We start from the raw sequence: 57,671 nt of genomic DNA on the forward strand, positions 1-57,671 counted from the left end.
CCGTCAGACAATGGTAGGGGAAAGGTTCCGAAGCGGTTCTTAATTAAACGACATGGCAGAGCGGGAACATGATCGTTCGAGCGCAGGGTGATGGTCTGACTCCATGACGGAGTCACGCTGTTGCTGTCGACTCTTGCGAAAAATTGGACAAACGTGAAGGGCATTATTGCTGTTGCCCCCCTTAGGACAGAGGTCAGAGCGAATGATGGCGAAAATCCTGCGGCAGGGAGTTCATGCCGCTTATCACGACATGATGGGCTCCAATACACAAACTCGGTAATCGAATGGAATGGGGGTCGTGAAGATGTCTGAGCAAATTCTGGTTGTTGATGACGAGACAAGCAGTGCGCGAATCATAGCCGATGCGATTGCCTGGTTGGGATTTTCCGTGGTGACTGCCTCCAATGGGCGTGAAGGGCTCACTGTGCTTGGTACCACGCCATTCGATGGCATTTTGCTGGATTTGGAGATGCCGGTCATGAATGGGTGGACCATGCTGGATGAACTGCGATGGCAGGGCTACGACGTTCCGGTCATTGTCATGTCTCAAGAAAGTAATCAAACGAAACTCCGGGATTTACTTCATGAGGGTGCCCAGGATTTTTTGGTGAAACCATTCAATCCCTATCTCTTGCTGCAGAAATCACTTCGTCATTTTTCGTGTCGAACGTCACTGGAGAAAACACCGGTCCGGGAAAACAATGGTGCCTGGCAAGCCGGTCTCTATCAAGCAAAAGGAATCCTTGTCGCATAGTGAGGGTTTTGATTTTTGTCAGAAAACATGGGATTGGAAGTGGATCTCATTCGCATGCGTGATCATGTCTTTGGCCTTGGCATTCCCCGTGTTCTTTTCTCACGTGATGTCAATTGCTCTAACCGCAACCTTTTAGGAGGAATGGTATGAATTTGAAAATGTTTGTGGGTGGATTGCCGTTTGCTATGACGGACGCTCAATTACGCGAGCTGTTCGCTCCTTACGGCGTGGTAAAGTCCGCTCAGGTGATCATGGACAAAATGACAGGGAGGTCTCGTGGCTTTGGCTTTGTGGAGATGTCTACGGACGAGGAGGTGCAGGCAGCGATTGCCGCTTGGAATGATAAGGTGTATGAGGGGAGGACCTTGCTCGTGAATGAGGCGAAGCCTCGGATGGCTCGCACAGGCAGTGGCTCCGCTCCCCGGTGGTAAGGTCGGTCATACGTGTACTGTGACCGTGGGAGTCAACAGCGTAGAGATCCGGACCCGACCCGACTAAGCCAACAACGTGTTGGCGGGCGAAATAGAAATTCATGGTGAACTTATGGCAAGCATACACACATAAAGGAGAGTTATGAGATCTCAAAAATCTGACAATGAAGAGAGTCCGTCAAAGGGATCGGCATCCCGACTTCCCAAATCCAAGATGGCGGTTCCCACGACGAAACCCAAATCCGGGAATAAAGGGAAATCACACTCGTTGGGCCAACCGGTTGAACCGCAGAATGGCGCAGGCACCATGCACTTCCCGACAGAACAATCTGTTGGCCCTTCAGAATGGGAATTGCAGGAACGAATTGCCAAGCGCTCCTATGAATTGTATGAACAACGAGGGGGCCAACATGGCAATGATCAAGCGGACTGGTTTCAGGCGGCAAAAGAGGTCTTGACTCTGAATGGCGTGGGGGAAAAGGAATGGTTTGAGAGAGAAAAATCCGGCTCTAGGGTCAACAGGGCGCGTTGAAGAATAGCGGATAACCTATCGATGGAACGGGTTTTGGGAGTGTGAGCCGGTTCAATGTCCAGGGTGATGAAGCGGCTTCCCTTCTTCACGGAGATCCCTTGGATACTCGGTTCATTGCCCCGGACATGCAGAGGTCGACATGGTGGCCATCTTGTTGATGAGTCGGATTGACTGCTCGCACTGACAGGTTTCTTTCAGCCGTTCCATCATGTCTTCTGGCACTTGCACCTGAAGCGGGCTTGTTTGCCCAACTCCCCCTTGGGCAGAACCTCCGTGTTCAGCTTGTCTAACTTCTATGGCAGGGTCTTGCCTTCCTCTCCCCCACGAGAAGCCTTGGCCCTCACATGCGTCACATCCCCCAACGATGAATACTTTTCTTATCGATCTGCAAGGGTTGAGCGGATTCAATATTGTGGTAAACGGATGAGAGGATTAATGCATGTGTAGACAGGGAGTGACAAGGCTGTGGTCCGGCCTAGGCCAGAACAAGGTCAATCCCCAAACCCATTAAGCGGCCCGAGGTTTTTTCAAATGGCGCAGGGTTAACGAATCAGAAAAGTCCTCGATGAATTGGAGGAGCAGGTGATAGGAATGGGTGGATGGGGAGGTCAATGGTGCAGAAGGCAGTAGAAAGTTCGACAAATCCCCCTATTTTTCAACAGGCCCAAAAAAACCGTGAGCCGGCCTTCAGTCGGGTCGGTCATCAGGGTAGTGGATTGGGTCGTTTACCAAGAGGGGGTGACCTGATGTCCAAAAAAACACTGATTGTTGATGATGATGAGATGAGTCGCCGATTGCTCAGGCTGGTCCTGGAATATGATGGATGCCATTGCGTGGAGGCGGAGAATGGGGCTATGGGGTTGTCTTTAATTGAATCGCAGCCTTTTGACATTATTATTCTTGATAATGCCATGCCCGTCATGACAGGCATGGAGTTTTTGAACCGATTACAACTACGACCACAAAGTCAGGATGTCCCGGTCATTATGGTTACAGGATTGCTCAACGCAGAAATCCGCGATAAAGCCATCCGCTTAGGCGTCTATGCCATCATTGGCAAGCCGTATGATTTTGGGGAGTTGCGCTCCATGGTCGCCCAGCTGTTGTGCTCTTAGCCTGCTTCGTCACAACCTCTTGAATTTTTGTCGAAAAAAGCCGGGCACCTATGGCCTTTATGATGTAGGCCATGGATGAAAGATTCCCCCAGTCCTTCCCCTGAATATTGACCCGTATTGTGATGTTCCGACAACCTGTTCAACGCATCACAAGATCCATCTCCCGCCTGCTAATGCAGACGTCTTGCTTTTTTTTAATATGTCCATTATTCTAGACATATGGAAATTAATGACGCTCTTCTGGCTTTTAATGCTTTATCTCAGGAAACGCGGCTACGAGTCTTTCGTCTGCTGGTGGAATATGGTCTGGCAGGGGTACCCGCCGGGACGTTGAGCGAGGCCCTGGCCATTCCTCATAACACCCTCTCCTTTCACCTATCGCACATGAGCAATGCGGGACTGGTCCGTTCTCACCGAAAAGGCCGATCAATTATTTACAGCGCCAACTTTGATTTTTTTACCGATCTGATTCGCTATATGGTCAAAGACTGCTGCCGCGAGGATATGGCCAGTATCCGGGACAATAAGAAAAAGAAGTGCAGCATTATTGAACTCTCGAATTGTTGCCAACCCACTCACAAGGAGGCTCATTCATGAAACGTCTTCATATCCATATCGGCGTCGAACAGTTGGAAGACGCCATCGGGTTTTACAGCAAGCTGTTTGGAGCGGAACCGGTTAAACGCAAACCGGACTATGCCAAATGGATGCTTGACGATCCCTGCGTCAATCTGGCCGTCTCCACCCGGTCATCCACGAAAGGCGTGGATCACCTGGGCATTCAGGTTGAGGAGAAACAGGAGTTGGACGAGATCAGGCAACGATTTCAAGCCGGGAATCTCGCGGTAGCCGAGGAAGGCGAGACTCTGTGTTGTTATGCTAAATCGGATAAATCCTGGGTAGTGGATCCTGCCGGAGTCCCGTGGGAAGCCTACCATACGATGGAAGACGCGGAAATTTTTTCAACTCATTCGGCGAACACGGATTCTGCCTGTTGCGAACCGTCCTTTCTGGCGAGTCCCGAGGCGAACATGCCGGTACAGGAATCCAGCGGCTGCTGTACCAATGTCTGATGAAGCCATAAAAGTTCTGGTTCTCTGTACAGGTAATTCGTGCCGCTCCATCATGGCCGAAGCCCTCATTAACCACATGGGCGAGGGACGATATCGGGCGTGGAGTGCAGGAAGTCATCCGGCCAAATACGTCCATCCGGGTTCCGTCTCGACCTTGAAACGGCATGGAATTGATCCCGGCCAGCCGTACAGCAAATCATGGGATGACATGGTTTCACAGCCTTTTGACCTGGTCATCACGGTCTGCGATCAAGCGGCCGGAGAAGCCTGCCCGATCTTTTCCGGTCACCCGCGTAAGCTGCATTGGAGTATTCCTGATCCGGGCAGGGTGATCGGTACGAAAGAAGAAATTAACGCCGCCTTTGACCAGACCTTTTTCCTGCTCAAGTCACGAATCGAAGAGGTCCTGTCATGACCGCGTCCGCCCCACGCCGTTTATCATTTCTCGACCGCTATCTCACGGGGTGGATCCTCCTCGCCATGGTAGCCGGCGTCACAATCGGCTCGGTTTTCACCGGGGCACCGGCATGGGTGAATAGCCTTACCCTTGGTACCACCAACATTCCTATCGCCATTGGCCTCATGCTCATGATGTATCCCCCGCTGGCTCGTGTGAAGTACGAAGAGCTGCCCTTGATCTTTCGTGATTGGAAAATTCTCCTCCTGTCGCTGGTGCAAAATTGGATTATCGGCCCCTTGCTCATGTTTGGGCTGGCCGTGATATTCCTCCACGATTCACCCGAATATCTGACCGGGCTCATCCTCATCGGGCTGGCGCGGTGCATTGCCATGGTGCTGGTCTGGAATCAACTCGCCGAAGGCGACAACCAATATGTGGCGGCCCTGGTGGCCTTCAACAGCCTCTTTCAATTGATCTTCTTCAGTGGATTGGCCTGGTTCTATTTGGACATCCTGCCTGCGGTATTAGGTCTGGCTGTGGAAGTCGTCGACGTCAGCTTTCAGACCATTGCCGAAAGTGTCTTCATCTATCTGGGCATTCCCTTTGTGTTCGGATTCCTTTCCCGCTGGATCGGGATCAGGCAAAAAGGCCGCGAGTGGTATGAACGGGGGTTTCTCCCGAAGATTGCTCCTCTTACGCTGATGGCACTGCTGTTCACGATCTTTGCCATGTTTACGCTCAAAGGCGGCATGGTGCTCAGTCTCCCCGGGGATGTGGTTCGCATTGCTCTACCACTCATTCTCTACTTCGTCATCATGTTTCTTGTCAGCTTTAGTATGGGCAAACTCATCGGGGCCGGTTATGGCAAAACCACGGCGACCTCCTTCACGGCAGCCAGCAATAATTTTGAACTGGCCATCGCCGTGGCCATCGCTGCATTCGGCCTGGGATCGTCCGTTGCGTTTGCCACGGTCATCGGACCTTTAGTTGAAGTGCCGGTACTCTTAGCTCTCGTCCATGTCGCGTTCTGGTTAAAAAAGAAATGGTTTGCCCGAGACCAGGTCTCCGTTCTCCTTCCCTGAGCCATCAAGTCCATACGGCCTGTCCGGCCATTCGTTGATTGCCTAATAATTTCAGACATGCCAACATATGCACATCCGTATGCAGATGAGACTCTGGAACGCGTCATCGAGGGTCATCCAAAGAGGAGAACCATGGTGTATCGACTCCACCAAACAAGCACATTCGTCTTTGGGCTGATCATGCCACTGGTTCTTTCCGGATGCACCAATCATCCCACAAAAGCCGAAGCTGCCTCCCTCAAGCCGGTGGAGATTAAAGAATGGCAGGTGCCTTGGGACCAGACGAGACCGCGTGATCCGTATGTGGATCAGCAAAATCGCGTATGGTTCGTGGGGCAGGGAGGAGATTACATTGCCGTGCTGGACCCTGAGCTCGGGCAGTTTCATCAATTCACACTGGATCCCGGCACCGGTCCGCACAATCTGATTGTGGATAAGGAGGGTCAGGTCTGGTATGCCGGAAACCGCGCGGCCCACATCGGCAAACTCGATCCGGGCACCGGAAAGATCATCAAGTATCCCATGCCCGATCCAAAAGCCCACGATCCCCATACTCTGGTGTTTGGCCATGATCATGACATCTGGTTTACGGTACAACAGGGGAATTTCGTGGGGCATCTGGATATGGCCACCGGAATGATTCAACTCATGCCGCTCCCCACCCCACAAGCTCGCCCCTACGGCATGGTCCTGGATCCCACCCATTCCCCATGGTTTACTGAATTCGGGACCAACAAGTTGGGGATGGTAGATCGAGCGACTCAGACCGTTCGAGAAATTCCGCTTTCACGGACCGAAACACGACCACGACGCCTGGCGGTGACCTCTGACGGTGTCATTTGGTATGTGGATTATGCCGAAGGGTATCTTGGATCTTACAACGCCAAAACAGGCGACATTCAGGAATGGTTGGCGCCGGGAGCAGCCGATGCCAAACCATACGGGATGACTGTCGATAATCAGGACCGGGTGTGGTTTGTGGAAACCGGCGCGCATCCTAATCGCCTCGTCGGATTCGATACACGAACCCACAGGTTCATGAGTCTGACGGATATCCCCAGCGGGGGCGGAAGCGTCCGTCATATGGTCTATCATCACCCGACCAAATCCATTTGGTTCGGGACGGATGCCAACACCATCGGTCGCGCCAAGGTTCCCTAGACCAGTCACCGACATTTAGCCAACATGAGAACACCCAATGATGCCATCATACGATTGTCATCCTGAGCCTCCCGGCGAAGGATCTGTGCCAGGATGGAGTCGCAAAGGTTGAGCAAAATCTATAGTTTCCCTGCACGGATGCATATTATGAGAGGTTCCCCATTTAGCAGACTGTATGTGATAGGCGAGCCTCAAGCATTGATCAAGATCTTGCATGCAAAAATGATAAGGTGAAAAAAGCATCATTAGCAGAGCAATGACGGGCCGCCGTCATTAACCAAGGAGTTGGCATGTCCTTCAAGTTGTATTTGTCGAAATATGCGCCGGGACGATCCTGTCTCCGGTACTTCCTCATCGCCATCTTCGTCATGGCACTTCCCCAGTTAAGCCTTGGCGAGATGGACGACGCGTCGTCTTCATTGGAGGAGAGTGCGGCATTCGGTCAATTGGGAAGTATTGAATTTCCCGCATCAGGATCTACAGAAGCCCATCCCCATTTTCTACGGGGTGTCGCGGCCCTGCATTCGTTCTGGTATGAGGAAGCCATCGATGCGTTTCGTCGGGCGACCACGATTGATCCAGATTTTGTGATGGGATATTGGGGTGAGGCGATGGCGCATAATCACCCCGTCTGGAGTGAAGAAAACGTTGAAGCGGCACAGGCGGCGCTGGGGAAAGTTTCCGATACGGCGTCCGTAACCGTCAGAGAGCATCAGTATCTCCAGGCCGTGAACACATTATTTGGTGAGGGAGACAAGTTTGCCCGCGACCAGGCGTATGCGGCTCGAATGGAAAGCCTTGCCAGTGAGTATCCCGAAGATCTGGAAGCCACCTGCTTCTATGCCCTGTCCCTGCTCGGGTTGGCTATCCATTATGATGAAAAGCCGGACCTTCAGGAGAAATATCGCGTCCAGGCTGGTGCCTTGGCCTTAGGGGTGTATGGAGTAAATCCCAATCATCCGTGCGCCGCGCATTACACCATTCATGCATTTGACGATCCGATCCACGCCATCCTGGCCCTTCCTCAAGCCCGTCGGTATGCCAAAATTGCTCCGGAAGCGCATCATGCCCAACATATGCCGGCCCATATATTTGTTCAACTGGGTATGTGGGACCAGGCAGCGGCCTCCAACAAAGCCGGATGGAAAGTTTCACAGTCCTGGGTTAAGGACAAGCAGTTGCCATTATCGCTTCAGGATTATCACAGCCTGTACTGGTTGCAGTATGCCTATCTCCAACAAGGCCGATACAACGCCGCCGCAGCCCTGATATTGGAGAAACAGCAGGATATGGCGCAATCGTCTTCCGGCGAACAGACACCGGTCCTTGGCTATGACCGCAAGGTCTGGCGGAATTACGATCAGATGGTGGCTGCCTTTATTATAGAAACCGAACGATGGGAGCTAGCAGATCAGGCGTGGAACGTGAATGACTATCGCTTTGGGGATGAGTCGCCATCGATGGCCGTCTATATCCGCGAATTCGCGCAGAACATGGCCACGCTGAGAAATCAATCAGTTGCTCACCGGGTACACCCTGGTTTAGGTTCGCCGGTCCCCGAGCCTTCCACGCAGTCAACTGAACCGGTTACCGGACAAATTTGGAAATTGCAGCTTGCCGCGTTGAAACATCTCATCAACGGCGACCATTCACAGGCCGTACGCATGCTTGATCAGGCCACCGCCCTGGAAGAATCCCTCCCGCCTCCTTCCGGCCCACCCGATCTCATCAAGCCCACCCATGAATTGTATGGCGAAATACTGTTGGGCATCGACCGGCCCAAAGAGGCGCAACAACAATTTGAACGATCGCTCTTATGGCATCCCAATCGGGCACGTTCACTTCTGGGTCTGGCACGGGCGGCAGCTCAACTGGGCCATATTCAGGCGACTCGTCAAGCCTATAGCAATTTTCTCAACATATGGAATCAGGCCGATTCGGATCTCCCCGAGGTGAAGGAAGCCAGGCAGTTCATTCAACAAGCTGTCCAGCAATAATCCTTGCATGGGTCATTCCCGACATTTGCAATCGGGAATCAATCGTCTCTGACTGAATCATGCCCGCTATTCTCTGGCGGAAAGGTATCTAGTTATCGAAGAAATGGGAACATAAGACTGGCGACTGTTTGTAGGATGCGCCCTGCGACTCTAACATGCTGGTCCACGTGGGCACTGTCTGTGGAAGATGGTCGATGGGTTCTTAAGAGTGATGGCCAGGAATGATGGGGATTTTCATCGCTTTGTCCTTCCAGGTTGAGGTATGATTCTTTATGGTGATGAAACGACTTTCTCTCGTATTCCCTTTCCTGTGTGGAATCTTTTTTCTTATCGGGTGCACTTCTCTTCCGGCTTTGTCTGTTCAGCCTGAGTCGCCGGAAGTTCTGCTGGTCAATATCACTCCATTAGACGCCACGATGTTTGAACAGCGTTTGCAAGTTGACTTGCGTGTTCGGAATCCCAATGATTTTGATCTGGAGGTGACCGGCCTTGATTTCACCCTGCACCTTAATGATCAACGACTGGCCCGTGGCCTGACCAATAAGGCTTCGACTATTCCGAGACTGGGGGATGCCGTCATTTCCGTCGAGACCACGACCTCCACACTCGATGTGATACGACAACTCCTTCAACTCTCACAACGTCAGGAAGTCTCCTACCAGGTCGACGGCGTTCTCTATAGCCAAGGTACCCGCTTACCCTTTGAAAACAAGGGAATGTTGCTTGACACCAACGAAATCTCCGGCTCATCTCCCGGTTCCTGAATGAGCATGGTCTCTCCCCTTACGGGGATCGCCTCTCCTGAATTTCTATAAGCCAGCCTATTTCCCACTACCTTCAATACGTGCGACATCAGAATTTGAAGTGAGGATCGAATTTCCCGAACCCCACTTAGTAAGGGGAGTGTTGAATAATAATTTTCAAGGACATAGTGACCCACAGGCACGTTGCCTATTAGAGGCCCCGGGGCGGTTCAAAAAAGTTCGTCCAGCAAGGCCGCAGTCATTTTGGCGCGCGGAGCGTACTTCCAGTACGTGAGCACGGAGAAATGGCGAGAACGCCGCTGGCGGCTTTTTTCAACCGTCCCTAAAGAGGAAACACAATTTTTACCCACAATTGCTTGTGGTCTTCCTACTCGGGCACAATCTCTTTCGATTGCCATGACATTTATCCCAAGTCAGGGAAAGGAGATAGACCATATGAGTCTGTTTGTTGATCGGATGGTACGTGCGGCTAAACTCGATGTTCATCTCTATGAAGAGGTGGAAGCAGATAGACGTTCGATGGGCCAGGCGATGGGCGTCGTGCTGTTATCCAGCCTGGCCGGTGGTATCGGGTTTATGCAGGAGGCCGGTCTGGTGGGACTGGTCATTGGTACGGTCGGGGCCCTGCTCGGATGGTATGTGTGGGCATTCATGACCTACCTCATCGGCACGAAACTTCTTCCCGAACCGCAAACCCGCGCGGATCATGGTGAACTCCTACGGACGATCGGCTTTTCCAGTGCCCCTGGCCTCATTCGAGTGTTCGGCATTATCCCGGGCCTGAGCGGGTTTGTGAATCTTTTGGCCGGTGTATGGATGCTCGTGGCCATGATCATTGCGGTGCGACAAGCCTTGGATTATCAGAGTACCTACCGCGCCATTGGGGTGTGTCTTATTGGATGGATTATTCAGGCAGTCCTGCTTGCGGTGCTAGTGACGACGCTGGGCGGGGTGCCTGAACTCATGCTGGAGCAACCGTGATCTCTCTTAATAGATCTTTTGCCAATGATTGGCTGTCTCGAGGTGTGTGATGACATGCACCTGGTCCCATACGAAGCCAAGGCTAGCTATGTGGCGATTCTACGGAGGCGCACTCGCCGGCCTGACTCTCTGGCTGGGCTGTGCTTCGTCGCCGTCCGGAATTCCTCCAGTTTCCTGTGAGGTCCCTCACCTACAGACGGCGGATCTTCCTGACCGAGGGATCTCCGCTCACCGCGGGGGGCAGTTGGGATGTCCTGTGAACACGAACGGTGCTTTTCAGCGGGCAATCTGCCTTGGCGTTCACCAGATTGAACTGGATGTGCGATCCACTGCGGATGCCGTGCTTGTTGTTTCACATGATGACCGCGTGACAGACGGGCAGGGGCGAACGCTGCGCATTTCCAAGTCGACTCTCGGCGAAGTCCAGAGCCTGCAGCTCGAGCCGTGTGCAGGCGAGGAGGCCGGACAGCGTATTCCCACATTTGAAGAGACTCTTGCCATGATGCCGCACAATATCTGGATCAATGTGGATATCAAACAAAACGATCCCCTGGTCGGGAGGCTCGTTGCCGAGACGGTCGCCAACGCCCAACGCTTCAATCAGGTTATTTTCGGCGCGCGTGACCATACCGGTCCGGCCGTGCGCCGCGTGGCAGTGAAGGCCGACGAGGAGAGCTGGGTCGTTAATATGAGCCGGGAGATCTTTCGCTTCCAGTATGTTGACACCACTATTCATTCCTGTGATGAGTTCATCCAGCTGTCCTTTCTTCGTGGGCGGCCCGGCGTCGAGACCATTGATCAACTGAAGCAGGCAGGAATCCGTGTGAACTATTCATGGCTCCGGGATGAAGACGAAAGGGAGCTCCGACAAGACCTGAGTGATCTGTTCGTCCGTGGGGTGGATTTTGTATTGGTCGATCATGTCGGGCAGGCCATGAAAGGGGCATGCGCTTTGGGAATCACTCCGATAGTTCCGCACTGGAATGGTACTACTCCCTTCACCTGTAGCGAGCCTCCTCGCTACGCACCCGAATGATGATAATTCCCCCTCTTACTGTGGATCATCCCATTCACGTTCTTCAAGAGCACTTCCATTTCTTATTCACCTGACAGCACAGGGAACATAATGAATCAATCAACCCGATTTGAAATTCCCGGAGCGGACTCTAAACGCATTGTCGGTGACCGCCTTTCCGGGCAGGAACGACAATTGCTTTTTGTGACCGGTTTTCTTTCCAAGCGGTGGGGCAATAAAAGCAAGGCTCTGGCCGATTTGTGTAAAGAGCGAGGCTGGGGGTTTTGCTGTTTTGACTTTCGTGGTAATGGCGAATCAGAGGGCGGATTCGCCGACTATAGTTTGTTTGATTGGCTTGCAGATGCGCGATGCGTGACAACGATGTTGGCCGATGGTCCGCCCGTGACCATTATCGGATCATCCTTAGGTGGCTGGCTGGCATGGCTCCTTGGACAGGAATTTTCTCACGTGCAACAATTGGTGCTCCTGGCTCCGGCGTTTAATATGATGGGAAAACGCGCGCAGGATATTTCTCCTGAACGACGCCAACGCTGGCAGGAGACCGGATGGATGCCCTGGGATGATGAGGCCTTGCATAAAGACTTTCCGCTCTCGTGGAAATGGGTGGAAGAAAGCGAGGCGTTATGGGCCGGACGATTGGATTCACCCAAGAGGGTGCCCACGCGCATTGTGCATGGACTTCAGGACGTGGTAATCCTTCCAAAAGGCAGCTGGGAATTTACTGAACACCTGCTTACACATGATCCTCAATTTCCTATCGAATTGCTTTTGAAGACCGGGGATCATCGGTTTAGCAGCCCTGCTAATCTTCAGACATTCCTGGATGTTGCACAACAGCCTCAGTAGGAAGCCGGATCATGCTTTTTTTACCAACAGAGATTGTCTGCCACCGCTTTTCACCGCTGAGGCTTCTGTCGGAATTTTTAAACCCAGGAAAGGAATGATCACCATGACTGCGCAAAGCCATCCTCATGCCATTACCATTACGCCCAATCCGAATCGGGTTAAGGTGACCTTTAACGGGACGGTCATTGCCGATACCAGGCGAGCCCTGACATTGCGGGAGGGACCTGTGCCACCGGCTCAATACCTCCCGCGTGAAGATGTGACGATGTCCTGCCTTCGCCCCACGACTCATTCCACGCACTGCCCTTTTAAAGGGGACGCGTCGTATTTCAGCGTGAGCGTGAATGGCAAAACTGCCGAGAATGCCGTCTGGACGTATGAGACGCCCTTAGCTTCTGTGGCCGACATCAAGGATTACGTGGCTTTTTATCCAGAGAAGATGGATGCCATTGAGGAGCTTACTCCCGCCTCATAATGTTTAAGGATTAAACCCTTTGGGATAGAATGCGGTTTTTTCCATACTACAATGACATCATGTTCCCAAAAGTCGCCCGTGGTCTTTGCCAGGCAATGAGAGCAAGGCTGTTTTTTTTTGTCTCTTTCAATTAGGATAGTTGTATCTCGTCTCCAGGACAGAACATTTTCATCAATATTCACTTTTTCCGGGGAGGTATATCATGCCGATCTATGTGAGTTTAGTGAATTTTACCCATGACGGGCTGATGACCATGAGGGCCAAGGGTGTGCAGCGGTCGGATATGGTAAAGAAAAATGTCGAATCCTTGGGCGGGAAAATGCTGCATGCCTTTTATTGCCTGGGGGAATATGATGTGGTGGCCATTTTAGAGTTTCCTAATAATCGCGCCGCCATGAAGGCCGGTGTGCTGAATGCCTCAATGGGACATATTCGCATTAAGACAATGCCGGCCGTATCCCGCGATGAGTGGAAATCGGTCCTGAGTGAAACGTGGGGCAAACCCAAAAAGAAGAAGCGAGGGTGACCTGCTCTTCAACTCATGTGGCATCGAGCCGGGCAATACGTGATTTCTCTGATCTCCAAGGGTGAGGCCTAGATTGCCTTCCATTGCGGATCCGTTTCATGGCATGCTCGTGGTTGAGCAGCGAGGCCTTTTGCCCTCACTTTCATGAGACCTTGAGAGCATACTTGTCGGTGATCACCGTTGACGAACAGATTCATCCTGTCGGAAGGAGGTATCTTATGGGGCCAACGAAAGCTGTCGTAAAGGATTGTGGGATCTATGATGCGAAAACCGGGGATTTGATTAAGGATGGGTTTCCTACCCCTGAGTCGATCCAGGATTATGCTGCTCATCATTATTTAGTGCTCCCTGTGGTCAATAAAGACTGTCAACCGTGGTTGCTTGATGGCCAACCGATTTTTTGCTTACGTGGCACCCGCTATGAAAACATTAAGGACGAAGTATTGCATCTGGCGCGATGTCCGGACTGTGGCGGTATGGGTATCCGGGATGATGAACCGGTCGTTGAATCCGATTGCATCCGGTGCGTGTCTTGCGGCCATGAGTTTGATACCCGCTTGGAGATGATGGAAAGTTAGAGCGAGGTGTTCGTCCGCGATCCAGTAATGGTTCCTAAGTGTAATCTGATTTCGCCCGGGACGATCATGTTGAATTGCGATTGCCATGAAGGTCACAGGAGACCACTTCGTCTCAGACAATTCGCCTTTGGCTTGATGAGACTCCCGTCTGTTCAATTCTCTGATGATGCTATTTCCCTCCGAACGTGCATTCAGCCAGGCCCTCCACATTTTCTCTTGGATATGACTCACACTGATCTTTGGTGGAATGCCAGTCCTCTCGGTAGATTAGCGGGTATCTCGAATGTCCGGAGATATAACCGCCCCATCCCATTGCCGGAGAAAAGATATGCCCAATGCGAAACGGGAAAAGCCCTGCTATTTATGTAAAGAAGCAGGGTCGGAAAGCCTGAGTTATTTGGTGTGCATACAATGCTCCCGGCATTTTTGTCGTCTTCATGGTGACCCGCAAATGGATGAATGTATTAAATGCCTTGAAGGCAACGAAGAAACCTAGAGGGGGCAGTTGAAAAAAGCCGGGCTTTCACCATAGCTGGACCTGAAGAGGGCTTCGAAAAGTTTGTGGTGAGCGGGGCAGGGTGCGCAGTACGAACAGGGGTTATACCCCTAAGCCCGTAATGCAATCTGACATTAGAGGCGAGCGTCCCGAGTTTCCGGCGTCTCCAGGCTAATCCGGCCCAGCGTGCCATTGCGGAATTCCGTCAAGAGAATTTTCGCCGCTTTTTCCCGATCCAATTCTCCGCCCTTTCCTTTCCGCAGACAGCCGCGTTTTGTGGCGATGGCTTCCAGGACGCCCGTACTATCCAGTCCGTCTGTGAGGAAGCCATAGCGTTTCGTCAGCAAAGTCGGGTAGCGCGCGAGAAGGATGGTGACAAGAAACTCGGCGATTTCTTCCTCGACCATCACCTTGGCGGTGACGGCATGGATGGTTGCGAGCATGAGGCCCACATGGGGGTCTTCGATTTTTGGCCACAAGAGGCCGGGTGAGTCAATGAGCGTCATGTGGTCGTTCAGGGTGTGGCGTTGCTGGACTTTCGTCACGGCAGGTTCGTTGCCGACTTTTGCGAGACGGCGTTTGAGCAGGCTATTCATGAGCGTGGATTTGCCGACGTTGGGGATGCCCATGATCAGCATGCGAAGCGGCTTGCTGGCGCTGTGACGATGCGGGGCCAGGAGCTGACAAAGCCCGGGCACTTTGGCGGCCTGGCCGGCCTGGTGACAGGAGAGGGCGACGGCATTGACGTCTGGTTCCCGGTTGAATTCGTTCAACCAGGCTTGAGTGACGGCGGGGTCGGCGAGATCGGCTTTGTTGAGCACCTTCAAGCAGGGACGCTGGCGGTGCAGCCGCAGTTCCGTGATCAACGGGTTGCTGCTGGCGTCCGGCATGCGCGCATCCAGTATTTCGACGAGGACATCGATGGCCTCCATCGCTTTGGCCGCTTCCTTGCGCGCGACATTCATGTGGCCGGGAAACCATTGTATGGACATAGGGAAGGGGCTTCCTGGTAAAAATGACCTCAGAGCGGATAGATCTTATGGACCCATTGCATGACTTTATGGAGTTCCGATTCGGTCATGGCGGCACGGGATTTCCGAAACTTCGAATAGACGGCCCGATTGACCGTCCCATGAGACAGTTTCCGCGATTGCTCGTGCGCACGGACATGCTGTTCGATTTTTTTTCGCAATCGATCTAATCGTTCTTTCGGGGTCTCCTGGTGCATTTCTGTTTGGCCCTGTGTCGCCAGGTTCGCCCACAGCCCTTGATTGCGCATTTCAAGAACGCCGGACCGTAGGGGTTGGATACTTGATTCCGCCCGCTCCGTTGGGAGAAGGCCCTGGGCATCGGGGTATGTCCCTTCTCCGGGGACCTGTGTCGATGAGGGGCTGTCGGCGATTGCGGTTGTGCGTTGGGCCAGAATGTATCCCAGGCATTCCCGGAATGGCCGGTCGTCCGGAGCGTAGATATAGGCCCGTTGCTCGGCATAAGGTCCCGCCAGCGGATCCATGCGTGTGGCTCGATGAACGACCTGTTCGATCCATGGCTTGGTCCGGATATGGGTCAAGCAGATAAGATGGGTAATGGCCGGCACATCCAAACCTTCATAGGCCATGGCCACCGTAATCAGGCAATCCACGGCTCCGCTACCCTGTCGTTTAAACGCTTTGATGGCTTGATAGGCTGCCGTGGAATCCTCACTCGTGGCAATTCTGGCCGGCACACCTCGTTCCTGGAGCCAGGCCGTATACTTTTGCGCCTGCTCAATGTTCGCGGCCACCACCAGCAGCTTCGAGCGGGAATGGGTGGTGCGATGTACCTGCCAGTCTTTCACGCCCGTGCTCAAGAGTTCCAGGGCTGCTTCCGTCTTCAGCGCCGTCAGGAGTGCTGCTGCCGTCTGCTTTCCGGCGTGCGCCAGACTTTCGACATGGTGCTCGGTTCCCTGAGCGTCCAACCAGGTTGCCTGACAGTTCGCGTAATGGACGGTCAAATCAATACAGGCATGTTCCCGCAACGCATCGGCTAAGGTGTAGTGGATGACGGCTCGGGATTTCGTGCTGTCCCAGTCAAGCCGGTTTCCCCGGTCGGTGGTGGAATACGGCAGAAAGGCTATCGGTGTGCCTTCACCACGTTCGAAGGTTCCGCTCATCAACACTCGCAGAACCGCCCGGTCATAAAGGGGCTGAATCGCCTCATGCCATAGTCCGCCCTCTTCGAGATGATGCGGTTCATCCAGAACGAGGATATACCGCTTGCGGCGGAATTCTTTGGCGTTGATCTTGCGGGTATCGGCAGCCAGGGCCTGATAGGTTGTGACATAGGCCGCACATCCTCTTGTTGGATGTTCCTGGTTGGTGGTCATCATGGCTTCCAGCCGATGGCCTAAGAGAGCCCGGTGACTGGGATCCTGGAAACCTCGCGCACCCTGATCCTGTAAGACGCTACGCGGGACAATCCAGCATAGGGCGTCGGCAATGGCTGGAATCAAGCGGGACGCCAGTATCTGAGGCAGCAGGCTTTTGCCTCCACCGGGTGTAACAGCACAGACAATGTCTGTCAGTCCTCGCCCGCTTAAAATGTGGTCGCAGATGTCCGCTAATTCCTTCTGGTGCCGCCGTAGCTCCATACTTATCCCTCGGCCATCTCCAATGGCGTCCTGGGATGCTCAGGGATTCGACGGGCTTTGTTGCCCTTTTGGGATGGAGGAACCGGCGATTTTGAGCGATTACTCGCACTCACGGGATCCTCAATGTTTCCGCATTGGAGGCAACGGTCCATGAGGACTAACTGACTGCTGCCCTCTCTATCATAGACGGACTCTTTCACAATCAGTCCACCGCATCGCTTACAGGCCATAAAGAACTTCCTTTCTTCAAAAAAAGACATGTGTTGTGACAGGGTGGTGCCTCATGTTGTTCGAGTCCTTCCCTGAGATCTTCCCTGATCTGATGTCGGGCATTCCCGACGACTGAAGCCCGAAATCACTCCTAATTAAGAAACAGGCGACCGGTACCAAGGGACAAAGCGGTACCGGAAGGTTTTCTTGTTCCCCATTCCTCTGTGAATCATTGAGAAAATTGCAATTGATGCTTGTGAAATGCACATGGAGAGCGAAGCGGTTTTCTCTCTCTTAGGGATCCAACAGTTGATGGCATGAACCCGGAAATAATGGGTCAGTGTCACGCTCTTTGCCGGCATGTGGCCATACTCATAAAGGCCACCGTAGGGGAATTACCTGATCTGTAGCAATTTCTGCCTTTGCCTTTCGTGAATATTTTTAAAATAAGTAAGAACTTTTCCAAACAGGGACCATTTCAGGATGGGTAGACATACCCAAAATGTCGACAATTTGCAATCGAATAATGACGCGCTGCCTGAAAAATTACGCGATCCGTAGGATCGCAATCCCACATACATTCCGCAGAAGGCCAGAGATGCCTTTGGGGGTAGGGGTCAGATTGTAAACCCATCCTCTGCAGGAGGCCAAGACCCCTGGGAATTTTCCCCCTCCATCCTGTAGAAGGAGTAGAAGTGTCAAAGGTTCGTGAAACATTGCCAGAGGGTTCGATCATGCGGTAGGCTCCCCCTCCCTGTTACGGATCAGCGTCCGCTCCCCTCGTCATTGCGAGATGCACGCCCTCCCTGACATCCATGTCAATTGTATGAAGATGGTCTAAGGCCACTCTTGGCCAACGCACTGAAATCCTTGGCGCCGTGTCTGTGTCTTCCGCGCGTGGCTTGTGCGCCCGATGTCTTGAGATTCTTTGAAAAGATTGCCCTGTAAGGAGAAGATTGATGCCAAAAGCGAAACGAGAAAAGAATTGTTATGTGTGTGAAAATGCGGATTTAATTCGAATGAGTTTTATGACCTGCCGGCAATGCGCCCGTCATTTTTGTAGCCGTCATGGTGACCCAAAATTGGATGAATGTACCAATTGTCTTGAGGGTGATGAGGAAACCTAGACTGGTTTACCAAGCGATAAGTTAATGTTGAATCTCATCGTAACATTATTCCTCAGATGAAAAGTCCGGGGCCATATGCCCTGGCACGGAAGGTCTCGCCTGCGAGCTGAGTTTTTTTTGCAAGTGTTCAAAATTATGTGCGTTTCCCCGGTGTCCTGAGGGGGCGAGGCCCCCCCTGGCATAGATCATCCGGTTGATCTACAATAAAGTTCGCTCTCAGTTGGGAGGACGCCGTGATGGTCGCTCCCGTTTATGTTCCCCAAGGCGGTGTGGCTGATGGCCGCTTGTTTGCGGTACGGGGATTTCCTATAGCCTGCGTGCCTCTTTCAGTTCTTTCTCTTTTCCTATTTTCAATTTTCCCCTGTTTCCGATCTGCTTCTCCGACGGTTCTCCGCACAATCCTCAGACTCGGTCTCCTGTTAAGTCTGGGACAGGTTTTCCTGTTGGTGCCTGGCAATCTCCAGGCGACAGAATTCTTTCCCAATCTTTCGCAGGCTCATCTCGAGCACGGGCAGCATCTGCTAAACCGCGGAAATCTGGATGAGGCCCTTTCGGCGTTTCAGTCCGCCATCACCCTGGCTCCTGATAATGCCGACGCACACTATAACGCGGCTTATGTGTTGGGACGAAAAGGCTTTACGGAGAGTGCCATTCATGCTTACCGTGAGGCGGTCCGGTTACTTCCCGAGGACTCCCGTTCTGCTGATGCCTATGTCAATCTGGCCTACGCGCTTGAGCAGGCTGGTGATCTTGACCAGGCCATTCTTGCCTGGCGCTCCGCATTGCGATTAAATCCGGCACAGGTCCCTGCTCAACGCAATCTTGAATTAGCCCTCAGGCACAAACACCAGGTTGACCGTGTTGTCGCGGCGTGGCAGGAGACGGCCAGGTTACACCCTGACGAAGCGCTGATTCATGCCAGCCTTGGGACGGCGTTAGGGCAATCGGGAGATGTTGAGGGGGAAATTCAGGCATGGCGGGAAGCGATTCGTCTCCAACCCGATCAGGCCATGGCCTATGTGGGCCTCGGCATCGCGCTGGGACAGAAAGAAAATCTGACGGGAGAAATTGCCGCCTATCAGGAAGCGATCAGGCGACAGCCCGATGACCAGGATATCGCCCCGGCATATTTTAATCTGGCCTATGCCCTTGGGAAAACCGGTCGATTCGAAGAGGCCGTCAGCGCCTGGCGGAAGGCCATTCAACTCAGGCATGGTGCCGAGGTTCATGGCCGGCTGGAGTGGTTGATCGGAAAGCGGGACTTGGTCGATCACATGATTTCTGCCTGGAAGAACGTGATCCGTCAGCGCCCAGACGATGCCGGAGCATGGATGCGCCTGGGGCTTGCTCTCGGTCAGAAAGACGACCTTGAAGGGGAGTTAGCGGCTTATCGCCATGCCATCGGTCTGCACCCCTCCGGGTCCATTCTTGGTGAGGCCTATGGTTATTTGGGTGATGCCTTGACCCGAAGCGGGGCTTGGCAGGAAGCAGTCGAAGTCTACCAGACACTTGTCGACCTTCGTCCCGATGATTCCCATTCGAAACACCGCTTGAGTGCCGCTCGCCGACAGTTGGGTCTCGCCTTCCTCAAACACGGGGCCTTGGACCGGGCAATTCAAGAACTGCGATTGACCTTACAACTCAACCCGAACGATGAACAGGCGAAAACAGCGCTCACCGATGCATTAGACAGGAAGGAGGCTCATCGGGACTGAGTCATGTCTCCGTGACCGGTCTCAATGCCAAAAAACTTCGAGCTTTCACCTCACCCCTGAGTTCAATCGTCTTTCCTGCCATATTTTGTGCGCCGGGAGCGTTGAAAAAATTTCCCCAGCGGCGTTTACTGCCTTTGCCGGATTGGCTAACCGTAGGCAGGTCGCCCGTGTGTCATATTCGCCCATTCACCTGTACGATCCGGCTACCAAAAAGTGTCGCCTCTAGCGAACGTCACAAACAATATTGCGGCCTAGTTGGACGAGCCCTTTTTCCCCCCTCATTGCTCTTTATGACCATGCCATAATATAGCTGGGCTTAAAACTGATGGAAATTTGAATTATTCAATGGTTCCACACTCAAATCGTTTCCTGACTCCCGTCTTTGATCTGTTCTATTCTCTCAGCTAGAGAAGGTGAAGTGTACAGCGCTTCTATGAAGTTCCCCATCGCATGGTCAATTCTTTTAATCTGTAGGCGTAAACACAAGGGTAGTCAGAACACTTATGGCAAAAAAAAATAGACGGATATCTCAACTGTCTTGACGGATTGTGGTAGTCGGGTTTCCCTGATCAACACAGATTGTGTTTAAAGGGGGGAACATTTACAATGACCGCGCTTACCCCATTGGAAAGGTCACTGGGCATTGTTTCAAGATCACCTGATCTATGTGCCTGTGACAATATTCTGAAAGGACATTTCCGGAGTACGGCCAGGTTCCTGTAGGAAGCATAAGCCATGGATTGTACTCTACAGTATTTCCTCTCTCTCCAATTCTGGCAGTCCTTCACTTCCCATTTTCCTAAAACATTTGACTCTTTCTTGTCATTATTTGCCGGACGTATCGTCTGGGAAAGTCTGTCGAGATGAACCCGTACAAGCTCCCGACTGTAAGGGCCAGGTTTGCCCGTGAGTGAAGAACATTTCCGCAAAATTATTGAGGGAGTGGGAATTTCCATCTGGGAGGAAGATTTCAGCCACGTCAAAATGTTGGTCGATGCCCTTGCTGCCGAAGGCGTGCGAGATTTTCGTCGCTATTTTGTTGAACATCCGGATGTGGTGGAACGGGCCATTGGGCTTGTTCGCATTCTTGATGTGAACCCGGCTTCGGTCAGGATGTTTGGTGCGACAAGCCGTGGGGAACTTTTGCAATCGCTTCATCAGATTTTCCTGCCGGAGACCCGCCAGGTGTTTTTTGAGGAATTGGTCAGCATTGCTGAACATCAACAGTTTTTTGAATCGGAAACGGTCCTGAAAACGCTACGGGGTGACCGTCTCCATGCCTTGCTCACCATCACCTTCCCTCCCCCCGATCAATCGTTTGATCGCATAGTGGTAACCCTGACGGACATTACGAAACGCAAACGTGCGGAAGAAGCTCTGCGCGAAAGCGAGGAGCGTTACCGCTCGCTGACGGCGGCGATCACGTCTTTAGTCTGGACCACCGATGCCAAGGGCCGGTTTGTAACCCCTCAACCGGGGTGGACTGCCTATACCGGCCAGGCCTGGGAACAATTGCGGGAATACGGTTGGAATGAGGCTACTCATCCCGATGACCGGGAGACCATTCAACGCGTCTGGAATGCAGCCTGCATTTCTGAAACGTCCTTTGAATTCTCCGGGCGGTTGTGGCATGCCTCAAGCCATGCCTATCGTCATGTCGAAACACGGGGTGTGCCGATCCGGAATGCGGACGGTACGGTGCGGGAATGGATCGGTAAATGCCTTGACGTGGAAGACCGTACACAAGCCGAAAAAGCCCTGCAGGAGAGCGAACATCGATTCAGCAAATTCATGCGACATCTGCCCGGCCTAGCCTGGATCAAGGATTTGCAGGGACATTATGTATACGCCAATGAGACTGCGGAACTGGTGTTTCAGACTCCGCGGGAGCGGCTCTATGGAAGAACCGATAAGGAAATATTTCCTCAGGACGTCGCTGACCAATTTAAAGAAAACGACCGGCAGGCGTTAATCAGCGAAACGGGTGTGCAGGTGGTTGAGACGCTCAAGCATCAGGATGGGGTGCTCCATCATGCGATTGTGAGCAAATTTCCCATACTGGGGGCCGATGGGCGACCGGTCCTGATCGGCGGAATGGCTATTGACATTACCGCGCGGAAGCAGGCTGAGCAGTTGCTCCTGGAAAGCGAAAGTGAGGCGCGCCGTCTTTTAGCGCTGAATCAGACAATCATGATGAATATGGGGGAGGGTCTGTACACCCTCGACTCCCAGGGTCTCGTCACCTATGTGAATCCGGAGGCAGAGCGATTATTGGGATGGACGTCCGGAGAATTACTTGGTCGCTCGATGCACCAGATGGCACATTACCAGTATCCGGACGGTTCACCATTTCCGATAGAAGAATGCGCGGGTTTTCAAGTTTTACGCAACGGCAAAGTCTTGAGAGACTTCGAAGATACCTTCATCAGAAAAGACGGGAGCTATTTTCCGGTGTCCTATTCCTCCTCACCCCTGCGTGACCAGAATGGCAAGATTGCAGGTATCGTCATCGTTTTTCAGGATATTTCCGAGCGGAAGCAGGCTGAGGAGAATTTGCGACGTTGGAAGGATGAATTGGAAGTCCGTGTGCAAACACGAACCGGAGAGTTGCTGTCTTCCAAGAATCGCTTGCGTTCATTGGCCGCTCAACTCAGTTTGACCGAAGAGCACCAGCGTCGAAAACTGGCGAGAGATTTGCATGATTATCTCGTTCAATTGCTGGTGGTGGGAAGAATGAAATTACATGAATTAAAGGAGAATGTGTCCCTCCCGCCTGAGGCGGAGGTGCTGACCGGGGAAGTGGAGGACGTGCTGCAGCAGGCCTTGACCTATTCGCGAACGACCATCGCGGAATTGAGTCCTCCCGCCTTGCATGAAACCGGTTTGGCGGAATCATTGAAGTGGCTGGCTGAAATAATGGAAAAACATGGTCTACGGGTAAAGGTCCACACCAGTGACTATGAGGCTATCCCTCTGTCCGAGGATCGGGTAATCCTGTTGTTTCAGTCGTTACGCGAATTATTATTTAATGTGCTCAAGCATGCCGGCGTGGATGAGGCGACAGTTCGGATGTCCTCGGGACAGGTCGGCAAGGTGTGCATTGCGGTGGAGGATCACGGAAAGGGACTGCAAGTTGGGGCGATGCAGCAAGCCATGGAACCCGGCCATCTGGGTTTGTTTGCGGTACAGGAGCGGATGGAGGCGATGGGAGGGAGAGTGGAATTCACTTCGGCTCCGGGAAAGGGCACTTCTGTCCGGTTGGTGTTGCCGATTCACGGGTCTCCAGGAGAGATTGACACGGAATCGCCGCGCGAAAGAAAAATTACACAGTCGCCCGGATCGGAACACACGGCCGTCAATCCACAATGCGAAGAGGTCGCTAGCATCGGACAGACTACAGTACAACCACGGATCCGGGTGATGTTAGTCGACGACCATGTGATGTTTCGAAAAGGAATGCAGAAATTACTGGAGCGATATCCGGATGTCGAAATTGTGGGAGAGGCCAATGATGGAGAGGAAGCGGTGAGGGTGGTCCCTCAGCTCATGCCGGATGTCGTGGTGATGGATAACAATATGCCCAAACTCAACGGCATTGACGCCACAAGACGGATTTGCCGCGAATGGCCGGCTATTAAGGTCATTGGTTTGTCCATGTACGATGAGAAAGAGATTCGGGCGGCGATGCTCGATGCCGGCGCGGTCGATTATCTGCAGAAAAATGGCACCGTCACGGAACTGTACCAAGCTATCTGTGCTCTGTTCCCACAGCCGACATGACGCGTTGGATGAGCTGAATCCTGGTGCAAAGGCCATCAACGACAACCTTACCTCATGGTGGTTCTCACCATCGTTCACACCGGCCTCCTGCTTGTAGTCCACACTCGGTAATCCTCTTCTATCCAGGTTCTTTTCGCCATGAATGGACCGCTGGTTCCCCCTATACGTAGGCGAAATATCAAATTCTTCATGAAATGTCTGCCGGTATTCATGGGGATCATGATGTTGTCAGGCTGTAGCCTGAACTCAGTTCCCACGCCTGATCATACCGGGAACGTCGATTCAGCAGTCATTGTCGTACCCGGCTATTATGGGACGCAGTTGGTTCGAGAGTCGGATGGCAGTCTGGTGTTTATTACGCTCAGCCAGGTGCTGTTTGGAGATCAGTCGTTGACCATTCCTGTACCCGGCTTGGGCTTTCAAAAAACGATTGATCTGCAACCTGAGGGCATCTTTGAGGCATTTCGCGTCGTCCCGCTTGTCTATTCCATTGATGTGTATGGCTCCCTCCTGGACCGACTACGGGTTTCCAAACCTAGGGGCGGGGAGGTAATTCCCTTTACCTATGATTGGCGGGGGGACCTCATGCATGCCGTCAGAAGCTTTGATGGCCTTATCCGCAGACTTCGGGATCAAGGCAAGAAAGATATTTCTGTTGTTGCCCATAGTATGGGTGGCCTGATTGTCAGCTACTATTTACGGTATGGCACACAGAATATTGACACTGCCGTGGAGACCTGGGAAGGAGCAGGGGAGATCAGCCGCGTGGTGATGGCCGGGGTGCCATTCCTTGGAGCCATGAACTCGTTTCGAAACATGAACTATGGGGCGACCTTCGGTTGGAACTCCTCTCTGCTCAGCTACGAGGCTTATGCGTCTTTCCCGGCCAGTTACTATCTTTTACCGATTGCCGAGTCTGATGAACTGCTTACTCCGGAACTGAAGCTCTTGCACGGGGTGATAAGAAATGCCGGACAGTGGCAACAGTCCGAATGGGGGCTGCTCAAGAATAAACAAACCTTATCCAAAGAAGTCATTGATGGGCGGGCCGCCTACCTGTCCTTTTGGCTTCGTCGATCGGAACAGTTTTTGGAACGGCTTCACGCACCTCTCTCTACGCCAAGCCCACATCAACCCTCCCTTCTGTACCTGTATGCGACAGGCACATCGACCTTGGCCAAAGGGGTGTGGACGGGAAACCCTGGGAAGGGCCCTGATTCCCTGTTGTTTGAGGATCCCGACTTGGTAGCCGCAGGTTCTGCAGGGAATCATCCCACTGTCTATGCGGATGGAGATGGAACGGTGACGGTGTCATCCGCTTGGCTTCCGGCAGCCTATCGTCAGAGCTTTCAGCCCACCATACGGGACTATGAAGTTGGACATACCGAATTGGTCACGACCCCGGATATCCAAGACGATATCATAAAATTCCTCGATAGACGGTAAAGGCAAACCTCCCCCTGAATAATAGATGCAGGGCTCATTATTGTGTGGTTGAGTATGCGTGGAAAAACTTTGTGACCAACTGAGAATTCTCAAACATAACTTTTTGGCATAGGAATTATTCGTGGCCTTGTATCTTTCTCTGGATCCGAAACCGGGGGCTCCCTTACGGGCCTTCTGGCTTTAGCTGTCGGAAGCAGGATTGCGGGTAATCTGATGATGCTTGCTGCGGCCAGGAATGTGATGATTCCCAGCGGGCGGAGCAAAAAGGGTACACCTTGAGTTTCAGGACTTTTGCCTGGATCGAAGTGCCGTTGACGATTCTCCAAAGGCTGGTCTATGCCGTGTATGTTGAATGGGGTGTGGGGTAGGAGAGTGTTGCAAAAAACTCCATCACCCGCTTCATGCGTTACAGCGATGCTGTGCGGCAAAACGTTTACGGTGAGAGTGCACGGATGTAATGCACCAGGTCCAGGACCTGTTCATCGGTGAAGGTGTCCGCCCAGCCATGCATTTCGCCTCCCCCTTTTTTGATCATAGAAAAGAGTTCCTGGTTGGATTTGTTCTGTGTCATTTGCGAGGTCAAATTGGCAGGATCCTGTTCCAGGAAAGGACGTAGGACGCCTCTCCCGTCCCTCTGAGGACCATGACAATCTTGACAATATTGTTGGAAGAGCGCTTTGCCGGGTTGGGCCTCCTCTTCCATAGCTAGAGCCTGGAGAAAGGGTATCAGGCTCATGATCGTCGAGATGAGGATCGCGCCCACAGATGAGTGTAAAGGTTTCATGTGGATTAAAATCAAGATAAAGGGTTCAGAGCCCCACATCTTTAAAAACCTTAGGGGCCTATCCATCGTCACCCCCCAGTGGCCTCCTTGCCATTTGGCACCTCTTGTTCCACCGGGAACCTTTTTGCTGTTGATCAATACTGATCCGCTGCGTTTAGGGTCTATTCCTTTTTCTGGATGAGCACCGCGGACCGTACCGCACCGCCACCGGTCTCCACATTCACAAAAATTATTCCTGTGGAAAGGTTGTCGGGCGCCGTTGCTTCTATTCTATCATTTCCCTTGAGGGTGAAATCCTTCGCATTTTCGTACCCGAATGTGACCGAGTGCAGGCATTCTTTTTTTTGCCCAAAATCTTCTCCAATGATGACCACTTTAGCACCTGCCTGAAATTCATCGGGTTCAATTTTTGTAATTTTTGGCCGGCGACTTGGGTCGCAAACCGGATCCGCCTTGATTGTTTCTTCACTAGAGACCGAAGGTGATTCGGTGGTAGCCATTTGGGAGGGAAGGCCTGATTGGGCTTTTGCTTCGGTCATCCAGAGGATGTCGAATCCGGTAAGGGGTCCCATCATGATAAGGAGTAGAATTGTAAGTCTCATAAGAATTCCTCTCTGGTATAAAAATGAGAAACAAGCCATACCTACTTCAAGGATGGTGTATTTAACCCTGAGTGAATCCCCTAAAGCTAGCCCTCTCTTAAAGATTTAAGGCGGTCCTTTTTCCACCAAATTTTAAGGCACCGGAGGTTCATAAGGCGCCAGTCGTCTGATGTAGGCGGTGACCGCGCGGATTTCTTCGACACTGAGCTTGTCCCACCACCCGTGCATAGGACTGAAGGCCAATCCCCAGATGATTGCTGAACGAAGGTCCGTCTCCGATTTGGCCCGGGATTCCATGCGTTGAAAATTAGCGGGCGGGACGAGGAGCCCGGAAGCGTCCGGTCCATCGCCTTTTCCCTGGATACCGTGGCACCTCACGCAGTGGGCCTGATACACAATTTCGCCTTGCAAGGGATCGACTTGCGGTTCCTGGGCTCCAGTGGGTATGGCCCACCCGATCAGCAGTAATAAACTCCAAACCATGATGCGAGCTTTCATGAGATGTCTCTCCTTGTGAGTGTCCATAAGGCATAATTCGGGTGGGACCCGGGATGCGAAAGCGGTCCTCATTTTTTTTTAATTTGTGATGTCTTGGGTTTGTGGCGCGGACCTTGTGAATCCATTGCTTGTGTGACGCGAATCCATATAATTGATAAATCCAAGATTCATGCCGCCGTGTGTGATCGAATCTTCCAGTATAGGAAAGAACGAAAATGTCACCCACAAGAAAAATTTTGGTGTAGTTGTCTATTTATTGTATGGGAAAGCAGGTTGAAAATGTCCCATCCTGCCACATAACGAAAGCGTTGATCCGTCCCACTTTGCCCCAATCCACATAGTAGAGGTGATGATTTTTCATCTCAGGTTTGTTGAATTCGGGAAGGGAAATGTCCCATCAGGCAGCTTGCCAAAGGCGGGATATTGCCCACAGTCGGTTTAGATTGCAGACTTTAGAATGTCACGGGTGGCGTGAAGTCACGGGGTGAACGCTTTTGTCTGGGCTTCGTGGGAGCGGCGCTGATATATGAGCTGTCTTGCTTGGGGAGAAAGAAACAATATTATTGGATCAATGTCTCATTCACGGTTGAAAAAAGTCGATTAATCAGTTCGCCCGATAGAGAACCGACGGCTGTAGCCACCAGGGCTGACAATAGGATGCCGATGAAAATGATGAAGAGAAACCTCATGAAGGGCTCCTTATTTTGATGATGGCCGTGCCGTACGGCTTGATTGTTGGATGGTCTCATTGAGCTATTCCATTATTTACTTGAGTGCCAATAGACCAGGTAAAATTCAAATGATTTTCGATTCAATGGAGCGCTGTATTGGCTACAATGTATAGCTGGGGTGAGACTGACATGAATATGCCTCAAAAGATGGGGAATTAAGGTCTGGTGTGTGTCGACTAAAAAGTCCGGAGAAGTTTCGGCATTGAGGGGGAGACAAACCGGATAGAGGTTTGGGACATTCCAGGTAGAAACTGACAAAGAGAAAAGTGAAGAGCCGGATTCCCTTCTCGGCTTGGTTTCTTAGATGATTGGCCACACCGGTTGGCGCGGCAATCGCTCTGTATTCATATTCGAAATATACAAGAGGGCGGGGAGGAAGACCTATCGTTCTCTGATCGGCGGTTAGGGTGGGTGGGCTAAGTGAGTCGATCTTAAGCGTTGTTCTCCAGAACTAAGGCATCGCTGGAGTCTACTGGTTGGAAAGATTGTGGATCTGTTGTTCCAGTTCTTCGATGCGGTCTAACAATTCCAAAGCCACGCTGACTCCCGGCCAGTTAATCCCTAAGTCTCGATGTAACCGGAGCCCCCGGCTTAAGCGGTCAATGGCGTCTTCGGGAAACAACACCATCCCTTCCGGGTCCGGTTCCGGTGGTTGAATAATTTCCCATTGCAAACAGACCTCCAGCATGTCTTCACCGATCCCTAATCGGGTACAGACTTCTTCACGGCGTATTCTTCCAAAGGTGATGATTTCCGCGGTAACCTGTTCTAAGGATGGATCCGAGTCGTCAGTCATTAGCGGCCTCACGAAGAAGAGTTGAACGGGGGTCAGGATGATCGAACTTCGCTAATTGCTCATAGAGTTGTTGTTCCTCGGAGGAAGGAGTCTCAGGGGTGACGATGTCCAGAACCACAAATTGATCTCCATGCCCTCCTGTTCGTTTGGGCAGTCCCTTGCCCTTTAATCGCATTCGTTGTTGGGATTGGCTCCTGGCGGGAACTTTCAGACGGACTGTTCCTGATAACGTGGGTACCTGAATGTCGGTGCCCAATACGGCCTCCCACGGCCAAAGCGGGAGAGTGACCACAATATCTGAATCTTTGCGTTGAAAGACGGGATGAGGGGCAATTTGTACATGAAAGAATAAATCCCCTGGTGGCCCTCCTCCGCGACCGGGCGCGCCTTTTCCTTTCACCCGAAGACGTTCGCCATCGCGAACTCCGGCTGGAATGCGAACTTCGATTGAGCGAGGGGTTCCCCCGGCATCAGAAAGATTTAAGGCGCGGCGCGTGCCGGTAAAGGCTTCCCGGAGTGAGATCGGCAGATTGGCTTCCAGGTCGGCACCCGCCATCGCGAAGCCGCGAAAACCGGCCCCTTCCCGTTGAGCCCCCTGCCGGAACATGTTCTCAAAAATATCACTGAAATCAGCGCCTCCCTGAGTAAATCCACCAGGTCCTCCACCCGGATACGCCCCACCGCCCTGTTGGCGGGCCCGTTCATAGGCCTCGGCTTCCTTCCAGTTCATGCCGTATTGATCATATTTTTTTCTATTATCCTCATCCCCTAAAATTTCATAGGCTTCATTCAGCTCTTTGAATTTCTTTTCCATTTCCACTTTTTTTTCACCGGGATGTAAATCCGGATGATATTGGCGTGCCAACCGACGATAGGCGTTTTTGAGCTCTTTGGCGTCAACGTTTTTTTTGACCCCCAGGATGTCGTAAAGATCGCGTTGTGCAGATGCCATAGATAAAAATCCTTGACTAGGTTAAGAAAGGACCAAGCTCATGGAAAACAACAAGCCTGCTTAATCTGTCAAGCTAACGTGTTTCTACAAAAGAATACAATAGACAACTTTTCTGAAAAGCATTCTATCGCATTCATGAAGGAAGCTGAATACACATCGGTGGTTTTATGGACAGTGAAGGCGATTGGTGTGACGAATGAACTTCGGGGATGAAAATTTCTCATTGTGGAATGTGAGGGCGAGGGATGTCATACCAAGGAGAATCTCTTCTCATTTGACCGGAGATTGCTGTAGTGGCAGAGCACTACGTTGTCTGTGGGCTGGCCTTATTGGGTAATTCCGTATCGCCAATTTGGACGCCTATTTTTAAAGCTGGTTTCCAGCTATCGCCAATACGTGTCGTGGTCCACCTTTAACTTTGGAACGACCACAGGAACGTCCAATTTGATCTCCCGAATCTATAAAATACTCATAACTACGTTCTAGGGAGAAATGGAGAAAAAGATCGTGCTTCGTCCGCGTTGGAGGAGCAGTAAAACTCTATCTTTGGCCCCGAGTTTCCCTGTTAACCGTTGAAAGTCATCCGCATTGTCGACGGCCTTACGGTTAATTTCAAGAATAATGTCACCTTCCCGTATGCCGGCCCTGAACGTGGCACTCTCGGGATCAACCTTTGTCACTTTCACACCCTTTTCCCCTAAGGGCAGGGATTCCACGGTGATCCCCGATAAGGCATGATGTCCTCTCAATTCTCCTGTCGAGGCAAGTGCTGTGACATCTTTAGGCATTTCGGAAAGGGTCACTTGTACTTCACGGGGGTCTCCATCCCGGAGGACATGTAATGTTACGGGGGAATTTGGCACACTTTCCGCCACCAAAGATCGGAGATGCCGAGTGTCGGCCACAGTCTGCGAATCATATTTCCGAATGATATCTCCGCGCTGGATCCCGGCCTTTTTTGCAGGGCTGTCTTCCAGCACTTCGCTGACCAGGGCCCCCTGTGTATCAGGAGTATCAAATTGGGCTTGGAGATCTGGGGTGAGGTCCTGAATCGACACGCCCAGCCATCCTCTGACCACCTTCCCATGTTGAATAAGGCTGGCCTGAATAGACTTGGCCATGTTACTGGGAATGGCAAAGCCAATGCCCATATATCCTCCGGAGCGACTAAAAATGGCTGTATTGATCCCGATCAACTCTCCCTGGAGATTCACTAAGGCCCCACCAGAATTGCCGGGATTGATCGCCGCATCGGTCTGAATGAAGTCTTCATAATCCACAATCCCCACATTGGCCCGACCCACCGCACTGACAATTCCCATGGTGACGGTCTGGCTCAGCCCAAATGGATTGCCAACGGCCATCACAATTTCACCGACCTGTAATTGATGGGAATCTCCCCATGGCAAGACAGGCAGATCCTTGGCCTCAATTTTGAGTAGAGCCAAATCCGTTTTGGGATCAGTTCCTATGACCTTGGCTGAAAAGGTTCGCTTATCGGATAACAGCACTTGAATGGCATCACTATTTTCAATCACATGATTATTCGTGATGATATACCCATCGTCACTGACAATGACCCCGGAACCTCCAGCTTCTTGACGGGGCGAGGGAGGTGGTTCGAACCGCCGTTCAAATTCATCTCCGAAAAATCGCCGGAAGAAGGGATCATCAAAAAATGGTGATCGCAATGTTTCCGGGGTTTTGGCTGTGCCGGTTGTGGAAATGTTGACCACAGCGGGACGCGCCAATTTGGCCACCTCAATCAGGTTGGTGCTTTGAGCCTGGGCATCTTGTTGCCCAAAGGAAAGTCCACCCCTCAGCACGGGGTGTGTTGAGGAATCTGAAACGGGCGTAGCGGTAACCTTCAATTGTGGCGAGAGTCCTGGCAGGAAACTTGACTCCCCGGCGATTCCCAAGCCCAAATATATGCCAGCGATCAGCAGCGCTATACCAATGAAGGTGAAAACGGTTATTCGCCGTCCATTCCATTTTTGACTTTGTTGCGATTGACTCATCATTGGACCTCACGAAGACAATTCGACTCTGTGAAAAGAATCCTCCTACAAGCAATCGTGTTTCCCATCAATAAGGACAAAGCCTTAAAGCTCTAAAACATTCAAACGTTTGTGTGTGTTTCCTGGTTAGGTCATTCAAAAAATCCAATGAACCATTTCAGAATCAGCGCATTGATAAATATGATCACTCCAATACACGCAATGATAAGCAATTCGAACATGGGGCACCTCCTGTCATTTCCCGCGTAGGGAGTCGAGTCAATAGGATGCCGGATGCCGCGCTGTTGCACCAGTGAAACGCTCCTGAATATTTCTGAAATAAGACCAAACAATCCTGGAGTCAAGAGACCGACGTTATAGAAATCCCGTTATCCGGAAACGTTCTTGATCCATTATCCGGCTTCAAGGATAATTGAACGAAGAGCGTATTCGGGGATTCCCGACATTGAATTTTTTAGGATTAACTTATGAAGATAGGCCGTTTGAATTCATCAAGACTGGGAACCCACGAAAAGAAAATTATTCATGGGGAATATATGAAATTCCCATAGACGGATCTGCGATTAGGAGGACAGATAGAGTAACTTGACTTCATAAGAAAGCATGATTATTTAAACACTTAAAGCCATCATATAATGGGTAATTGGCTTTTTAATAATTAATACGCACGTAACCCCAAGAATGTAAAAGGGAACTTTGGAGGTCAAAAGTATATTTTGAAATAGGAGTCCATGTGGGGCTATTTGCGTTGAATCGGCAGTGGGAAGAGGGTTGAGGGTTACGTTTGGGAAATTGAAAAGGTGTCTGACGATATGGACAGCCTTTGGTCGCTATTTCAATGCTGCAGGAAATATAAATGCTGGCGCTGGATGAACCTTATTCCACAAGGGACAATTCTTGTGGCCACGCCTTTTATTTATGCGATGATCATCCCTTTGTTGGTTTTTGATTTCTGTGTGGAATTGTATCAGCGGGTGGTTTTCCCTTTACTCGGACTCCCGCTCCTATCACGTCGAGAGTATATCCGGCTTGACCGGCATCGTCTTCCCTATCTGAATCCTATTCAGAAAGCCGGTTGTTTGTATTGTGGCTATGCCAATGGATTACTCCAATATGCCTCTCGAATTGCAGCCGAAACAGAAAAAGTGTTCTGTCCCATCCAACACCAGAGGGGCGGGAAATTTCATTCACCGTCTCATCACATCGATTTTGCTCCTTATGGAGATGCCAAAGAATTCCAAAAAAAATGGGAATCTAACGGACATGCAATGCCTTGATCTCCAATTCGATGTGATTAACTGAGTCCGGTCAGGGGAAACACCTCCCTCACGTGACCTTTGGCTTGTGCTCCGGCGTCTTTGTATTTTCTCTACTCTCTCAGGAGGCTTTTGAGGAATTATTTGGACCAACACGAAATGGTTGGGAAAATTGGAGGGATATACGTCACGAGCTAGATGTGGCTACAAAAGCCTTGTTTTGGATAAGAGTCGTGAAATTGCCTGAACCATTCTTCAGTGAGAGATTCCTATCCGATGGATTGGCTTAATTATCACCACCTTCTGTATTTTTGGGAAGTGGCTCGAAAGGGAAGCATTAAAGAAGCCTGCGAAGAACTGCACGTCACGCAACCCACGATCAGTAGCCAACTGCAAGCATTAGAAGAGTCTCTGGGGCAACAACTTTTTATTCGACGGCCGCGTCGTCTTCTTCTCACGGAAGCCGGTCGTCTGGTTTTTCGCTATGCGGATGAAATTTTCTCGCTGGGTCGTGAGATGACCCAGGCGCTGAGCGGACACCCGCCTGATCGTCCGATCCGGCTCATGGTGGGAGTGATAGACTCCCTGCCCAAAATGGTCGTCTATGAACTTCTGGCGGCGGCTTTCAAGTCAGAAAGTCCGACTCAGATTGTTTGCGAAGAAGGAAAGCTTGAACGCCTCCTGGCGGATTTAGTCATTCATGAACTTGATGTGGTTCTGGCCGATACCCCGATTCCTTCGACTCTTCGGGTTCAAGCCTATAATCATCTTCTTGGCGAATCCGGCGTATGTTTTTTTGCGACGTCAGAATTGGCCAAGGTTTATCGAAAGGGGTATCCGAAGTCCTTACATTCAGCACCTTTCTTATTACCCAAAGCCAATACCGTCCTTCGCCAGGATTTAGAAAATTGGTTTGCTCTTCATGATGTTCATCCGAAACTGGTGGGAGAGTTTGAAGATAGTGCCATGCAAAAGGCCTTTGGGCAGGCAGGAAAGGGGATTTTCCCCGGTTCCTCCATCATGAAGGCTGAAATTTGTCGCCAGTACCAGGTGGAGGTGGTGGGAGATGCGGGTCAGGTTAAGCAACGATTCTATGCGCACACAGTCGATCGCCGGATTAAACACCCGTCAGTGCTAGCGATTTCAGAATTGGCCAAACAAAGAACATTTGGATTGGCTGGAAAATAAGGGAATGATGGGAAAGAGCCGGACCGGTCATGTGATAATTTACTTTTGTGGAGATGACGTTGTCCTTCTTGTCCCAAGAGAAATGCTCTGTTCATAACATGAGGTCCGGCTCCCTCCCTCATCCGACTATGCCACTTTTTTTCTCGTATGGAGGGACCCGGGTTTATGTTCGGTATCCTCCTTGAAGGAAGCCCAAATTGCGGCACTCCACATCACAAACATGAGCGTCAGCATGGCGATGATTGCTTCTCCTAACATGCTCATCCTCCTTTCGATTTCGTGATGAATCCCACTCCTCCGTTTTTGAAAAGGTACTCTCCAGTCATTCCAATCGATTTCTAATACTCATTGCAATGAAAGCCATTCTTACTCACAACCCATTCAGACAATCCACTTCATCACCGTTTATTCATGATGGACTCTCACTGTGCGAGCGTAAGCGAGAAGTATCACGCGAAGTAGGGGTCGTGTCTTCTAAATCAGAGGGACTGCCTTGAGGCACCTGTTCCTGAGCCGCCAATCGTGAGGCTTCATCTCGATGCCAGGCCACTTGATCCTGAAGGGCACTAACCTTTTGTAAGGTTGTCCCGATAATTCTCTTGAGGCCATCCCGGTGAAAACCCTTGGTATCCAAGTAGGGCTTCTTCTCGTACTTGGCGACTTTTTGATTCAACTCCCTCACTTTGGCCGCCAAGTCTGCGGCTTCTTGTTCGAGTTTTTGAGCCTGGGTCAGGTGAAACTCGGCCGTATTAGTTGGCCATTTTATGGAATCAGCCTGAAACGAAGACTTCGTCGTTCCAGCATACGTATAGCCCACCGCTCCAACCGTGAAGATCAGTGCCGCGAATAACATTATGATGTGCTTCATCGTTTGACCTCCTTCCTTTGAGTTGAGGATCTGAATGCTCAATTTTCATTTCCCATGCCATGTCTTGCATCATCGGTTCGACTACTCTTTTATCATCCCTTCTACAAAATAAGATAAGCCCTAAAAGCATAGAGACAAATTGAAAAAAATTATAAATAGAATCGAAAAAATCAATCCATGGTTCCCTATATTGGCCGTTTAAGTCCTACGGCAATGAACGAAAAAACTCCTTCTGGAATAATTGAAAAAGGAGGCAATTACATGTCAGGTAAAACTGAACGATATGGAGTGGGGCCTATATCTGAGAGCGGATCATGCAATAATGCCCGTTGATGCCGGAAGAATAATGATCAGGGGAAACTATGTTTGCCATATTCGGCAGTGGGCGTTGTCCTGCCCACTGCCGGGCCACAAACTGAACCAGGGTGGAAATCCTTACGTTATGGCAATTTTACGCACAGCCGGTTTTGCGCCTGGATCTTTGGCGATGGTGATGGTCAAGACGCCATTCTTAAATTTTGCTTCGACGTTATTTTCATCCGCATCCGTTGGTAGAGACAGCATCCGTTGAAAGGAACCGTACGAACGCTCGACTCGGTGATAGTGTTTATTCTTGTCTTCTTGCTCAGATCGCTTTTCGCCTTGAATCATCAGGGTGCCATCCGCGAGCGTCAGATGAATATCCTTCTCGGCAACGCCTGGCACTTCCAACGTAATGATGTACTCCTTTTCTCCTTCCCCGATATCCACCTGAGGTAAAATCAAACCACCACCTCGATTTCCGTTTTCTTTTCCTCCCGCCCATAGAGGGAATCCTTGGAAGACGTTGTCAAACAGTTGGTCGAGGTCGCGATGGAACCGAGCCAGAGGATGGTCGGTCGACCTGGATACGTTCTGGCTTCGTGCTGATTGAGATTGTTCTTCCTCTTTTTTGAACCAATTCCAGGGGGTTAGAAGATTTTTGAGTTCCATAATTCAGGTCCTCCTTTCGTCTAAAAGAATTTCATTAAAGGTGTTTCTTTACTGCCATACCGGTTATAAGCTCATAATCAAATATTGAGACACGGGCATCTGTCATGTGTTCAGTACCACTAGCTTATATATAGAGAGCTAATTCATCTTTCATCAAAGTCAAGTTTTTGGGCGGGGGTAGGATATCAGGACCTCAAAGTCCAGTAGGGCATAGAGTGCACCATTTTATCTCTCTTGACTTTTTGGGACTTGAGATTATTTAAAAAGCGACCATAAGAAATGATTAAAAAGTTCCCATGAGAAGGAGGTGAATGTTATGGGTGGTATTATTGAAGGCGTGCTTGCCATTATGGGACTAACGGCGGGTGTGATCGTAGCCCTCACAGCTTTGTTAGTTGGAGATGCTCCAAGCTCATCAGAGCTGAAAGGGGCTTACCGAAAATCCCGTACCATTCTCCCCAGTGATGAGCGGGTTGCTGCCTAACGCAGATTTTCAGGCCCGCTTAATAGCGGGCCTTTATTGATTTTCTTTCTTCCTCGTTCCTGTTCCTGCTTCGGCCAAGAGAGAAAGGAGGATGTCAATTATGAAAAGATTTATCGTCGTTGCAACAGTTGTGATAAATATATTGTTGAGTGTGTCACTGGCATTCGGAAATCCCGGTCTACTTCCAAAGCATCCGGGCTATCCCATGGGTGATTTCAAAGATCCCGTTTTAGGCATGCCGACGGCGAATGACCCGGGACAGAGTCCACCATCACCTGAAGAGTCATTGAAACAAGCCGCGGCGTTTCATGATGCTCATGCCACCAACCCCATGAATGAGACTCGACCAAATATCGTGTATGACGTGCAGAAGACTGTCCCTATGGGATCTGCTCACAATGATAAGAGTAAAAAGTGAATGACGGTATGACAAGTACCCATGTCACCATCAATCTGGAGTCAGGAACAGGGGTATTGAAAGAGGGGATCTTTTGATCCCCTCTTTTTATGAGGAATGGTCAAAAGGAATGAGAAGCTGAAAGATTTCCGTTGGCGAGGGCATGCGGTACACCCACCGGCTAAGGGGTCAGAAAAGCCCGGCGAAGGGCCACCAGAAATTCATTAATGCGCGGTAAATCTCGTTCATTTCCGCAGCCAGCAATTAATTGCTCTGCCTGTGCGGTGAGTTCTTCCCCCCAATCCATCACGTCTCCTAATCGGTATTGTCCATTTTTGATGCGAGACAGCCGTTCTCCTGCCGATGTGTCCGTAATGCGGATGTGAAAGCTTCCTGATTTGAGCAATTCACCCAGATTGTAGAGAACCCGGATATAGGCGGCTGCATACTTTGCCGGACGTCCATCTTTCTTATCCAGCAATTTGGTGCGTTGATTGTTGGCATAGTTGGTAAAGGCCTCGAAGGCAATTCGGGGCGACCAAAGCGCCGGCAGCAGCATGCGCAGTTGTTCTCCCCATGCATCAGCTGTGATGACGGGGGCCACCAGCGTTTCAAGAATCAGGGGATGGCCTTGTGTCCCCAGCAGAAGAAATTGTCCGACCTCCCAAGCCGTTTCATCACCATCACCTTTCGTCCACTGCGAGCCGGAATATTTAAATCCCAACTGAAACATCTCCTCCGTCGGAATGACATAGACACGACGGTAGTCCCGGTCGCTCTTGTCGGATGCCAAGCCATGGGCATGAGAGCCCACGAGAACTTTGAGAAGAGTATGTGTACGGTCGTCGGTGTGAGGATTCATGACCTTTCGTTTCGACTCTCTATCGTTAAGGGTGTGTGAACCCAAAGACGGTCAGGATCAGACCGCCGGTTATCAAAATGGCGATCATTCCAGGCGCCACATATTTCATGAGCGGTTTTCCCCCAAACCATCCTGCTAAAAGAATTTTCAGGATCGTATTGGTCATGGCTGCCAGGGTGATGGCCGTGGCGGCTGTCCAGGCCAGCAGTCCGTCCTGCTGTAACCGGACGATTGACAACATGATGGCATCGACGTCGGTGGTACCGGCTAAGAGGCTGGACGCATACAACCCTTGATCGCCCAGGTAGGTCTGGGCGGCTTTCGAGATGAACAAGACTCCGGCATACAATACACCAAATCCCAGGGCCGGACGTAATTCGAATGGATTGCGGTGGGAGACGTCCGGACCATCCGCGGGTGTACGTTGCGCTTTGCCATATAAGATGAAACTCATGACATACCCGCAGACGGCCATGCCCCCCAAAGGCGCGAGCAGCATCAGGAACAAATCCGGTTGAAGGAGGCTCACGATCACCAGCATCCTGGCAAACATAGTGCTGGATGCCCCGAGGATGGCCATCGCTCCAGGCAGGGCCAGTCGCGGATGGTCCCCCGCTTGTGTGGCCATGCTGATGGTGACGGCGGTGGATGAGACGAAGCCTCCCACGATGCCTGTCGTGGCAAGGCCTTTATTTGAGCCGATGATGCGAGTGCAGAGATATCCCAAAAAACTGATGCCCGCAATGAGCACGACCATGATGCCGGTATGAAAGGGGTTGAGGACATTCAGAGGACCGAATGTGCGGTTGGGGAGGAGAGGCAAGACGACGAGGGCTAAAATGACAAATTTGGCGGTGGCATAGATATCATCATCGGACACTTGTTGCACCACATGATGCAGTCGTTCTTTTAACGACAACAAGGCCATGACGACTCCGGCGCTTCCGACGATGAGGAGATACCGATGGGGGGCGTCAAGCGGAAGGGCAGGGAGTAAGGCGAGAACACCCAGGAGAAAGGTGATCAAGGCTGCCAGTGGAGTAATGATTCCCGGTGGCTCCTTCCGACCCCATTCCTTTTCATACGCCACAGCCAGGAGCACGCCAAGAATCAGGAGAGCGGCAATAATGGGCCATACGCCAAGGGTTTGGGAGATAAACGCCGACATGGCTCCGGCAAGGGCAATTAAGGGAAAGGTTCGTACGCCGCCGATGCCGGTTTTGCGCTCTACGCTCAGATCCTGCTGACGTTCCAAGCCAATCAAGGCCCCTGCGGCAAGGGCTATGAGAAAGCCGAGAAAAGATTCTTCAATAGTCATCACGTTCAGATCTTTTTGAAACAGAAAGTTCAAAGAAACAGAATGAGAACTCTCATCTATTTGCTGTTCATCCAATACTCACTCAATAGGATGTGAGAAGCAAGAAACGGGCTCAAAAGAAAATGCCTCGGCGGCGATGAATGGTACCTGGGCGGGTGAATGGCCCGGTTTTGTTTTCAGAACTTTTCAAGGTATTCTGAGATCCGGTTCCTCCACAGACCTGAAGGTTCAAAGAAAGATGGAGGCACCCCACCATTCCTCGTGGTTTTTTATTGGCTCTGTGAAAGGTATCAAAGACTTTCCGGCATGCTGAAGTCCAAGGTTCCCCACATGAACACTACACCTCATTGGGCACTGGCAGGTAAGACATACCTGGCATGGATAGTGTGTTTTTGTGTGTTGGTGGGGAGTGTCTTGGATGACGGGTTGGCGCAAGATACACCCATCTTTACCCACCGGGAAATCTTTCATCCCGTCTATGCCGAACATGGAATGGTCGTCAGTCAAGAGGCCATGGCAACCCGTGTGGGTGTGGACATATTAAAAGCCGGAGGGAATGCGATTGACGCCGCAGTCGCAGTGGGATTTGCGCTGGCTGTCACGCTTCCTCAGGCCGGGAATCTCGGGGGAGGCGGGTTTATGCTGATTTACGCAGCAGAGAAGCCTGTCGCGATGGCCCTCGACTACCGTGAAGTCGCTCCTGCTGCCTCATCGCCACAGATGTTTCTTGATGGAGAAGGCATGGTAGACCAGTCACGCCTTCGCTACAGCCATCAATCTGTCGGCGTTCCCGGCACGGTCGCGGGTTTGGTGGAAGCGATTGAAACATATGGTACCCTTTCTCTGCAGGCCGTGCTGGCTCCGGCAATTCAACTTGCCAGGGAGGGGATCATCGTCTCCGCTGATTTGGCGGCAGCGATGCACGAGCATGCGACACAGCTTTCTCGGTGGCCCTCCACTCGCCGCATTTTTTTTCAGCCGGATGGGACGATGTACCGGTCCGGGGATCGGTTGATCCAGAACGATCTGGCGTGGTCGCTTCAACAAATTTCCGAGCAGGGGTCAGATGCATTTTATGACGGTCCAATCGCGGAGCGTGTGAGCGCCGAGATGCGTGCCCACGGAGGATTGATGACCAAAGAAGATTTGGGTCGCTACCGTGCGGTCTGGCGGCAACCGCTGAGGGGAACGTATCGCGGGTATGACATTGTGTCGATGCCTCCGCCCAGTTCCGGGGGCGTTCATTTGATACAAATGCTGAACATCCTGGAACACGAACCACTCAAGATATTCGGCCACAATAGCGCCAGGACTATTCACTGGCTGGTTGAGAGTATGAAGCTGGCTTATGCAGACCGGAGCCAATGGCTGGGCGATCCTGAATTCGTCGAAGTGCCCGTGCAAGGTCTGATCTCCAAGGCCTATGCGAAACATTTACATACTTCCATTGATCCGCAGAAAGCTCGCCCTTCATCAAGTATTCGGTCCTCCAACCCTTTGCCTTACGAGGGGCGGGATACCACACACTTTTCGGTCATGGATAAAGAGGGTAATATCGTGTCGAGCACCTATACTATCAATTTCAGCTTTGGCAGCGGCATTGTGGCCGAGGGAACCGGAATTCTTTTGAACAATGAAATGGATGATTTTGTGGCGAAGCCGGGAACGCCCAATGTCTACGGCCTGATGGGTTCGGCGGCCAATGCGATTGAACCCGGAAAGCGCCCTGTCTCCTCAATGACGCCGACCTTGGTTTTACACAATGAAAAACCCTTCCTGGCCACCGGAAGCCCCGGAGGAAGTCATATCATCACCACGACCCTTCAACTTATTTTAAACGTCATTGATCATGACATGAACGTGGCCTCTGCCACCGCAGCGCCCCGTGTCCATCATCAATGGATGCCCGACGAAGTGCGAGTGGAACGCGGATTGAGTCCGGACACCCTGATCCTTCTTGAACAATGGGGTCACACCATTACGATCGGGGAAACCATGGGCGGGGCTCAAAGCATTCTGAAGGGGCCGCAGGGGCTCTATGGGGCATCCGATCCTCGCAAACCCGACTCTCTGGCCGCCGGGTATTAAGCTGACAATGTCAATTTAGGGGGAGTACAGTATTTATCTCAATCACCCTCAACGCAGGAGGTGGGTATGCTTGTACGTGAAGTGATGTCCACAGGAGTGTTGACGGCGTTTCCGACGGACTCGGTTCGAACGGTTGTGATAAAAATGTTGAGTCGGCATTGCGGGGCGATCCCAGTCATTGATCAACAAGAGAATCTGGTCGGGTTGGTGGCTCTTCGAGACGTGATATTACCGCTTTTCCCGAATTTTGGTGACTATATCCATGACAATGTTCACAGCCGGGATTTCACCGAGATGGAGGAAGGATATCCGGAAGCCCTGAAAAAAAAGGTTGAAGAGGTGATGAGCCGGAATCCTATGACCGTCTCGCCCTCCATGCCGATTTTAGAGGCCGCTTCCTACATGGGCGTGAAGAATTTCAGGAGAATCCCCGTCGCGGAAAACGGCAAACTGATGGGAATGGTCAGCATCGGCGATATCAATCGTGGCCTGTTTTTCGAGCGAGGGTGTTAGGAGCCTTTCGGACTTAGGAAGAATCGGCTGCAACAGTGTCTCAGCTGTCCATATTTCACCGCTTTCTTGGCCCATAGTCACCACTATGGGCCTGCGAAATCGTCAAAATCTGGCCTCGCTCAGCCGCTGTTTCGCTTTCGATCCCCTAAGTCCGACAGACTCCTAGGGCTTTACAGCACATGTAAGACTCCCGCGCCCTGGATGGTTCCGGCCTTTAATTGTTGGAGTGCCAGATTGGCTTCCTCTAATTGGAAGGGAACCGTGTGGGTGTGAATGGGAATGGCAGCGGCAGCCTCTAACAGGTCCAATCCATCCTGGCGGGTGTTGGCAGTGACGCTTTGGAGTGTCCGCTCCTGAAACAGATCGAGTGTATAATCCAAGGATGGAATGGGGGTCATGTAGATGCCGGCCAAGGCGAGTGTGCCGCCTTTTTCCAATGCCCGAAGTGCCGGAGGCACCAGCTCACCCGCCGGGGCAAACATGATCGCTGAGTGAAGAGAGTTTGGTGGCATCTCTGAGGCCGTCCCGACCCACACCGCTCCCAGTTGACGAGCCAGGGTGCGATGTTCTTCCCGTAAGGAACAGACGTAGACTTCACAACCCCAATGCCGGGCGATTTGAATTGTAATATGGGCGGAGCCACCGAATCCGTACAAGCCCAGTCGCTGTCCGGGTTTCACCTGACTGCGGCGTAAGGCACGAAAGCCGATGATGCCGGCACACAAGAGCGGGGCGGCCTCTTCGTCCGTAAACACGGATGGAATAGGGTAGGCGAATTGTTCAGAGACCAGTGCGTATTCGGCATACCCACCGTGGACGTGATAACCGGTGAAGGTGGCCTGTGCGCACAGATTTTCCCGCCCTGCCTTGCAGAATTCACAGGCCCCGCAGGTTCCCTGGAGCCAAGCGATTCCTACTCGATCACCTTCTTTGATCTGTTTGACTCCTTGTCCCACTCGATCCACGATACCGACGGTTTCATGTCCAGGGACAATGGGACGCATAGACGGGGGCAGTTCGCCTTCGATGACGTGCAGATCAGTGCGGCACACTCCGCAGACATGAACCTTGACGCGAACTTGTCCGGGACCCGGCGCAGGTTTGGGGATATCGCGAGCCCGTAAAGGACCCGTCGCGACATCGGCGTCCTGTTCGAGGATCATGGCATTCATCATGCACTCCTATGCGGTGAAAATGTAGATTGTCCCATTCAGGCATTGGACGAACTGGTGATGATAATCTATCCAGAATTGTCATTCTGAGCCAGCGGCGAAGAATCTGTGCCCAGATGAAGCCGCCGCATCAGAATACAAAGTCGTCTTTGTGGATCGAGTTCTGCATTCCTTTTCCTTCTCGTCATGCCCCACTTTCGTGATCGGGAATTCATCTTGACCCTAGCTCCGAGAGATCACGGCCAAGGACCCGGTGATGACGGCAGAGTTGTTGTTCTGAGCAAGTGGCGGAGAATCTGTGCCCGGGTAGAGCCACGATATCATAAAACACAATCCGGTCCGAGTTTTACCTCACTCGTGTTTGTGTTAGATGTGATCGCACTGTTTCGAGAAATCATTGGACAACTGTGTCGTTAAATTGATACGTACTTCGGGCATCATCGAGTCGGTTCTGTCTACCAGGGCCTCATCATATCGTATCCGTCGAGACAGGTGAAGGGCAGTTAAGAACACAGCATGAAGCGATCAAGGTCGAAAGCCACAAAAACCCGTCGCCCAAAACCTCTCTGGAATATCGGTTCGCAGAGAAAGCCTCGTGTTCGGCGATTCCGGTGGATTCGTATCATTCCATTTAAAGCGATATTTATTATTCTCGGCCTTTATGTGTTATTTGAGATTCTCACCTTTCCGTTTCTCTCGATCGCCCGGTTGCCCACGGAAAATCCCACAGAGTCCGCGTTGATGCGGCAACGCATCGACGAAGCACATGCTCAAGGCACCACGCTGAAAATCGATTACCGATGGACGCCGCTCTCAAGCATTCCGCGTCACGTTCGTATGGCCATTCTGGTATCCGAGGATGGAGCATTTTATTCTCATACCGGCGTGGATTGGCATGAGGTCCTGGAATCTATTGAAACCAATTTGGAGAAAGGACGGATTGTTCGGGGGGGCTCAACCATAACCCAGCAATTGGCCAAGAACTTATACCTCTCGACCTCCAGGGATCCGATTCGCAAAGGTAAAGAACTTCTCATTACCTGGATATTGGAATCGACCTTGAGTAAAAAACGTATCCTTGAACTCTACCTCAATATCATTGAATGGGGACCAGGCGTGTTTGGCATTGAAGCCGCTGCTCAACGCTATTTCCATAAACCGGCCTCGCGGCTTTCTATGGATGAGGGCGCCCGCCTGGCAGCGGTTATTCCCAGCCCCCTTCGGCACCAACCCACGGAGACCACATCATACGTGGAAAAGAAAAAAGAACTCATCCTCCGTCGTATGTCAGTGCGATAACTAGACAAGAATTTTCGAAACGACCGTGGGGAAGGCACGCCATGGACTCTGACGGCGGATTTTTAGTAGTGGAAGCGCAACTGGGCGATTAAGAGTGCGTCTCCCTCTATTCGATAGACCATGCGATGCTCATCAGTTATGCGGCGGGACCAGAATCCTGAAAGTGCATGCTTCAATGGTTCGGGTTTACCTATACCTGTGAAGGGATCGCGTTGTGTCTCCCGTATTAATTTGTTGATTCGTTCGACCATGCGTTTGTCCTGCTTCTGCCAATAGAGATAGTCTTCCCATCCTTCGTCAGCAAATATCAGCTTCACTTGGCCAACTTCCGCTCAACGCCCTTGCCGGCGTTCAATTGGGCGGCGGCCGAAAGGAGGCGTTTGGCGTTGGCGGGCGTACGCAAGAGATAGGCGGTTTCCTCTAACGCCTTATAATCTTCGAGCGAAAGCATCACGACAGACTGCTCTCCGTTGCGGGTGATGATCAAAGGTTCATGGTCGTTGCACACTCGGTCCATGGCACTGGCCAGGTTTGCACGAATAGTAGTATACGTCACGGCATCCATAGTTATGTTCCTCCAATATGTACAGGTAACTGTACAGTCAGATGAAAAGTTTGTCTAGAGTGACAATTCGGTTGGTCTATCGGGAAGACTTTTAAGTCCCTGAGTATAATCAAGGCGACTTCATAAAAACTTTCGTTTTCTCTCCCTGTTTTGCTGGCTCGGCTTTCTATGTATGAGTGCGCTCGCATAGCATGGGTGATTCACAGTCCGCTTCGGCACCTACCGAAACCACGCCATATGTGGAAATGAAAAAAGAGCTGATCGTATGGAGGAACTTCATTATGTCTAGCGGGTTAAAGGCACGTCCAAGGAGTAGAACGGGTGCTATCCTTTCCCACACAGGACAGACCAGGAAAAGATTATTCATACCGTCCCAGACCTTACTCTGGCTCTCCGTTCGATCGTCAACGATATGGGGTCTATGGTGTCGTAAATTGCGTAATTTTACAGCTTGGTGAATCGGGTAGAAAGGGCATTCCTGGACGGAACTGCTCGGCGCATTGCTTGATTGCCAGTGCAGCATCAGCAGTCCCTTGGTCAAAGGTGATCTGCCCGGGCGTCATCCAGATCGGCGATGTGGCGGAGTGTGGATGCTTATTATCCTGTGAACGGGCTGTGGCCTTGATACCTAAATCAAGCGCCGTGCCATTGTTCCCGACGATGCCGGTGTTACTCACGTTGTTGACCCCCATGCGATGACAGCCGTTGCATTGATTGTCGCTGACCTCGACCTTATAGGCTTTCCACGAGGCGAAATCAGCGCCGACAAAGGAATAGGGCTCGGGGTCGCTGTTGAAGGTGATATCACCCGTACCGGGCAGCTGGTTAGGGCCTGATATCTGGGCGAGATACGGGGATCGGATGATTGGCCCATTGTCATGGCAACTGACACAGGGGAATTTGCTGTTGACAATTTGTGAGGGTGTCATCCAGAAAGCTGGATTGCCCACCCCCTTGGAAGGCGCCTTGACCTTCCCATCATGGCTCAAGTGAAAGCCTTCTTCCAGTGCCCCCTGATAGAAACACGTTTTGCCATTGACTTTATTGTGCTGGATGATTGCCACGTCGCCATACTGCCCTTGGGATAGGCCCATCTTTCGAGCATGCGCCACCACATAGGCGTCTGGCGTATTGATCAGCACCCGAAAACGGCTCCCACGATCGCATTTTCCGTTTAGCACGTTCGGACGATCACAGGTTCCGTCTGGATAGGTCGCGGTAGCCGGAGTGAGATGATCGGTTGGAACCGTTGTCCCCAAAGGGCTATCGACATCAAAATCGGGAACAGACACGCCGATGGCCTGATCGCATTCCCTGGCAAAGGCTGCAAGGACATCCGTTCCTCCCGGTGTGGTTAGGAGGCCTGGCCAATTCCCGGCAACAGGCGCAGGATAGCCGAATCCTCCCCCACTTTGATCGTCGGCACGATCAGCCACAACGTCATACCGCATATACTGATTGCCCTTAAAGAAATAGACAACCGACTTCCCCTCGATCTCCGTAGGCCAGGCCACCGCACCGTCGATTCCACCTGGAAACTTGAAATTTGGCCAATTGCCCGCAATGGGCTTCGGGTAGCCCGGGTCAGCCCGATGTCTCTTCACATCAAAGCGGATGTACTGATCATCCCGGAAAAAGTACGCGACGGTCCTGCCGCTTCTCGGGACAGGCCAAACCACAACGGCATCCACCCGATCTGTCCAGATCCCAGGCCACTTCAATGAGATCGGCTGAGGGTAGGCCCGGCCGGCGCCATCCGCCGCATCAGCCCGATCAGCATCCACGTCATACCTCATGAACTGATGGCCTTTGAAGAAGTAGGCGACCGTCTTGATTTCTGCTCCCCCCGGAGGCGGCGCAGGCCAGAAGACTGCCGCGTCCATGTTCTCCTCAAAAAGTCCAGGCCAGATGTTCCGGATGGGGCGAGGGTACGCATTGCCACTGCCATCGTCACTGTCCGCCCTGTCTTGGGCGATGTCGTATCGGGCATATTCACTTCCCTGGAAGAAATAGACCTTGCCGTTATTCCAGACCACCGGCACCAGTTTTCCTGAACCGGTCAACTGAGCCCAAACGTCCACTGTCCCACAGAAACTCACCGCGATGAGCATTCCGCAGAGCGTTGACAGGAAAATTTCACGAGACATTCTCATAGCGTGATCCCTTTCTGACCTTACTTATCCATTGCGCACATTCCGCTCATTTCCTCATTCCCAAACATGCTCTGTGTTGCTCGAATAAGCAAAACCCATTCCCCTCAAAACGGGTGTGCGAGAGAGACTCTTCCGGTATCTGATTGATAGCTCCTACTGCCACCAGACTTCACATCCTTGCTGATACGTCTGCTCTCAATTCCACATGCGTTGCGCGTATCAATGACGATACACGTCGTATCGAATCAGATACCTATTCACTTATGGGCGACCGCCCTTGAATTTCAAAAATCCTTGCGCCCAAATTTCTGTTACTCATGTGAGTTTTATTTACCCTTAGAATTTAGGGGAGGCCGGAGGGAAAAGGAGGGGTCAGATTCCGTTTTTGTCGGTCTGGGGGGAAGTCTGTTTTTGAGAGTTTGGTGCAGGATAAGGTGGGCGGAAGAAAGATTAATCAGATTTATCAGAGTTAGCGCGGAGGTTCACGAGTCGTGAGCCTATCTATGGGTATCTACTTTTTTCTCTTTTGAGGTTTTCTTGTTTTCTTTTTTTTATTTTCCTCTTCCTCCTCAATTTCTTTTATCAGCTCTTCCAAGCTGAGTTCCCCGCTGGGATGTGTCACCGTAAAGGCATAATCCTTTTTTGTAATTTTGACGACATCGATCTCTTGATCTAAAAACGCCTGAATCTCCTCAAGTCGGACCTTTTCTTCTTTGCTGCAGAAAGAAATCGCAATCCCCTTTTTGACGCCACGCCCGGTTCTACCCACACGATGCACGTAGTTTTCTGCCTTATCCGGCAGGTCATAGTTCAACACATAATGAACATCCGGAATGTCGATTCCGCGTGCGCTGACATCTGTGGCGATTAAAACCTGACAAGCCCCTGATTTAAAAGCGTTCATGACCGCTGTCCGGTCACGCTGATCTTTTTCCCCATGAATGGTCAGCGTTTCTCTTCCGACACGACCCATCGCCTTGGCAACCCGTTCAGCGCGCACCCGCGTCCGGACAAACACGATGACCCGGCTTTCAGGATTATCGGACAGGAACCGCTCCAGGAAAAACCGTTTATCATCCATTTCAACGAACATCACATAGTGAGAGACATTTTTAGAGACACGATTGTCCGGCGAGATTTGAATCCGGATAGCCGAATGTCTCACCTGAGAATACGCCAGTTTTTTGATCTCGGCATTAATGGTTGCCGAAAAAAAGAGCGTTTGATGGTTGTGGGGCAGCTTTTTTTTGATCGCATGAATATCACCAATAAATCCGAGATCCAGCATGTGATCAGCTTCATCCAGCACAAGGGTTTGGAGCCGGTCCAGCAGAACATACCCCTGACTGATCAGATCAAACAGCCGGCCGGGTGTTGCAATGAGCACATCAATGCCATTCTGAAGTGTTTGTATCTGCGGGTCCTGCTCCACGCCCCCATACATGGCAAATGCCTTGACCTTGGTCTGTTTAGAAAGCTGGGCAAAGACTTCTCCAATCTGCATCGCCAGTTCGTGCGTCGGAACCATGACAATACATTGGATCCCATTGGAGCGTTGACTCCTTTTCCACTGGTCAATCTGATTGATGATCGGGATGGCAAATGCTGCCGTTTTCCCCGTTCCTGTTTGGGCGATGGCCAGAACATCTTCCCCCGCCATGATCGAGGGCATGGCTTTAAATTGGATGTCCGTGGTTTTCACAAATCCGAGTCGCGACAGGTTGTTTTTCAAAGCTTCTGAAATGGGATATTTTGCAAACTTCATGGTGTTTCAATACCTCTACTTCTCATCAACTCCGGCGCAACAAGTGTGAATTATTCTGATTTTGGACTGTGCCCCAGTCTACTCGGAAATGATCAGACAGGCAAAAAAACATTAGGGAGAAGAAAAGTGCTTGGGATCAGATCCTGCCATGTAACAGCACATTGTTCCGCCTGAGGATAGTTGAGTGAAGCCCAAAGGAGATTTCGTCATATCCAGGCATTTCCACATTTTCCCTTTCAGCAATGTGCTGATGAATAGCATGCTCTTTAGCTGATTAAGTAGCCCCTCTCTCACTCCGCAACGATGGCTTCCGGTTCATTCGGAACTTTTACGGGGGAAGGCGAGTTGACCGTAACGGTGAACATGCCCAACACATCCTCCACGACCAGATAGAGACAGGGGATAAGCACGAGCATGATGGCGGTGGCAAAGAGAATTCCAAATCCCAATGAAATGGCCATGGGTATCATGAACCGGGCCTGACGGGACGTTTCGAAAATCATGGGACCCAATCCGCCGAAGGTGGTGAGGGTGGTCAACAGAATGGGCCGGAACCGGCGGATGCCTGCCTGGCAGATGGCCTCAAAGGCATTATGTCCTTCCCGCCGTCTGGTATTGGCATAGTCAATCATGATTAAGGAGTCATTGACGACCACTCCGCCAAGCGCAATGATCCCCATCATACTGATGATGCTGATGTTGTAACCCATGATCATATGCCCGATCACCGCACCAACCAATCCGAACGGAATGGATGTCATCACAATGGCCGGTTGAAGGTAACTTCGAAACGGCACGGCAAGCAACACATAAATCAGGATCAATGCCAGTGTCGAACTATAGAGAAAACTCTGAAGCGCATCTCGCATATCGGCCTGGCGTCCTTCGAAGCTGTAACTGAGGCCGGGATAATCACGAAGCAGGGCCGGAAGCACGTCGCTTTTCAGTTTATTCAGGACAAGGTTGGTTTCCTTTGCGGGTTGGACATTCGCGGTAACGGTTACGGTGCGGTGTCCGTCCCGACGGGTGATTTCCCGAAACGCCCGGCCTTTTTCGACCGTCGCAACCTGATACAACGGCACGTGTGGACCGGCAGGCGTTCGAATCACCAGATTTTCCACGTGGTATTCGCTCGAGCGCTCCGACTCCGGGAATCGCACCAGTACTTTGATCTCGTTTCGCCCTCGTTGCTGGCGAAGGGCTTCCGATCCGTAAAACGCGTTGCGGGCTTGGCTGGCGATATCTCCGGCGGTGAGGCCGAGGCTGCGGGCCTCCTCTTTGATGCGAAAGTCCAGTTGGGGTTTTCCTGGATAATACCCGTCGTCCACGTCTTTCACACTGCCGAATTCAGCCAGACGGTCGGCCAAATCGGTGCTCGCCTTATCGAGCATGGCAATATTCCGATGGCTGAGTTCAACACTGATCCCGGCACCGCGCCCGGGTCCCCCGCTATCCGCTTCAAACCGCAGGTATTCCACTCCCGGGAAATCCGGAGTGTGTTCCCTCCAGAGTGTGGTCAATTCGCTGGTGCTGAGCGGACGATGATTCGCATCCGGCAAATAGGCGCGAACGTCGATGGTGTTTTCCAGCACCAGCGCAAAGGTGCCGTTGGTAATATGTTGTCCCGGATACTGGTCGATCACCTCTTGCACGGAACGGATCAACCCGTCCCGGACCCGGATCATTTCCTCGGGAGGACTTCCAAAAGGAAGCGCGGCTGTGGCCTTGGCAAAATCAGCCTCAACGGTGGGCATGAGAATAAAGCCCATGCGTCCGCTAAATGGATAGGCCAGGACGATGGCAAAAATCCCGAACCCGATGGCAATCGTCAAGTAGCGGTGAGTAATGGCCCGGCGGAGAAAAGGACCGTAGGTCCGTTCGACGAATCGGGAAAACCATGCACTGAACCGTTGTTGGGTGTGATGCAGGGTTCTGCCGATCGTGCCGGTCGGATTGGTACCGGAATGTGCCAGATGGGCTGGAAGGACGAATAAGGCTTCGACCCAGGAAATAATGAAGGCGGTCGAGACCACGACGGGAATCACAGCCCAGATTTTCCCGAAGGATCCGGGCATAAACATCAGCGGCAGGAAGGCCACGATATTCGTCAGAATGCTGAAGCTGATGGGAATGGCAATATCCCGTGCTCCCAGGATGGCTGCTTCACTGAAGGATTTGCCGCGTTGCCGGTATTCATAAATGTTTTCTCCGGCAATAATGGCATCATCCACGACAATCCCGAGCGCAATAATGAATGCAAAGAGGGAGACCATATTGATAGACACGTCCATGGCCGGCAGAAAGAGCATGGCCCCTAAAAATGACGTCGGGATTCCCACCGTCACCCAGAACGCCAGTTTGTATTCCAAAAACAGGGTGAGGATAGCCAGGACCAGTAACAATCCGAGAAATCCATTCTTCAGCAGAAGCGTCAGGCGTTGATAATAGATTTCCGACCGGTCTTTGAGAATGGTGTAATGGATGGAGTCCGGCAGATCAGGAATAATACGGGCCATCGCCGCGCGTGCGCTTTCCGACACACCGATCGGAGTTTGATCTCCCACTCGATAAATTTCGATGCCAATGGCACGTGCGCCGTTAAATGTGGCATACGTTTCGCTTTCCTGGAATCCTTCCGACACGTGGGCGATATCTCCCAGACGCAAGAGCGTTCCCGTTTGGTTGGCAATGATAGGAATGTCGGCAAAGTCTGATGCCCAATCACGTCGTTCCTGTACCCGCAATAGGATTTCGCCACTGGAGGTTTCCACGCTTCCACCCGATCGATCAAGTGCGGTCGCGGCTATGGTTTGTGCGATGTCCTCCAATGTCAGTCCATAGGCCCGGAGGTCTTCTTGAGGCACCTCCACATGAATTTCATATGCCCGCGCGCCTTCAAGGTCGACTTGCGTAATCCCGGGTTCTTGTAAGAGACGGTCCCGAACCTGCTCGGCGACTTCACGAAGCGTCCATTCCGAGACGTCGCCATACAACTGAAGCGTCAGGACGTCGCGACGACGGGTGTCCAAGGTCACACGCGGCTTTTCCGTATCTTCGGGAAAGGTGACGATGCGGCTGACCGCCTGCTGAATGTCCTGATAGACTTTTTGATTGTTGGACTTGGCCAGGAGTTCGACGACGACCGTTCCCTGATTTTCCGCGGCCGTGGCCCGGATCTCGTTTACGCCCTCCAGACCACGCACCCCTTCCTCGATCGCCAGGATCACCCCGTGTTCGACTTCTTCGGGACTCGCGCCCGGAAACGGAACGGTGATGGTGACGGTGTCTTCTTCAAATTCGGGAAAGACCTCCTGCTTTATGTGGGAGGCCATAAACAGTCCACCCAAAAGTAACGTCAACATGAGCAGGTTGGGCGTGACCCGGTTGTGCACCATCCAGGCCAGAGGGCCGGATTCCCGCTGAGGTGGAGACCAGGAAGGGTTAGGTTCCATGGGGAGTCACTGATGTGTCCGAACGGCTGGTATTCAGGCGAATGGGCATTCCATTCGTGGGGGCGGAAATGTCGGTGACCACTAAGCGGTCTCCCGTTTCCAGACCTTCAGAAATATAGACCGCATGTTGGCCGCGATAGGCGATCGTCACCTGACGAATTTCCAGTGTATTGTCGGTATTCATGAGCCACACGGTGTCCTGATCATGGATCCAGCGACGATCCACCTTGGCCAGCCGGCTGAGTTTCTCACCCTGAATTTCAGCGCGAAGATACGAACCGAGCAGCACGCGAGGCAGCGGCGCATGCTGTGCTTGAAGATTCAAAGGGTCTTGAATGGCCACCAGCAGTCTAGCCATTCGCCCGTTGGGTTCAAGATCGGTCAGCAACCGGACCACCCGGCCCGTCCGAAATTTTTCTTTTCCCCACACATTTTCCTGGAAGAGTTTGACGGCGGACCCTGGTTCATCAGGGGTGCGAGGAATCGTGATCCAACGTAATTGAGCCATGGGGATCGCTAACTCAACCCAATATTCTTTCGTCCCCGCAATTGTCACGAGATCAGTGGTGGTGGTCACATAGGTCCCGAGATCGACGTGATGGCGAACGACGGTTGACTCAAACGGGGCTTTGATGACGGTGCGGGCCAGCGCGAGCTTTGCGGATTGCAGGGCCGCCGCGGCCGCATCCACGTCGGCTTTCATCGCGCGCAGTTGCGGGAGGCGAAGGACCAGGGCTTTTTCCTGGTCGTTGATTGTTGCACCCAATAAATCGAACTCTTGCTTGGCAACGACCTGGTTGCCCTCTTCGAGGAGAAGAGCCACGCGGGCCTTCGCCAGATCGGATTGTCGTTGGCGGACAGCCAGCGCATAATCCGCCGGTTCCAAGCGAAGAATGGTTTCCTGTGCGTTGAATCGACCGCCGGGAACGAGTTCAGGGTTGACGGAAATGATCTTCCCGTTCACCTGTGACCGGAGTGTGATTTGATGAACAGGCTGGACTTGTCCCCAAGCCTCGATGGTCAGCATCTGTGTGGTTACATTGATTTCAACGGTTTCCACCAGACGGGGCTGCCTGGGTTTGGGATGACGTTCAGGTTGTGGGGCGGTCTGGACGATCGAAAACGCAATGCCTCCAGCCAGCGCCAGGATCAGAACAGGCAGGACCGCCTTCACCAGGATCAGTCGTATGTTGGAATGGGATGGGGGTACCATGAGTCGGGCGTTTGTCGGGAGGAATCCCTATCCGGTGGAAATGGTTAATTGACGGATTTCAGGTTTAGTCATGGGCCACCCGCCGGCCAGAGCCTTGGCCAGATCAACCCGAAAATCTATGAGCGTCCGCCGGGCGGTCAGGATCTCGCGTTCAAGCTCCTGTTGACTGTTCAGGGCATTGAGCACGTCCAGATAGGCGGTTGCACCATTCAGATACCGGGCTCGCAAGCGTTCGATGACCTGGGTGGCGATGTGGAACTGATCTTCCAGGCTGGAGGTTTTTGCCCGTTGTTGTGTTTCACGAATCAGGGCATTTTCGACCTCCTGGAAGGCTTGAAGGACCGTGAATTCGTAGTTGTGAAGGACTTCAGACCGAGCGGCTTTGTTCAGATCGACTTGCGCCGCCCTCGCCCCCGCATTAAAGATCGGTGCGACGATTTGTGCCGATACGGTGGCTAACCAATTGGCAAACAGTCCTCCCGGAGCGGCGGCAAAGGATCCGCTGGTCAGGGTTGGGGTGAGATTGGTGGTTATCGACCCGGCAAGATCAATGCGCGGGAAACGTTCGGCAATGGCGGCCGCAACACGCGCATCGGCGGCCTGTACCTGGTAAAACGTGGCTTGCACATCAGGGCGCCGTTGAATGAGCTCACCGGGTAGGCCGGTACTCGGCAATGGGGGAAGACGTATCAGCGCCTGATTGTCGGGGATCTCCAGAGACTTGGGCGGTTTCCCAAGAAGAATGGCAAGTTGATGGCTCAGCGTTCCAATTTGCGCGCGGACATCTTTGGTTTTTCCACGCGTTTGTTCCACTAATTGTTTCTGTCGCAGGACGTCGGCCGCTGCGGCCACGCCCTGTCGGAACCGCAAGGTGACTAATTGCAGGACTTTCTCGTTGGTCGCTATCTGTTTCTCCAGCAACGCCAGTTGGCCTCGTTGTTCGAGCAGGTTATACCAGGTTTTCGCCATTTGACTCGATAAGGTGATCGCGGCGACGGTTAAATCGGCCTGACTGGCTTGTGCGTCGAAGTTCGCCGCACTTCCGAAAGCCCGGACCCGTCCCCACAGGTCCAGCTCATAGGCCACCGATACTCCTACAGCAAAACGATCCGTTTGCGTGCCTAAATCCGTGCGGCTCCGGCTGGCGGTGCTGTTTCCGTTTAAGAATGGAAAGCGGGGGGCTCCATCACGCACCGCAATGGCTTCCGCCTGTCGCAGGCGGTCCCAGGTGGCCAACAGAGTGGGGTTGTCTTCCAGCGCACGTTCAATCAACCGGTCCAGGGCCTCGTCTTCAAAGGCTTCCCACCATTTGTCCGGCAACGCCTGCTGGCCGGAAAGGGAAAAGGAATCGGGCGGCTGAATTTTCAATTCAATGGGTTGTGGGTCGAACAGACATCCGGTAATCAGCATCAGGAAAATGCCTGTGAGGATGGCGCGACCATATTGGAGGGTATTCATACGATGTTGCGGATGAGGAGGAAAATATTTTCTGATCCCTTTATGCCTTTATGGATGATACTTGTCTGAACTTCATGTGACCGAAGATGAAATACGTCTTTTTGTTTGGTCTTGATGACGAACACGATTCATCCAGATGAAAGCCGTTTCACCCCCATGTTTCCTTGTTCGGTCAGTATACCCAGGAAATTTCTCTGAAATTTTTCCTTATCCTTCTTTTTTGTAAGAAAACCTGACAGAATTCTGTTTTGACAAACTTTGATACAATTTTTTTTCCCCCACACCCGGTACCGGCGTCATAATAATGACGAAGGGTGATCTTGAGGAGCCATATGGATTCGTTACCGCATCTTCTTGTCGTTGACGATCAGCCGGATATCCGCAATCCGCTTTCAAGCTATCTCACGCAAAAAGGCTTTCGGCTGAGTGTGGCTGGAAGCGCGGCGGAAGCCCGGAAAATTCTCGAGACCAGCGCCATCGACCTCGTCGTGCTGGATATCATGATGCCGGGAGAAGACGGTCTCTCTCTTTGCCGTCATTTACGTGAAACAAAGGACATTCCCATCATTTTGCTCACGGCCATGGCGGAAGAAACGGACCGCGTGATCGGGTTGGAAATGGGTGCGGATGATTATGTCGTCAAGCCGTTTAATCCCAGGGAATTGTTGGCACGAATCAAATCCGTGCTCCGGCGGGCGAATAGTCTGCCATGGAAGGAACGGCGCATTGCGGAAAAAACCATTCGATTCGACCGATGGGTCTTACAGATTTCGCAACGGGAACTCATCGGAGAGGATGGCGTGGCCATTCCGCTCAGCACCGGGGAATTCGTGCTGTTGAGGGTGTTCCTGAATCATCCACGCATGGTGTTGACTCGTGATCAATTACTCGACCTCACCCGCCATCGCGCGGGCGATGTGTTCGATCGCAGTATCGACAATCAGGTCAGCCGGTTGCGAAAAAAGATTGAAATCGATCCCAAGCTACCCTCCTTGATTAAAACGGTGTGGGGAGGGGGATACACATTCACCGCAGAGGTCACTGTACATTGAAACCGGGCCTGCAAGTTTTCAGGCGTGTGTTGCCGAAACGGCTGACCAGTCAGATGATTGGACTTCTGCTCGCGGCTCTCGTCATGGCGCAAGTGGCCAACTTCCTTATCTTTACCGATGAACGTCGTGCGGCGATTCGATCTGTCGAGCGGACTCAAATTCTCGAGCGAACCGCTTCTCTCATTGATCTCATTGAACACAGTCCATCCGGTTTGCACGATCGCATGGTCCAAGCCGCCAGTTCACGAAAATTGTACTACTGGTTGTCGGATACCAGTCAGATTCCTCAAGCCATGCAACAAGGCGACCATGAGTGGATCAGCCGTCTTACGGATTTGCTCAGCAAAAATGATGTATCTGAGCTGCGGTTCATGCTTCCCCCACAGGACGGGTCATGGAAAAAGACCATAGGGGAGGCGCCGGAAGGCGCTCAGAATTCCATCCTGCGCAATAAAACCTCCGGCCCGTCCTTTCCTCTTCCGCTCTCTGAATTTGATGCCCCGGGCCTGCTGATTTCTGCGCGTCTCCAGGATGGCCGGTGGCTGAATGCCGGCATGGGGATCACCCCATCCCTGGGCCGTTGGGCGCTACCGACACTCATTTCGATGGTCCTTGCCGGTGGTAGTATCTGCCTGATTGTGGTGTTCATGGTGCAACGCCTTACGCGTCCGCTTCAACAACTTACAGAAGTCGCGGAGCGGGTTGGTCGCGGGGAATCCATCACGCCCATTCCGGAAGACGGTCCCGTCGATATTCAGCAGACCATCCGCGCGTTTAACCGCATGTACGAACGACTTCAACGGTTTGTCCAGGATCGCACGAGAATGCTGGCGGCCATCAGTCACGATTTACGCTCTCCCATTACCTCTCTTCGACTGCAAGTGGAATTGATGAAGGACCAGGAAGCCAGAGGCAAGATGCTGGATACATTGGATGACATGCAACGGATGACCGAAGCCACCCTGGCCTTCGCCCGGGACGAGGCCTCGACGGAAGTATCGCGTTCGGTGGACCTCAGTGCCTTAATCGATAGTCTTTGTCAGGATCTGGCTGATATGGGCATGGATGTGAAATTCGAGAGTGCGCAGAAAACGCCATATACCTGCCGCCCCATCAGCCTCAAACGGGCCCTTCGGAATCTCATTGAAAATGCCGTGAGCTATGGAGGACGGGTCGAGGTCAAGCTTCGACAGCACGACACGGAATTTCAAATTATGATTCAAGATAGCGGCCCGGGAATTCCGGAGCAGGATTTTGAACGGGTTTTTCAGCCGTTTGTGCGGCTGGAGGAATCCCGCAATAAACAAACCGGAGGCATCGGTCTTGGCATGGCCATCGCTCGATCCATCGTTCGCAATCATGGCGGGGATATCAGTTTGGCCAACCTCCCGGGCGGTGGCTTGACGGTGACGATCCATCTGCCGACATCGCCCCTTTCCCAAGCCGCCGATCAAACCTACGCCTAAGCTTGCAATGAAATATGTTCCGTGATGGACGTATCGAATCGTTCAAGTACAAAGATTTTAACATTCCCCGCCTCCGATTTTTTTTGTCCCACATCTTGACTTATTTTATCGGTTGAAGAAGAATTCGCCGCTGATTTTTTCTACTGCAATGGTTAACCATTTACTTCATACACTGGAGGTCATGACACCATGAAGCCGCAACCCTTTATTGTCTCACCCGATAACTACGAACCCGCTTTGAATGTGATTGGCACGAAGGTGACCGTGCTTGCGTCAAACGACGCAACACAAGGCTATGAGATCACTCTGCAGCAGGGCGATGAAGGAATGGGTCCGCCCCTGCATAGTCACGCCTGGGACGAGTCCTTCTTTGTCCTTAAAGGGCAGATCGAATTCAGTTATGACAACAAGACGGTCATGTGCCTGCCGGGCACGCTGGTGCATGTACCCGCCGGTACCGTGCACGGCTTTCGCTACGGCCCGGGCGGCGGAGAGATGTTCGAACTCACCGGTCAGGGCAGCATGGCCACCCGAATGTTCACCGCCTTCAACAGGGAAATTCCTCCAGGCCCTCCAGACATTCCCAAGGTGTTGG

At 51.9% G+C, this 57,671-nt stretch carries 55 protein-coding genes (2 of these 55 only partly in view); 32 read left to right on the forward strand and 23 right to left on the reverse strand.

The genetic code is table 11. The annotated features are described in order from the left end of the window. The 18 genes from PQG83_RS00730 to PQG83_RS00815 all read left to right on the forward strand — a co-directional run. Nucleotides 1–72 carry the 3' portion of a hypothetical protein gene (locus tag PQG83_RS00730; RefSeq protein WP_312745596.1) on the forward strand. It extends 102 nt beyond the left edge of the window, so only the last 72 of its 174 coding nucleotides appear in the window; its start codon lies off the left edge, out of view; it ends in the stop codon at nucleotides 70–72. Nucleotides 73–304: 232 nt separating this feature from the next. Then, on the forward strand, nucleotides 305–754 hold the full coding sequence (locus PQG83_RS00735) for a response regulator (RefSeq protein WP_312745598.1): 450 nt from the start codon (nucleotides 305–307) through the stop codon (nucleotides 752–754). Nucleotides 755–900: 146 nt separating this feature from the next. Further along, nucleotides 901–1,185 (forward strand): RNA-binding regulator, encoded by a 285-nt coding sequence (gene rbp, locus PQG83_RS00740; protein WP_312745601.1) that lies wholly within the window; start codon nucleotides 901–903, stop codon nucleotides 1,183–1,185. A gap of 142 nt (nucleotides 1,186–1,327) precedes the next feature. Beyond that, on the forward strand, nucleotides 1,328–1,717 hold the full coding sequence (locus PQG83_RS00745) for a DUF2934 domain-containing protein (RefSeq protein ID WP_312745604.1): 390 nt from the start codon (nucleotides 1,328–1,330) through the stop codon (nucleotides 1,715–1,717). A 746-nt stretch (nucleotides 1,718–2,463) separates the two neighbouring features. Then, entirely contained in the window at nucleotides 2,464–2,832 is a 369-nt protein-coding gene (locus tag PQG83_RS00750) for a response regulator (RefSeq protein WP_312745607.1), read from the forward strand. Between the two features lie 219 nt (nucleotides 2,833–3,051). Next, the gene (locus PQG83_RS00755) at nucleotides 3,052–3,429 is read left to right on the forward strand and encodes an ArsR/SmtB family transcription factor (RefSeq protein ID WP_312745609.1); all 378 of its coding nucleotides are present in this window, start codon (nucleotides 3,052–3,054) and stop codon (nucleotides 3,427–3,429) included. Next, entirely contained in the window at nucleotides 3,426–3,905 is a 480-nt protein-coding gene (locus tag PQG83_RS00760) for an ArsI/CadI family heavy metal resistance metalloenzyme (RefSeq protein ID WP_312745612.1), read from the forward strand. The genes PQG83_RS00755 and PQG83_RS00760 overlap by 4 nt, the downstream gene beginning before the upstream one ends. Further along, nucleotides 3,898–4,320: an arsenate reductase ArsC gene (locus PQG83_RS00765; RefSeq protein ID WP_312745615.1), complete on the forward strand. Its 423-nt coding sequence runs from the start codon at nucleotides 3,898–3,900 to the stop codon at nucleotides 4,318–4,320. The genes PQG83_RS00760 and PQG83_RS00765 overlap by 8 nt, the downstream gene beginning before the upstream one ends. Beyond that, nucleotides 4,317–5,387 carry an ACR3 family arsenite efflux transporter gene (arsB, locus tag PQG83_RS00770; RefSeq protein ID WP_312745617.1) on the forward strand — a complete coding sequence of 357 codons (1,071 nt, stop codon included), beginning with the start codon at nucleotides 4,317–4,319 and terminating at the stop codon, nucleotides 5,385–5,387. Before PQG83_RS00765 ends, arsB begins: the two co-directional genes overlap by 4 nt. A gap of 132 nt (nucleotides 5,388–5,519) precedes the next feature. Beyond that, nucleotides 5,520–6,548: a Vgb family protein gene (locus PQG83_RS00775; protein WP_312745619.1), complete on the forward strand. Its 1,029-nt coding sequence runs from the start codon at nucleotides 5,520–5,522 to the stop codon at nucleotides 6,546–6,548. A gap of 290 nt (nucleotides 6,549–6,838) precedes the next feature. Then, nucleotides 6,839–8,545, forward strand: a complete 1,707-nt coding sequence (locus PQG83_RS00780) for a hypothetical protein (RefSeq protein ID WP_312745621.1) — start codon at nucleotides 6,839–6,841, stop codon at nucleotides 8,543–8,545. A 278-nt stretch (nucleotides 8,546–8,823) separates the two neighbouring features. Further along, complete coding sequence (locus PQG83_RS00785) at nucleotides 8,824–9,309, forward strand: LEA/WHy family protein (protein WP_312745623.1); 486 nt, start codon at nucleotides 8,824–8,826, stop codon at nucleotides 9,307–9,309. Between the two features lie 435 nt (nucleotides 9,310–9,744). Continuing rightward, on the forward strand, nucleotides 9,745–10,290 hold the full coding sequence (locus PQG83_RS00790; protein WP_312745626.1) for a YIP1 family protein: 546 nt from the start codon (nucleotides 9,745–9,747) through the stop codon (nucleotides 10,288–10,290). A gap of 88 nt (nucleotides 10,291–10,378) precedes the next feature. After that, the gene (locus tag PQG83_RS00795) at nucleotides 10,379–11,326 is read left to right on the forward strand and encodes a glycerophosphodiester phosphodiesterase (RefSeq protein WP_312745628.1); all 948 of its coding nucleotides are present in this window, start codon (nucleotides 10,379–10,381) and stop codon (nucleotides 11,324–11,326) included. A gap of 90 nt (nucleotides 11,327–11,416) precedes the next feature. Next, nucleotides 11,417–12,172, forward strand: a complete 756-nt coding sequence (locus PQG83_RS00800; RefSeq protein WP_312745631.1) for an alpha/beta hydrolase — start codon at nucleotides 11,417–11,419, stop codon at nucleotides 12,170–12,172. Nucleotides 12,173–12,275: 103 nt separating this feature from the next. Then, the gene (locus PQG83_RS00805) at nucleotides 12,276–12,647 is read left to right on the forward strand and encodes a DUF427 domain-containing protein (RefSeq protein WP_312745633.1); all 372 of its coding nucleotides are present in this window, start codon (nucleotides 12,276–12,278) and stop codon (nucleotides 12,645–12,647) included. Between the two features lie 202 nt (nucleotides 12,648–12,849). Beyond that, on the forward strand, nucleotides 12,850–13,173 hold the full coding sequence (locus PQG83_RS00810; protein ID WP_312745635.1) for a GYD domain-containing protein: 324 nt from the start codon (nucleotides 12,850–12,852) through the stop codon (nucleotides 13,171–13,173). A gap of 218 nt (nucleotides 13,174–13,391) precedes the next feature. After that, nucleotides 13,392–13,751 (forward strand): hypothetical protein, encoded by a 360-nt coding sequence (locus PQG83_RS00815; RefSeq protein WP_312745638.1) that lies wholly within the window; start codon nucleotides 13,392–13,394, stop codon nucleotides 13,749–13,751. 630 nt (nucleotides 13,752–14,381) lie between these two features. Here PQG83_RS00815 and ylqF read toward each other — a convergent pair. From ylqF to PQG83_RS00830, 3 genes are read right to left on the reverse strand one after another with little or no spacing between them, the layout of a single operon-like run. Continuing rightward, nucleotides 14,382–15,239 (reverse strand): ribosome biogenesis GTPase YlqF, encoded by an 858-nt coding sequence (gene ylqF, locus PQG83_RS00820; protein ID WP_312745640.1) that lies wholly within the window; start codon nucleotides 15,237–15,239, stop codon nucleotides 14,382–14,384. A 29-nt stretch (nucleotides 15,240–15,268) separates the two neighbouring features. Then, complete coding sequence (locus PQG83_RS00825; protein ID WP_312745642.1) at nucleotides 15,269–16,876, reverse strand: DEAD/DEAH box helicase; 1,608 nt, start codon at nucleotides 16,874–16,876, stop codon at nucleotides 15,269–15,271. A gap of 2 nt (nucleotides 16,877–16,878) precedes the next feature. Continuing rightward, nucleotides 16,879–17,106: a hypothetical protein gene (locus PQG83_RS00830; protein WP_312745645.1), complete on the reverse strand. Its 228-nt coding sequence runs from the start codon at nucleotides 17,104–17,106 to the stop codon at nucleotides 16,879–16,881. 939 nt (nucleotides 17,107–18,045) lie between these two features. Between PQG83_RS00830 and PQG83_RS00835 the strand changes: the two genes are divergently transcribed. The 4 genes from PQG83_RS00835 (at nucleotide 18,046) to PQG83_RS00850 (ending at nucleotide 25,154) form a co-directional block, all read left to right on the forward strand. After that, the gene (locus PQG83_RS00835; protein WP_312639925.1) at nucleotides 18,046–18,213 is read left to right on the forward strand and encodes a hypothetical protein; all 168 of its coding nucleotides are present in this window, start codon (nucleotides 18,046–18,048) and stop codon (nucleotides 18,211–18,213) included. 236 nt (nucleotides 18,214–18,449) lie between these two features. After that, a complete protein-coding gene (locus PQG83_RS00840) occupies nucleotides 18,450–19,928 on the forward strand; it encodes a tetratricopeptide repeat protein (RefSeq protein ID WP_312745648.1) in 1,479 nt (492 codons plus the stop codon). A 906-nt stretch (nucleotides 19,929–20,834) separates the two neighbouring features. Next, on the forward strand, nucleotides 20,835–23,708 hold the full coding sequence (locus PQG83_RS00845) for a PAS domain S-box protein (protein ID WP_312745650.1): 2,874 nt from the start codon (nucleotides 20,835–20,837) through the stop codon (nucleotides 23,706–23,708). A 189-nt stretch (nucleotides 23,709–23,897) separates the two neighbouring features. After that, the gene (locus PQG83_RS00850) at nucleotides 23,898–25,154 is read left to right on the forward strand and encodes a lipase/acyltransferase domain-containing protein (RefSeq protein WP_312745652.1); all 1,257 of its coding nucleotides are present in this window, start codon (nucleotides 23,898–23,900) and stop codon (nucleotides 25,152–25,154) included. Between the two features lie 433 nt (nucleotides 25,155–25,587). On the opposite strand, the gene PQG83_RS00855 is transcribed toward PQG83_RS00850, so the two are convergent. The 7 genes from PQG83_RS00855 to PQG83_RS00885 form a co-directional block, all read right to left on the reverse strand. Beyond that, nucleotides 25,588–25,938, reverse strand: coding sequence for a c-type cytochrome (locus PQG83_RS00855; protein ID WP_312745655.1), 351 nt, complete (start codon nucleotides 25,936–25,938; stop codon nucleotides 25,588–25,590). A gap of 161 nt (nucleotides 25,939–26,099) precedes the next feature. Then, nucleotides 26,100–26,540 carry a hypothetical protein gene (locus PQG83_RS00860; RefSeq protein WP_312745656.1) on the reverse strand — a complete coding sequence of 147 codons (441 nt, stop codon included), beginning with the start codon at nucleotides 26,538–26,540 and terminating at the stop codon, nucleotides 26,100–26,102. A 132-nt stretch (nucleotides 26,541–26,672) separates the two neighbouring features. Further along, on the reverse strand, nucleotides 26,673–27,038 hold the full coding sequence (locus PQG83_RS00865; protein ID WP_312745658.1) for a c-type cytochrome: 366 nt from the start codon (nucleotides 27,036–27,038) through the stop codon (nucleotides 26,673–26,675). A 560-nt stretch (nucleotides 27,039–27,598) separates the two neighbouring features. Further along, on the reverse strand, nucleotides 27,599–27,727 hold the full coding sequence (locus PQG83_RS00870; protein WP_312745660.1) for a hypothetical protein: 129 nt from the start codon (nucleotides 27,725–27,727) through the stop codon (nucleotides 27,599–27,601). A gap of 511 nt (nucleotides 27,728–28,238) precedes the next feature. Beyond that, nucleotides 28,239–28,565, reverse strand: coding sequence for a chaperone modulator CbpM (locus PQG83_RS00875; RefSeq protein WP_312745663.1), 327 nt, complete (start codon nucleotides 28,563–28,565; stop codon nucleotides 28,239–28,241). After that, nucleotides 28,558–29,517 (reverse strand): DnaJ C-terminal domain-containing protein, encoded by a 960-nt coding sequence (locus PQG83_RS00880; protein ID WP_312745665.1) that lies wholly within the window; start codon nucleotides 29,515–29,517, stop codon nucleotides 28,558–28,560. Before PQG83_RS00880 ends, PQG83_RS00875 begins: the two co-directional genes overlap by 8 nt. Before the next feature lie 482 nt (nucleotides 29,518–29,999). Beyond that, a complete protein-coding gene (locus PQG83_RS00885) occupies nucleotides 30,000–31,538 on the reverse strand; it encodes a DegQ family serine endoprotease (protein WP_312745667.1) in 1,539 nt (512 codons plus the stop codon). An 896-nt stretch (nucleotides 31,539–32,434) separates the two neighbouring features. On the opposite strand from PQG83_RS00885, the gene PQG83_RS00890 reads away from it, so the two are divergent. Both PQG83_RS00890 and nhaR read left to right on the forward strand, forming a co-directional pair. After that, the gene (locus PQG83_RS00890) at nucleotides 32,435–32,812 is read left to right on the forward strand and encodes a hypothetical protein (RefSeq protein ID WP_312745670.1); all 378 of its coding nucleotides are present in this window, start codon (nucleotides 32,435–32,437) and stop codon (nucleotides 32,810–32,812) included. A gap of 255 nt (nucleotides 32,813–33,067) precedes the next feature. Beyond that, a complete protein-coding gene (gene nhaR, locus PQG83_RS00895) occupies nucleotides 33,068–33,979 on the forward strand; it encodes a transcriptional activator NhaR (RefSeq protein ID WP_312745672.1) in 912 nt (303 codons plus the stop codon). A gap of 126 nt (nucleotides 33,980–34,105) precedes the next feature. On the opposite strand, the gene PQG83_RS00900 is transcribed toward nhaR, so the two are convergent. From PQG83_RS00900 to PQG83_RS00910, 3 genes are all read right to left on the reverse strand, one after another. After that, nucleotides 34,106–34,237 (reverse strand): hypothetical protein, encoded by a 132-nt coding sequence (locus PQG83_RS00900; RefSeq protein WP_312745674.1) that lies wholly within the window; start codon nucleotides 34,235–34,237, stop codon nucleotides 34,106–34,108. 151 nt (nucleotides 34,238–34,388) lie between these two features. After that, nucleotides 34,389–34,847: a hypothetical protein gene (locus PQG83_RS00905; protein WP_312745677.1), complete on the reverse strand. Its 459-nt coding sequence runs from the start codon at nucleotides 34,845–34,847 to the stop codon at nucleotides 34,389–34,391. A 435-nt stretch (nucleotides 34,848–35,282) separates the two neighbouring features. Continuing rightward, on the reverse strand, nucleotides 35,283–35,819 hold the full coding sequence (locus PQG83_RS00910; protein WP_312745679.1) for an Hsp20/alpha crystallin family protein: 537 nt from the start codon (nucleotides 35,817–35,819) through the stop codon (nucleotides 35,283–35,285). A gap of 316 nt (nucleotides 35,820–36,135) precedes the next feature. Here PQG83_RS00910 and PQG83_RS00915 point away from each other — a divergent pair, with 316 nt between their 5' ends. Both PQG83_RS00915 and PQG83_RS00920 read left to right on the forward strand, forming a co-directional pair. Continuing rightward, the gene (locus PQG83_RS00915) at nucleotides 36,136–36,303 is read left to right on the forward strand and encodes a hypothetical protein (protein ID WP_312745680.1); all 168 of its coding nucleotides are present in this window, start codon (nucleotides 36,136–36,138) and stop codon (nucleotides 36,301–36,303) included. Between the two features lie 100 nt (nucleotides 36,304–36,403). After that, the gene (locus tag PQG83_RS00920; RefSeq protein WP_312745681.1) at nucleotides 36,404–36,721 is read left to right on the forward strand and encodes a hypothetical protein; all 318 of its coding nucleotides are present in this window, start codon (nucleotides 36,404–36,406) and stop codon (nucleotides 36,719–36,721) included. A 160-nt stretch (nucleotides 36,722–36,881) separates the two neighbouring features. Here the strand turns inward: PQG83_RS00920 and PQG83_RS00925 are convergent, their stop codons facing one another. Then, on the reverse strand, nucleotides 36,882–37,562 hold the full coding sequence (locus PQG83_RS00925) for a DNA polymerase beta superfamily protein (RefSeq protein ID WP_312745683.1): 681 nt from the start codon (nucleotides 37,560–37,562) through the stop codon (nucleotides 36,882–36,884). Between the two features lie 25 nt (nucleotides 37,563–37,587). Beyond that, nucleotides 37,588–38,880 (reverse strand): MgtC/SapB family protein, encoded by a 1,293-nt coding sequence (locus tag PQG83_RS00930; RefSeq protein ID WP_312749158.1) that lies wholly within the window; start codon nucleotides 38,878–38,880, stop codon nucleotides 37,588–37,590. Nucleotides 38,881–39,210: 330 nt separating this feature from the next. On the opposite strand from PQG83_RS00930, the gene ggt reads away from it, so the two are divergent. Beyond that, nucleotides 39,211–40,968, forward strand: coding sequence for a gamma-glutamyltransferase (ggt, locus tag PQG83_RS00935; RefSeq protein WP_312745685.1), 1,758 nt, complete (start codon nucleotides 39,211–39,213; stop codon nucleotides 40,966–40,968). 66 nt (nucleotides 40,969–41,034) lie between these two features. Then, nucleotides 41,035–41,481 (forward strand): CBS domain-containing protein, encoded by a 447-nt coding sequence (locus PQG83_RS00940; RefSeq protein WP_312745688.1) that lies wholly within the window; start codon nucleotides 41,035–41,037, stop codon nucleotides 41,479–41,481. A 170-nt stretch (nucleotides 41,482–41,651) separates the two neighbouring features. Here the strand turns inward: PQG83_RS00940 and PQG83_RS00945 are convergent, their stop codons facing one another. Beyond that, nucleotides 41,652–42,656, reverse strand: coding sequence for a zinc-dependent alcohol dehydrogenase family protein (locus PQG83_RS00945; protein ID WP_312745691.1), 1,005 nt, complete (start codon nucleotides 42,654–42,656; stop codon nucleotides 41,652–41,654). A 513-nt stretch (nucleotides 42,657–43,169) separates the two neighbouring features. Here PQG83_RS00945 and mtgA point away from each other — a divergent pair. After that, entirely contained in the window at nucleotides 43,170–43,952 is a 783-nt protein-coding gene (gene mtgA / locus PQG83_RS00950; RefSeq protein WP_312745694.1) for a monofunctional biosynthetic peptidoglycan transglycosylase, read from the forward strand. A gap of 62 nt (nucleotides 43,953–44,014) precedes the next feature. Here mtgA and PQG83_RS00955 read toward each other — a convergent pair whose 3' ends face one another. The 7 genes from PQG83_RS00955 to PQG83_RS00985 all read right to left on the reverse strand — a co-directional run bounded on the left by PQG83_RS00955 (nucleotide 44,015) and on the right by PQG83_RS00985 (nucleotide 54,558). After that, a complete protein-coding gene (locus PQG83_RS00955) occupies nucleotides 44,015–44,269 on the reverse strand; it encodes a Txe/YoeB family addiction module toxin (RefSeq protein WP_312745697.1) in 255 nt (84 codons plus the stop codon). After that, complete coding sequence (locus PQG83_RS00960) at nucleotides 44,266–44,517, reverse strand: type II toxin-antitoxin system Phd/YefM family antitoxin (protein ID WP_312745699.1); 252 nt, start codon at nucleotides 44,515–44,517, stop codon at nucleotides 44,266–44,268. Before PQG83_RS00960 ends, PQG83_RS00955 begins: the two co-directional genes overlap by 4 nt. 419 nt (nucleotides 44,518–44,936) lie before the next feature. After that, the gene (locus PQG83_RS00965) at nucleotides 44,937–46,670 is read right to left on the reverse strand and encodes a hemopexin repeat-containing protein (RefSeq protein ID WP_312745700.1); all 1,734 of its coding nucleotides are present in this window, start codon (nucleotides 46,668–46,670) and stop codon (nucleotides 44,937–44,939) included. A gap of 511 nt (nucleotides 46,671–47,181) precedes the next feature. Next, entirely contained in the window at nucleotides 47,182–48,435 is a 1,254-nt protein-coding gene (locus PQG83_RS00970) for a DEAD/DEAH box helicase (RefSeq protein WP_312745703.1), read from the reverse strand. 290 nt (nucleotides 48,436–48,725) lie between these two features. Next, complete coding sequence (locus PQG83_RS00975) at nucleotides 48,726–51,887, reverse strand: efflux RND transporter permease subunit (protein WP_312745705.1); 3,162 nt, start codon at nucleotides 51,885–51,887, stop codon at nucleotides 48,726–48,728. Continuing rightward, entirely contained in the window at nucleotides 51,877–53,100 is a 1,224-nt protein-coding gene (locus PQG83_RS00980) for an efflux RND transporter periplasmic adaptor subunit (protein ID WP_312745706.1), read from the reverse strand. Before PQG83_RS00980 ends, PQG83_RS00975 begins: the two co-directional genes overlap by 11 nt. A 27-nt stretch (nucleotides 53,101–53,127) precedes the next feature. Beyond that, a complete protein-coding gene (locus tag PQG83_RS00985; RefSeq protein ID WP_312745707.1) occupies nucleotides 53,128–54,558 on the reverse strand; it encodes a TolC family protein in 1,431 nt (476 codons plus the stop codon). 332 nt (nucleotides 54,559–54,890) lie between these two features. Here PQG83_RS00985 and PQG83_RS00990 point away from each other — a divergent pair, with 332 nt between their 5' ends. The 3 genes from PQG83_RS00990 to PQG83_RS01000 all read left to right on the forward strand — a co-directional run. Beyond that, complete coding sequence (locus PQG83_RS00990; protein ID WP_312745710.1) at nucleotides 54,891–55,610, forward strand: response regulator; 720 nt, start codon at nucleotides 54,891–54,893, stop codon at nucleotides 55,608–55,610. A 29-nt stretch (nucleotides 55,611–55,639) separates the two neighbouring features. Next, complete coding sequence (locus tag PQG83_RS00995) at nucleotides 55,640–57,076, forward strand: ATP-binding protein (protein ID WP_312745713.1); 1,437 nt, start codon at nucleotides 55,640–55,642, stop codon at nucleotides 57,074–57,076. A gap of 189 nt (nucleotides 57,077–57,265) precedes the next feature. Next, nucleotides 57,266–57,671: the 5' portion of a cupin domain-containing protein gene (locus PQG83_RS01000; RefSeq protein WP_312745716.1), read on the forward strand. 50 nt of this gene lie beyond the right edge of the window; only the first 406 of its 456 coding nucleotides appear in the window; the start codon lies at nucleotides 57,266–57,268; its stop codon lies beyond the right edge, outside the window.

It is taken from the genome of Candidatus Nitrospira neomarina (assembly GCF_032051675.1).
GTDB lineage: Bacteria > Nitrospirota > Nitrospiria > Nitrospirales > UBA8639 > Nitrospira_E > Nitrospira_E neomarina.

Bases quoted from the DNA above. Each gene is read 5' to 3' on its own strand.
- PQG83_RS00735 (WP_312745598.1), top strand. From the start codon at position 305: ATGTCTGAGCAAATTCTGGTTGTTGATGACGAGACAAGCAGTGCGCGA.
- rbp (WP_312745601.1), top strand. From the start codon at position 901: ATGAATTTGAAAATGTTTGTGGGTGGATTGCCGTTTGCTATGACGGAC.
- PQG83_RS00745 (WP_312745604.1), top strand. From the start codon at position 1,328: ATGAGATCTCAAAAATCTGACAATGAAGAGAGTCCGTCAAAGGGATCG.
- PQG83_RS00750 (WP_312745607.1), top strand. From the start codon at position 2,464: ATGTCCAAAAAAACACTGATTGTTGATGATGATGAGATGAGTCGCCGA.
- PQG83_RS00755 (WP_312745609.1), top strand. From the start codon at position 3,052: ATGGAAATTAATGACGCTCTTCTGGCTTTTAATGCTTTATCTCAGGAA.
- PQG83_RS00760 (WP_312745612.1), top strand. From the start codon at position 3,426: ATGAAACGTCTTCATATCCATATCGGCGTCGAACAGTTGGAAGACGCC.
- PQG83_RS00765 (WP_312745615.1), top strand. From the start codon at position 3,898: ATGTCTGATGAAGCCATAAAAGTTCTGGTTCTCTGTACAGGTAATTCG.
- arsB (WP_312745617.1), top strand. From the start codon at position 4,317: ATGACCGCGTCCGCCCCACGCCGTTTATCATTTCTCGACCGCTATCTC.
- PQG83_RS00775 (WP_312745619.1), top strand. From the start codon at position 5,520: ATGGTGTATCGACTCCACCAAACAAGCACATTCGTCTTTGGGCTGATC.
- PQG83_RS00780 (WP_312745621.1), top strand. From the start codon at position 6,839: ATGTCCTTCAAGTTGTATTTGTCGAAATATGCGCCGGGACGATCCTGT.
- PQG83_RS00785 (WP_312745623.1), top strand. From the start codon at position 8,824: ATGAAACGACTTTCTCTCGTATTCCCTTTCCTGTGTGGAATCTTTTTT.
- PQG83_RS00790 (WP_312745626.1), top strand. From the start codon at position 9,745: ATGAGTCTGTTTGTTGATCGGATGGTACGTGCGGCTAAACTCGATGTT.
- PQG83_RS00795 (WP_312745628.1), top strand. From the start codon at position 10,379: ATGTGGCGATTCTACGGAGGCGCACTCGCCGGCCTGACTCTCTGGCTG.
- PQG83_RS00800 (WP_312745631.1), top strand. From the start codon at position 11,417: ATGAATCAATCAACCCGATTTGAAATTCCCGGAGCGGACTCTAAACGC.
- PQG83_RS00805 (WP_312745633.1), top strand. From the start codon at position 12,276: ATGACTGCGCAAAGCCATCCTCATGCCATTACCATTACGCCCAATCCG.
- PQG83_RS00810 (WP_312745635.1), top strand. From the start codon at position 12,850: ATGCCGATCTATGTGAGTTTAGTGAATTTTACCCATGACGGGCTGATG.
- PQG83_RS00815 (WP_312745638.1), top strand. From the start codon at position 13,392: ATGGGGCCAACGAAAGCTGTCGTAAAGGATTGTGGGATCTATGATGCG.
- ylqF (WP_312745640.1), bottom strand. From the start codon at position 15,239: ATGTCCATACAATGGTTTCCCGGCCACATGAATGTCGCGCGCAAGGAA.
- PQG83_RS00825 (WP_312745642.1), bottom strand. From the start codon at position 16,876: ATGGAGCTACGGCGGCACCAGAAGGAATTAGCGGACATCTGCGACCAC.
- PQG83_RS00830 (WP_312745645.1), bottom strand. From the start codon at position 17,106: ATGGCCTGTAAGCGATGCGGTGGACTGATTGTGAAAGAGTCCGTCTAT.
- PQG83_RS00835 (WP_312639925.1), top strand. From the start codon at position 18,046: ATGCCAAAAGCGAAACGAGAAAAGAATTGTTATGTGTGTGAAAATGCG.
- PQG83_RS00840 (WP_312745648.1), top strand. From the start codon at position 18,450: ATGGTCGCTCCCGTTTATGTTCCCCAAGGCGGTGTGGCTGATGGCCGC.
- PQG83_RS00850 (WP_312745652.1), top strand. From the start codon at position 23,898: ATGAAATGTCTGCCGGTATTCATGGGGATCATGATGTTGTCAGGCTGT.
- PQG83_RS00855 (WP_312745655.1), bottom strand. From the start codon at position 25,938: ATGAAACCTTTACACTCATCTGTGGGCGCGATCCTCATCTCGACGATC.
- PQG83_RS00860 (WP_312745656.1), bottom strand. From the start codon at position 26,540: ATGAGACTTACAATTCTACTCCTTATCATGATGGGACCCCTTACCGGA.
- PQG83_RS00865 (WP_312745658.1), bottom strand. From the start codon at position 27,038: ATGAAAGCTCGCATCATGGTTTGGAGTTTATTACTGCTGATCGGGTGG.
- PQG83_RS00870 (WP_312745660.1), bottom strand. From the start codon at position 27,727: ATGAGGTTTCTCTTCATCATTTTCATCGGCATCCTATTGTCAGCCCTG.
- PQG83_RS00875 (WP_312745663.1), bottom strand. From the start codon at position 28,565: ATGACTGACGACTCGGATCCATCCTTAGAACAGGTTACCGCGGAAATC.
- PQG83_RS00880 (WP_312745665.1), bottom strand. From the start codon at position 29,517: ATGGCATCTGCACAACGCGATCTTTACGACATCCTGGGGGTCAAAAAA.
- PQG83_RS00885 (WP_312745667.1), bottom strand. From the start codon at position 31,538: ATGATGAGTCAATCGCAACAAAGTCAAAAATGGAATGGACGGCGAATA.
- nhaR (WP_312745672.1), top strand. From the start codon at position 33,068: ATGGATTGGCTTAATTATCACCACCTTCTGTATTTTTGGGAAGTGGCT.
- PQG83_RS00900 (WP_312745674.1), bottom strand. From the start codon at position 34,237: ATGTTAGGAGAAGCAATCATCGCCATGCTGACGCTCATGTTTGTGATG.
- PQG83_RS00905 (WP_312745677.1), bottom strand. From the start codon at position 34,847: ATGAAGCACATCATAATGTTATTCGCGGCACTGATCTTCACGGTTGGA.
- PQG83_RS00910 (WP_312745679.1), bottom strand. From the start codon at position 35,819: ATGGAACTCAAAAATCTTCTAACCCCCTGGAATTGGTTCAAAAAAGAG.
- PQG83_RS00915 (WP_312745680.1), top strand. From the start codon at position 36,136: ATGGGTGGTATTATTGAAGGCGTGCTTGCCATTATGGGACTAACGGCG.
- PQG83_RS00920 (WP_312745681.1), top strand. From the start codon at position 36,404: ATGAAAAGATTTATCGTCGTTGCAACAGTTGTGATAAATATATTGTTG.
- PQG83_RS00925 (WP_312745683.1), bottom strand. From the start codon at position 37,562: ATGAATCCTCACACCGACGACCGTACACATACTCTTCTCAAAGTTCTC.
- PQG83_RS00930 (WP_312749158.1), bottom strand. From the start codon at position 38,880: ATGACTATTGAAGAATCTTTTCTCGGCTTTCTCATAGCCCTTGCCGCA.
- ggt (WP_312745685.1), top strand. From the start codon at position 39,211: ATGAACACTACACCTCATTGGGCACTGGCAGGTAAGACATACCTGGCA.
- PQG83_RS00940 (WP_312745688.1), top strand. From the start codon at position 41,035: ATGCTTGTACGTGAAGTGATGTCCACAGGAGTGTTGACGGCGTTTCCG.
- PQG83_RS00945 (WP_312745691.1), bottom strand. From the start codon at position 42,656: ATGATGAATGCCATGATCCTCGAACAGGACGCCGATGTCGCGACGGGT.
- mtgA (WP_312745694.1), top strand. From the start codon at position 43,170: ATGAAGCGATCAAGGTCGAAAGCCACAAAAACCCGTCGCCCAAAACCT.
- PQG83_RS00960 (WP_312745699.1), bottom strand. From the start codon at position 44,517: ATGGATGCCGTGACGTATACTACTATTCGTGCAAACCTGGCCAGTGCC.
- PQG83_RS00965 (WP_312745700.1), bottom strand. From the start codon at position 46,670: ATGAGAATGTCTCGTGAAATTTTCCTGTCAACGCTCTGCGGAATGCTC.
- PQG83_RS00970 (WP_312745703.1), bottom strand. From the start codon at position 48,435: ATGAAGTTTGCAAAATATCCCATTTCAGAAGCTTTGAAAAACAACCTG.
- PQG83_RS00975 (WP_312745705.1), bottom strand. From the start codon at position 51,887: ATGGAACCTAACCCTTCCTGGTCTCCACCTCAGCGGGAATCCGGCCCT.
- PQG83_RS00980 (WP_312745706.1), bottom strand. From the start codon at position 53,100: ATGGTACCCCCATCCCATTCCAACATACGACTGATCCTGGTGAAGGCG.
- PQG83_RS00985 (WP_312745707.1), bottom strand. From the start codon at position 54,558: ATGAATACCCTCCAATATGGTCGCGCCATCCTCACAGGCATTTTCCTG.
- PQG83_RS00990 (WP_312745710.1), top strand. From the start codon at position 54,891: ATGGATTCGTTACCGCATCTTCTTGTCGTTGACGATCAGCCGGATATC.